The organism is Mycolicibacterium iranicum (genome assembly GCF_014190915.1).
Taxonomy (GTDB): Bacteria; Actinomycetota; Actinomycetes; order Mycobacteriales; family Mycobacteriaceae; genus Mycobacterium; species Mycobacterium iranicum_B.
In genome coordinates, this window is the sequence record NZ_JACHVU010000012.1 from 56220 (window position 1) to 113890 (window position 57671).

The window sequence follows — 57671 nt, forward strand, 5'->3', positions numbered from 1 at the left end:
GAACAGAAGGTGCCCGACAACCTCGCCGAGCTCGGCGAGCTCACCCAGCTGCCCGAGACCAACATCATCAAGCTGCCCAACATCAGTGCCTCGGTGCCGCAGCTCCTCGCGGCGATCAAGGAACTGAAGGCCAAGGGCTACGACCTGCCCGACTGGGTGGGCGAGCCGAAGAACGACGAAGAACGCGAGACCAAGGAGCGGTACGCCAAGGTCCTCGGCAGCGCCGTCAACCCGGTTCTGCGCCAAGGGAACTCCGACCGGCGCGCACCCAAGGCCGTCAAGGAGTACGCCCGCAAGCACCCGCACAGCATGGGGGAGTGGTCGCAGGCCTCGCGCACCCATGTCGCCACGATGAAGCACGGCGACTTCTACCACGGCGAGAAGTCGATGACCGTCGACAAGGACCGCAAGGTCAAGATGGTGCTCGAGACCAGGGGCGGCGAGACGCTGGTGCTCAAGCCCGAGGTGGCGCTCGATGAGGGCGACGTCATCGACAGCATGTTCATGAGCAAGAAGGCGCTCTGCGAGTTCTACGAAGAGCAGATCGAGGACGCCTACAAGACCGGCGTCATGTTCTCGCTGCACGTCAAGGCGACCATGATGAAGGTGTCGCACCCGATCGTGTTCGGCCACGCGGTCAAGGTCTTCTACAAGGACGCCTTCGCCAAGCACCAGCAGCTGTTCGACGAACTCGGTGTCAACGTCAACAACGGTATGTCCGACCTCTACGACAAGATCGAGGCGCTGCCCGCCTCGCAGCGCGAAGAGATCATCAACGACATCCACGCCTGCCACGAGCACCGTCCCGAGCTCGCGATGGTCGACTCGGCGCGCGGCATCACCAACTTCCATTCGCCCAGCGACGTCATCGTCGACGCGTCGATGCCCGCGATGATCCGGCTCGGCGGCAAGATGTACGGCGCCGACGGCCGCACCAAGGACACCAAGGCCGTCAACCCGGAGTCCACCTTCTCCCGCATCTACCAGGAGATCATCAACTTCTGTAAGACCCACGGCCAGTTCGATCCGACCACGATGGGCACCGTTCCCAACGTCGGGCTGATGGCGCAGAAGGCCGAGGAGTACGGCAGCCACGACAAGACGTTCGAGATCCCCGAGGACGGCACCGCCAACATCGTCGACCTCGACACCGGCGAGGTGTTGCTGAGCCAGGAGGTCGAGACCGGTGACATCTGGCGTATGCCGATCGTCAAGGACGCCGCGATCCGCGACTGGGTCAAGCTGGCGGTCAACCGCGCGCGGCAGTCCGGGATGACGACGGTGTTCTGGCTCGACGACGAGCGCCCGCACGAGAACGAACTGCGCAAGAAGGTGAAGGCCTACCTCAAGGAGGAGGACACCGACGGCCTGGAGATCACGATCCTGCCGCAGGTGTGGGCGATGCGCTACACCCTCGAGCGGGTGATCCGCGGTCAGGACACCATCGCGGTGACCGGCAACATCCTGCGCGACTACCTCACCGACCTGTTCCCGATCCTCGAGCTCGGCACCAGCGCCAAGATGCTCTCGATCGTCCCGCTGATGGCCGGGGGCGGTATGTACGAGACCGGTGCGGGCGGGTCGGCCCCCAAGCACGTCAGCCAGCTGCTGGAGGAGAACCACCTGCGCTGGGATTCGCTGGGCGAGTTCCTGGCCCTGGGCGCCTCGTTCGAGGACATGGGCGCCAAGGCGGGCAACAAGAAGGCCGAACTGCTGGGCAAGACGTTGGACTCGGCGATCGGCAAGCTGCTCGACAACAACAAGAGCCCGTCGCGCAAGGCCGGCGAACTCGACAACCGCGGCAGCCAGTTCTACCTGGCGATGTACTGGGCCCAGGAGCTGGCGGAGCAGACCGACGACAAAGAGCTCGCCGAGCACTTCGCTCCGCTGGCGAAGACCCTGGCCGAGAACGAGTCGACCATCGTCGACGAGTTCAACGCGGTCCAGGGCTCGTCGGTCGACATCGGCGGCTACTACTACCCGGACCGCGAAAAGACGACGGCCGTGATGCGCCCCAGCACGACCTTCAACGAGGCCCTGGAGGCCGCCCAGAAGTAGGCCACTGGCAGCAACCCCGGGCCTTTCGCCGACGGCGGAGCCCGGGGTTTCGCCGTCTGACCAGAAATCACTGGTGTGGCGCGCGTAACATTCGTCACAGAGGCGCCGATAACTAGCCAACACCGGCCGTCGTCTGGGGGTAGTAATGCGCGTGGTAATGGGTTTGTCTCTCACCGCCAACAGTGCGGTCTGGGTGCTCGTCGACACTTTCGACGGCAGCATCATCGCCGACGAGGTGGTGCCGCTCGAATCGGTCAACGAGATAGCCAGGGCGGCGGCACGCAGTGTCCAGACCTTCGCCCTGCAAAGCGAGCGCGACATCGACGGTGTGCGTCTCGTCTGGGATGACGACGCACGTCAGCACGGGATCCGACTGCGCACCAAGCTGCGCCTGTTCGGCTTCGACACGATCGAGACGGTGTCCGAGGACGCCGCCCGCGAAGGCCGGAACCGCACCGCGCGTCATATCGCGCCCCACATGGTGCTGGCCTACGGGGCCGCGCGCGCCGACGCCGACGACGCGGCGGACCGTGGGGTGCTGCGCCGCCTGGTGGCCCGCGTCCCGAGACGTGTGCCCGTCGGTGTGCCGATGCACCTGACCGCCGCCGCGAGCGTTGCCGCGCTGGCCGTCGTCGGCGTCGTGCTCTACGCGTTCATGGGCGGGTCACCGGCCTCGCACGAGGTGCCGGAGACCGCGGTCGCCGAAGCCGTCATCCCCGCGCCCCCGGTGCCGGGTCCCGCTGCGCCGCTACCGGCCGCGCCGGCACCGCAGGCCGTCGACACCGCCCCCGCCGGCGCCGTCGACGCATCCCCGATGCCGGAGTACTCCGTGGCGGTGCCGGAAGCGTCCGAGGACACGGGCGCCACCGATCTGGCCACCGTCACCGATGTCGCCGGACTTCCCGCCGACGCGTCCCCCGACACCTCGGCCATCCAGGGAGTGGGTGCGATTCTGCCCGCAGACGCGTCGGACGCGCAGACACTGCCGTCGGAGAGCACGCCGTCCGGGGCCCTGCCGTCGGGGACCTCGGTGTCCACCACGGGTCAGCCCCACCTGACCGGAGTCGGGCCCACTGCGGGACCGGTCCAGGCCGTGGCCGTTCCGACCGCGCCGAGCGCGCAGGCAGTCCCCGGCGCCACCGCTCCGGGCGCCGGCGCGCCGCCTGCTGCAGGCGGCCCTCTCGGCGCGCTGTTCCGGGCGCTTCCCTAGGCCCGCTCTGCGGCCCTCGCCGTCCCTCGGGCCGGTAGTACTACTCATGCCGGGCGGGCTTCCGCCCGGCATGCTGGGCTCATGACGCAGACCACGCGCGACCGTGCCATCGACGTCGCCCGTCTCGCCGCGCTCGTCGTGGTGATGTTCGGACACTGTGCCCTCCTTCTCGCCACCATCGACGACGGCGGGGTGCGTATCCGCAACCTGATCGGCGAGGCCCCCGCCGTCGCGCCGCTCACCTGGGTCGCCCAGGTGATGCCGTTGTTCTTCCTCGCGGGCGGCGCCGCTGGAGCGCTCAGTTTCCGTCCTGGAACTGCCTGGGGCACATGGCTTTTCGGCAGGGCGCAGCGACTGTGCCGACCGGTGTTCTGGTACCTGGCGGCGTGGTCGGCGGGACTGCTGGCCGCCCGGCTCATCCTCGGGGCCGAATCGGCGGCCGGCCTGGGCGCCGAGAGCGTGGCGCTGCTGTGGTTCCTCGGCGTGTACCTGGTGACACTGGCCTTCGTGCCCGCGCTGGTGACGCTGACGACCGGACGCGGCGTCGCGGTGCTCGTGGCCGCCCTGGTCGCGGCCGCAGGCGCGGTCGACATCCTCAGGTTCGTGACGGGCACCCCTGCCGCCGGCCTCGGCAATTTCCTGATCGTCTGGCTCATCCCGATGGCCCTCGGGGTCGCCTACGCCCGGGGCCTGCTTCACCCGCGCACGGCGGGCGTCATCGCGGTGGCGGCGGTGGCGGTACAGGCACTGCTGGTCGCCGTCGGCCCCTACGAGATATCGCTCGTGGTCACCGGATCAGAGAAGGTGTCGAACGTCTCGCCGCCGACGCTGGTGCTCGCGCTGCACTGCGTGTGGATGTCGTGCGCATTCGTCGTGCTGGCCCCCGCGATCCGGCGATGGGCGCAACGACCGGCGGTGTGGCGCGCGGTGGCGGCCGGAAACGCCGGGGCGATGACGATCTACCTGTGGCACATCGTGGCGATCGCCATCGCCACCTTCGGCCTGCATGCGTTGGATCTGGACGCCTACGACGTCGACGCACCCGACTTCCTGCTCATGCTGGGCCTGCGCGCGGTGGTGTTCGCGATCATCATGCTGGCGCTCTTCCGGTTGCTGTCGCCGCTGGAACGCCGGCCCCTGCCGTGGTGGGATGCGCCGCCCGCCGCGACCGGAGCACGGGCCACCACCGCGGGCATCCTCGTCTGCACGGCAGGCGTTCTGCTGGTGCTGATGGCCAAGTTCGGACTGGGGGATCCGGCCGGTTGGACGGCGCTGGCGGGTTTCCTGGCGGCCGTCGCCGTCGCGCATCTCTGCGCTGTCGTGCCGCGCGGTGTCAGCGTCCCTGCGGCGCCGAGATCAGCCGGCTCCCGGCTGCCTTGATCGGGTCCGGCAGCACCCGCAGTGCGGCGCCCATCAACTTGGAGGACACCGACGACGCGACGACCTGACGGTCACCCCGCATCAGCGCTGCATAACCCTGCTGCGCGACCTTCGCGGGATCGTCTTTGGGCAGCCGACCGATCGGCGCGTCCATCAACTTCGCCCGCTGGAAGAAATCGGTGTCGGTCGGACCCGGCAGCAGCGCGGTGACGGTGATCGGGCTGTTGCGCAATTCGTCCTGCAGCGCCTTGGTGAACGACTGGATGAACGACTTCGAGGCGTTGTAGACGGTCTGGTAGGACCCGGGCATCATCGAGGCGACCGACGACGTCAGGAGAACGCGACCACGGTTCCTGTTGGCCATGTCGCGCAGGACGAGCTTGGACAGGTGGACGGTCGAGCGCACATTGAGGTCGATGATGCTCAGGTCGTCGGCGAGCTCACTCTTGAGGAACATGTCCCCGCGGCCCACGCCGGCGTTCAGCGCCGCGCAGGCCAGCTCCCGCCCACCCTCGACGACGCTGTTGAACAGATGCTCGACCCCGTCGGCGGTGCGCAGGTCCACCTGCACCGCCTGGATCGCGACCCCGAACTCGGAGAGCCGGTCCGGCACGTCGTGGATCGCGTCGTCCTCGGCGGCGACGACCAGGTCGTAACCGTTGCTTGCGAATTGGCGGGCGAGCTCGAGGCCGATCCCGCTGGACGCTCCCGTGACGAGAGCCAGGCGTGCTTCACTCATGCCCGGCGCGTACCCGCCGCGGCTTCCGGAAAACGAGCTTCGCCGCCGGGGTCGACGGTCCGTTCCGCGAACATCTCGACGATTTTCGCCGATTTCTTGATTTAATCCAGAAAACGGTCCAAGATCGAAGAGATGGCCGAGGATCACGACTACTCAGACGTGCTCAAGTCGGCGGCTCTACGCGTCACCCGACCCCGGATGGCGGTATTGCACGCCGTCGGGCACCACCCCCACGCCGACACCGAGCTGATCATCCGCGCTGCGCGCGAAAGTCTGCCCGACATCTCCCGGCAGACGGTCTACGACGCGCTGAACGTCCTGACCGCAACGGGTTTGGTGCGCCGCATCCAGCCCGCGGGCTCGTTGGCGCGCTACGAGACGCGCATCGGCGACAACCACCACCACATCGTGTGCCGGTCCTGCGGAGTGATCGCCGACGTCGACTGCGCCGTCGGCGAGGCGCCCTGCCTGACGGCATCCGACGCCGACGGCATGCTCGCCGGTTTCGAGATCGACGAAGCCGAGGTCATCTACTGGGGACTGTGCCCCGACTGCTCGGCCTCACAGAGTTCCTGATCACAACCGTGATCACAGCCCCACCCATCCAACAGATGTACGGAACATGAAGGGAAACACCGTGTCGTCAGATACCTCCGATGCCCGCCCACCTCACTCTGACACCGAGACCCACAGCCACAGCGAGTCCGAGAACCCGGCGATCGATTCGCCGAAGCCCAAAGCGCACGCACCGCTGACCAACCAGGATTGGTGGCCCGAGCAGGTCGATGTCTCCGTGCTGCACAAGCAGTCGGAGAAGGGCAACCCGCTCGGTGCGGACTTCGACTACGCCGCCGAATTCGCCAAGATCGACGCGGACGCGCTCAAGGCCGATGTGCTGTCGGTGATCACGACCTCGCAGGACTGGTGGCCCGCCGACTACGGCAGCTACGCCGGTCTGTTCATCCGGATGAGCTGGCACGCCGCGGGCACCTACCGCATCTTCGACGGCCGCGGTGGCGGCGGCCAGGGCGCCCAGCGCTTCGCCCCGCTGAACAGCTGGCCCGACAACGCGAACCTCGACAAGGCGCGCCGCCTGCTGTGGCCGGTCAAGCAGAAGTACGGCAACAAGCTCTCGTGGGCCGACCTGCTGGTGTTCGCGGGCAACGTCGCGCTCGAGTCGGCCGACTTCAAGACCTTCGGCTTCGGCTTCGGACGTGAGGACATCTGGGAGCCGGAGGAGATCCTCTACGGCCAGGAGGACACCTGGCTGGGCACCGACAAGCGTTACGGCGGCACCAACGACAGCGACAGCCGCGAGCTGGCCGAGCCGTTCGGCGCCACCACCATGGGCCTGATCTACGTCAATCCCGAAGGCCCCGAAGGCAAGCCGGATCCGCTGGCGGCGGCCCACGACATCCGCGAGACGTTCGGCCGGATGGCCATGAACGACGAGGAGACGGCCGCACTGATCGTCGGCGGCCACACGCTCGGCAAGACGCACGGCGCCGGTGACGGCGACCTGGTCGGCCCCGAGCCCGAAGGCGCCCCGATCGAGCAGCAGGGTCTGGGCTGGAAGTGCGCTTTCGCGTCGGGTAAGGGCAACGACACCATCACCAGCGGTCTCGAGGTCGTGTGGACCGACAAGCCGACCCAGTGGAGCAACCGTTACCTGGAGATCCTGTACGGCTACGAGTGGGAACTGACCAAGAGCCCCGGTGGCGCGTGGCAGTTCGAGGCTAAGGACGCCGAGGAGATCATCCCGGATCCGTTCGACTCCACCAAGAAGCGCAAGCCGACCATGCTCGTCACGGACGTGTCGATGCGGGTGGACCCGATCTACGGCGAGATCACCCGCCGCTGGCTGGATCACCCCGAGGAGCTCGACGCGGCCTTCGCCAAGGCCTGGTACAAGCTGCTGCACCGCGACATGGGCCCGGTCAGCCGCTACCTGGGACCCTGGGTCGCCGAGCCGCAGCTGTGGCAGGACCCGGTGCCGGCGGTGGATCACGCGCTGATCGACGAGTCCGACATCGCCACCCTGAAATCCACTGTGCTGCAGTCGGAGCTGTCGGTTCCGCAGCTCGTGAAGACCGCGTGGGCGGCCGCCTCGAGCTTCCGTGGCACCGACAAGCGTGGCGGCGCCAACGGCGCGCGACTGCGCCTGCAGCCGCAGCGGAACTGGGAGGCCAATGAGCCGTCCGAGCTGGACAAGGTGCTGCCCGTGCTGGAGCGGATCCAGCAGGAGTTCAACGCCTCGGCCGCCGGCGGCAAGAAGGTGTCCCTGGCCGATCTGATCGTGCTGGCCGGATCCGCAGCGGTCGAAAAGGCCGCCAAGGACGCCGGTTTCGAGATCGACGTGCATTTCGCACCCGGTCGCACCGACGCCTCGCAGGAGGACACGGATGTGGAATCGTTCGCGGTGCTCGAGCCCCGCGCCGACGGCTTCCGCAACTATGTGCGCCCCGGCGAGAAGGTCCAGCTGGAGAAGCTGCTCGTCGACAAGGCGTACTTCCTGGACCTCACCGCACCGGAGATGACGGCGCTCATCGGCGGTCTGCGGGTGTTGGGGGCCAACCACGGCGGCACCAAGCACGGCGTCTTCACGCAGACGCCGGGCGCGCTGACCAATGACTTCTTCGTGAACCTGCTCGACATGGGGACACAGTGGAAGTCGTCGGAGAACGCCGAGAACGTCTACGAGGGCCACGACCGCGTCAGCGGTGAGCTCAAGTGGACGGCCACCCCGAACGACCTCGTCTTCGGTTCGAACTCGGTGCTGCGCGCGGTGGCCGAGGTCTACGCCCAGGACGACAACAAGGGCAAGTTCGTCGAGGACTTCGTGGCGGCCTGGGTCAAGGTCATGAACAACGACCGGTTCGACCTGCGCTAGATCGACCGAGCCAACGGAAACCGGCTCTGAGCGATTCGCTCAGAGCCGGTTTTCCGGTCCCAGGACCGCCCACACCGTCTTCCCCTCAGCGGTGGGATTGCAGCCCCACGACCGACTCAACGCCGCGACGATGGCCAGGCCCGAGACCGTACGTGTACACGAAAGCTCTTGGCGGGCAGCGAGTTCGCGGCTCTCGTCGCAGACGACGACCATCACCCGGTCGTCGATGGCCTCGACCAGCAGCACGGGGCGGCTGGTGGTGTGCTCCAGGACGTTCTCCAGGAAGACGGTGGCCACGGTCGACGCCGCGATCACCATGTCGGCGTGCGCCCACTGTGTCAGCCATTTCGCCATCAGCGTCCGCGCGCTGCGCAGGCACCCGCGGTCGGCGTCCAGTCCGGCCGTGGCACGCCGACGTGAACCGCGCGGATTCCGGACCGCCTGTGCCGCCGCTCGTTCGTCCCCGTGGACCGGGACGTGGCGGGCGGCGCCGCTGCGTTCGATCGCAGCGCGGCCGGCCTCGTGATCGCACACCAGCACGACCGGGATGTCGGGCCAGCGGCTCACGTGCCAGCGCGCACTGGTGAACGCTGCCCAGGCGCTCTCGGCCGGGGCGTGCAGCTCGCTGACATCGACGACGACGGCCTCGGGTTCTTCGATGGCCGCGCTGATGACACTGTTGCGCGCCTGGTGATACGTGGAGCTGTCGAGTGTCCCCGAGATCTTCAGCCGCGTGCTGCCTCCGATCGGCGTCGCCGCTGAGACGCTGAGGCCGCTGCGCTCAGCCATCCGCGCCGATGATCACGCGACACCGCGGGGCCGTCTCGACGCCGCGCGGTAGAGGGTGGGGGGAGCACAGCACCCGACTGACGTACCCGCACCGCACGTGCTGAACCCAGCAGGCGCTATCCGGCATGCGAATGGGCTGGGACAGACGGCGAAGGGGTGACCGCCGTGCGGTTTTGAACCTCTCGTTCCGGTCCTTACTACCCACAGGTGGGTGACGCCTGCTACGACGAAGGGACCTTATGAAGATCGCCATGGTGGGGGACCTGGGTCGCGGCAACGGCTCCGACATGGCCGGCACCGGCCGGTACGACCTCGCCAGCCTCGCCGGTGCGTTGACCCGCCACGGCCATGAGGTCACCCTCTTCTCGGCGGTCTCCGACGACGCGCCCGGCCCGGCAGACATCCGCGTCGAACGGATCCCCGTCGACCGGATCCCGGCCATCGGTGACGCCGACCGCTCGGAGGCGCTGATGCCCGCCGTCGGCGAGATCGGCCGCCACCTGATCGACGCGTGGGGGCAGGACCTGCCCGACGTGGTGCACTGTCACGGCCGTTCGTACGGGATGGCCGCCCAGCTCGCGGCCAAGAGGCTCCCCGTGCCCACCGTGCAGAGCTTCGACGGACTCAGCACGACCGCACGACGCCTCTGTGGCGCACAGACGGTCTCCGAGACGGCCCTGAAGGTCGAGACTCTGCTGGCCCGCAACGCCACGACCGTGACCGCCGCGTGCAACGACGACATGGGTGAACTGATCAGGCTGGGTTGCCCGCGCGCCAGGGTGGCTGTCCTGCCGCACGGAGTCGACGTCGACGAGGACGCGACCGAGGAGGACGTCTCGCGCGGCGGGGCCGTCTCCCGGCGGCTGGTGGCCGTGGCCCGCGACTTCTCGCCCCAGCAGAACCTCGCCCAGGTGCTGCGGGTTCTCCCGTCGCTGGGAGCTGCCGAACTGGTGCTGGTGGCCACCGACCCCGGGGACGTGACCGACCACCGCCGCCTGGTCGACATGGCGCGCGACCTGCGCGTGGCCGACCGTGTCCGCGTGGCCGCCGGCGTCCGCAGGGAGTCCCTGACCGCGGAGTTCCGCGCCGCCGAGGTGATCGTTCTGCCGGCGCCCTACGAATCCTCGTGTGCCACCGCCCTGGAGGCCATGGCCTGCGGGGTCCCGGTGGTCGCCACCGCAGCCGGAGGCGTGCGGGACGCGGTGATCGCCGACGTGACCGGACTGCTCGTCGAGCCGGGGGACCCTCAGGCGCTGGGCCGCGCGTTGCGATCCATCCTGGGACAGACGGTGCTCCGCCAGGGCATGGGCCTGGCCGGACGATCCAGGGCCCGTTCGCGGTACAGCTGGGATCGCATCGCCACCGATGCCGAGGTGGTCTACACCGCCGCCGCGGCGCGTCACGGGCGCGCGGTTGCACCGGTCGCGGGGCATTAACCGCCGGCGGTGTCCCCGCCGCCGCTGAGCTGCTCGCCGGTGACCTGGAAGTACACCCGCCGCGCGATCTCTACCGCATGGTCGGCGAACCGTTCGTAGTACCGACCCACCAGCACCAGATCCGCCGCCGCCGCGGCGCCGTGCTGCCACCGCGGTTCGATGAGCCGGGCGAACAGCTCGCGGTGCAGGTCGTTCATCCGGGCATCGCCCTCACACACGAGACGGGCCCGCTCGGGGCTGCCGCTCTCCACGGTGGACCGAACCAGGTCCGCCAGGTCCACGGCCGTGACAGCCATGTCGGCGAACAGGTCGTGGACCTCGGCAGGCACCGGCGGGTCGGGGTGGCGGCGCCGTGCCGCCCGCGCCACGTGAGAGGCCAGCGCACCCATGCGGTCCGCGTCGGCGGCGATGTACAACGCCGAGACGACCACGCGCAGATCGTGGGCGACGGGAGCCTGCAGTGCCAGCAGCCCGTAGGCGCGTTCGTGAACGGCATGGCCCAGCGTGGTCAGATCTTTCAGGTCGGCCGCCACACGGTCGGCGCCGGAGAGGTCACCGCTGAGCAGCGCGGCGGACGCCGTCTGCATCAGCTCCGAGGCCCGGCCGCACATGCCGGCCAGATCCGCGGTCAGGGAATCGAGGGTCTCGTGAAACAGGTTGCGCATGGCTCTTCCGAACTGCGTCGATGTGCTCAGCCGTTACCCACGTCGCTGCGGACCCAAACTCAGCCGTCCAGCACCTCACGGGCGAATCTCAGGTCGGCGACCAGCGACCGGAACGATTCGTCGCGCGCCTCGGGCGGCCCGCGCAGCACCGACGACGGGTGGATGGTCGCGACGACCCGCGACTCGCGCACGGTGGCGGGAACCTCGTCGGCGGGCAGCGACAGGACCTCACCGCGGTGCTCGGTGAGCCGAAATGCGTTGCCCAGGAGCGCCTTTGCCGCGGTCGCGCCGAGCAGGACCACCACCTCGGGCTCGACCGCCTCGAGCTCTGCGAACAACCAGGGACGGCAGGCCACGACTTCCGTACGGCTCGGCGTCTTGTGGATCCTGCGCTTGCCGCGCTCGGACGGCACGAACTTGAAGTGCTTCACCGCGTTGGTCACATACACCGGCGTGCGCTCCACTCCGGCCTCGCCCAGCGCCTTGTCGAGAAGCCGTCCGGCGGGACCCACGAAGGGTTCCCCCGCAAGATCCTCCCGGTCGCCGGGCTGCTCGCCGACGAGCATCATCCTGGCCCGCTCAGGCCCGGACCCGAACACGGTCTGGGTCGCCTTCTCGTACAGGCCGCAGCCGCGACAGGCCTGCGCGGCGGCGGCCAGCGTCTCGACGTCGTGCACGGGAGGGACGAAATCCGCGGCGGTGGCCATGGCTACCGGGTACCCGTCTCAGCCCCCGTCATCGCGGTCGGCGCTGAGCAGGAAGTGGTCGAGTCGCGCCCGGGCGTCGGCAGACAGCGGAGTCGCCGAGACGTCGGCCACCAACCGCTCGGCGATGGATCTCAGCTTCACGTTCCTCTCCTGCGAGCGCCACTTGAGCACGTCGAAGGCGCGCTCGGACGACACGCCGTACGCCATCCGGATCATGCCGACCGCCTGCTGGATCGTCGAACGTGTCTTCTCGATGGCCGTCACGTGCCGGGTCACCGACCTCTGCACGTCGGCGTCGAAGCTGTCGGTGATGTCGACGTAGAAGCCGCGGGTCCCGACGGCGACCCCGCCGTCGTCGACCATGCGCTCGCCGATCACCACGACCACGCGCGTCCTGCCCTGCACGTCCACGATGCGGTGACGGCTGGAGAAGACCGCCCCTTCGGCGCGCACCCGGTCGATCAGTTCGGTGACCGTCGCCCTGTCGTCGGGGTGTTTGTGCGCCAGAACGAGGTCGGTCGTGGGCTCCACCGCGCCCGGGGCATACCCGTGCATGGCCGCGACCGCGTCCGACCACACCCAGCGGTCCTGGGTGTGCACGTAGGTGAAGCTGCCGACCGTCACCCCACCGTCGCCGATCGGCGGCTCTGCTCTGGTCATGGTGCGACATCATGAAGTGCGTGCGACGGGCCGCATGACTGCGAATCGCGGTCTGCCCGTAATTGGCCGCAGCGCGCAAACTGTCGGTCCGAATCGCGAAAGGCTAGCGGGCCAGTGTCTCGTGCGGGCTCTCCCCGTACGTCTGCCGATACAGCACTGCGAACCGACCGGTGTGGCCGAACCCCCACCGCGCCGCGGTGGCAGTCACCGTCGTGGCCGAGCGATGAGACGTCAGAAGTTCCTGGCGCGCCGCGGCCAGCCGGACCCGCCTTAGATACGCCGTGGGCGTGGTGTCGAGGTAGCGCCGGAACAGGTATTGAACCGTCCGGGGCGTCGCGTAGGCCTCCGCGGCGACATCGGCCAGCGAAATACGCCGCGACGCATTGGCTTCGATGTAGGCCAGCGCTGCGCGCAGGGTCGCAGGGAACGCGTCGGCCGTGCTGCCTCCGTCCTCCCCGCCGACGTGGTGGGGGAAGACGGCCGACGCCGCGGCCGAGAGCAGATCCGACATCGCGCCGGCCAGCACCTCGGCCGCTGCGGTGTCGGCGGAGTTCAGGACATCGGTGACGTAGGCGATGGTCCGCTTCACCACGCCCGCTGCCGCCCGGTTGCGGGGCGTGAGCCAGTCGGGCGGTGCGTCCCGCGGCGCCGCGCCGAGGTGCACGACCGTGATCCGGCTGTCGATCGACTGCAGCGCCACCGGGCCGACGCCCGCCCTCAACAGCCGCACTTCTCCCTGGGCGGCCTTGTCGGTGACGTCGCCGCACCGGAACAGGACCGTGCCGGCGTGCACCCACAGGACGGCATCGCGGCGGATCTGCTCGAGGCAGAGGGTGGCGTCGCCGGCATGGTCGATCTGGTCGACGTGGAACGCGGTCGAGGAATGCCGGATGTGGCGGTAGCGGGCGGGCTCGGAACTGTCCGCACACTCGACGGTGGTCTGCGGGCCGAACATCTCGTGCAGCCGGCCGCGGATCCGCGCGGGATCGTCGTCGGAGAACTCATAGCGCGCCAGCGGGCGCGGTTGATCGTAGGCGGTCACGAAGATGGGGGAGTCAGGAATGCGACAAGGCCCCGGCAGGCCGAGTCCGGCGCATGGCCAGCTCATCCCCAGCGGGCAGAATCCTCAACTCCACCAGCACCTTTCGCGTCGCGCAGCAATTTCGTCTGGCAGATGCTGCCACAGGCGGGCAGGTCGGCACAGCGCGAAAAACGAAAAGATGCTGGCTGCTCGGTCCGCAAAGCGAACGCGGCGTGCGCGCGGGTGCTCAGGATCGGGTGAAGAGCTCGGCGGCCTTGGTCTTGATCGTCTGGTACACGAGATGGCGTGCATTCGGGTCGCCCTTGGCCACGGCCTGTGTCATCTTCAGCATCTCGTCGAACGTGACGTGCGGCGGGATCGGCGGCACTTCGGGATCGCAGCGCACATCGATCAGTGTGGGTCCTGGCGTCGACAGCGCCCAGTCCCACGCCGTCGCGACGTCGGCCTCACACTCGACGGTCATCGCGTCGAGACCCATCGCCCGGGCCACCTCCGCATAGCTCACCGCGGGCAGACTCTGCGACTCCTCGAACTTCGGGGCGCCGCCCATCGCGCGCAGCTCCCACGTCACCTGGTTCAGGTCGCCGTTGCCGAACACGCAGATCACGAACGGAAGCTCGTCCCACTCTCCGCGATAGCGGTTGATGGTCAGCAGCTCCGCGAGCCCGTTCATCTGCATCGCCCCGTCGCCGACCAGCGCGACGACCGGCCGGTCCGGGTGGGCGAACTTCGCCCCCAGCGCATACGGGACCGCGCACCCCATGGTCGCCAGCGTGCCGGACACCGACCCACGGACGTCCCCGCTGAACTGCAGGCAACGCGCGTACCACGTGGTCGACGATCCCGAGTCCGCGGTGACGATCGCGTTGCCGGGCAACCGCTTCGACAGCTCCCAGGCCACGCGCATCGGATTGACCGGCTGCGCGGCGAGCATGCTTTGCTTCTCCAGGGTCCGCCACCAGTTCTCGACGTTCGACTCGATGGTGTCCCGCCACCCGGAGTCCGACTTCGGCTGCAGGTGCGGTTGCAGGGCAGCCAGAGTCACCTTGGCGTCGGCGACGATGTTCAGTTCGGTCGGATAGCGCATCCCGATCGAGGTGCCGTCGTTGTCGACCTGGACGGCGCGCGCCTGGCCGAACTCCGGAAGGAACTGCGTGTACGGGAAATTGGACCCGACAATGAGCAGGGTGTCGCAGTCCCGCATCAGCTCATAGCTGGGCCGGGTGCCCAGAAGCCCGATCGCGCCCGTCACGAACGGCAGGTCGTCGGCCAGAACGTCCTTGCCCAGCAGCGCTTTTGCCACACCGGCGCCGGTCAGACGGGCGACTTCGGCGACCTCGGCGGCGGCACCGCGCGCCCCCTGCCCGATCAGGATCGCCACCCGCTCACCCTCGTTGAGGATGTCCGCGGCCAGGCGCACCTGAGCGTCGGACGGCGTGATGACGCCGACCACGTCACCGGGGTCGCTGGACGGGACGTGCTTGAACTGGTGTCCGGGCGGCTCGTACTCCTCCTCCTGCAGGTCCGACGGCACGATGACCACGGTGGGCGCGCGCCGGGTGCGGGCGGTGCGGATCGCGCGGTCCAGGGTGGCGGGCAGCTGCGCCGAGGCGTTCACCTCCACGACGTAGTCGCTCGCGACGTCGCCGAACAGCGCCTGCAGGTCGACCTCCTGCTGGTAGCTGCCGCCCATCGCGGTACGCGCCGTCTGGCCGATGATCGCGACCACCGGGACATGGTCGAGCTTGGCGTCGTACAACCCGTTGATGAGGTGGATGGCGCCCGGGCCGGAGGTCGCCATGCACACGCCGACCTCACCGGAGAACTTCGCGTAGCCCACCGCGGCGAACGCCGCCATCTCCTCGTGCCGGGTCTGCACGAACTTGGGGTCGTTGTCGGCACGCCCCAGCGCAGAGATCAGGCCGTTGATCCCGTCGCCGGGGTAGCCGAAGATGTGGGTCACGTTCCACTGTCGGAGGCGGTCGAGGATGAAGTCGGCGACATCGGTGCTCATGCAGACGGCGGCTACCCCGACGCGGGTTGCTCAAACTCGGCGGGCGGCCGTGTCCCGGACCGGTCCTGTCCGGCCGGTTGGGTAGGGTTCCGCGCGTGATCAAGTCCGGCGCGCTCGAATCCGTAAATGCCCGTCTCGCTGAGGAACTGGCCGTAGGGGAGAACCAGGTGGCTGCGGCCGTGCGGCTGCTCGACGAGGGAGCGACGGTCCCGTTCATCGCCCGCTACCGCAAGGAGGCCACCGGCAGCCTCGATGACGGGCAATTGCGCCTCCTGGAGGAACGTCTCGGCTATCTGCGGGAGCTCGATGATCGCCGCAGTGCGGTGCTGGCCTCGATCAAGGAGCAGGGCAAACTCACCGCCGAGCTCACCGCGGCGTTGATGGCCGCCGACACCAAGGCGCGGGTCGAGGACATCTACCTGCCCTACAAGCCGAAGCGGCGGACCAAGGCGCAGATCGCCCGGGAGGCGGGGCTGGAGCCGCTGGCCGAACAACTGCTGACCGACCCGTCGCTCTCACCCGAAGCCGCCGCGGCGCCGTTCGTCGCCGGTGAGGTCGCCGATGTCGCGGCGGCGCTGGAGGGGGCGCGGCACATCGTCGTCGAACGCGCCGCCGAGAACGCCGAGCTGGTCGGTGGGCTACGGGAGCGGTTCTGGGAGACGGGGACCATCACCGCGAGGCCCGCCTCCGAGGCCGCGCTCACCTCGGAGAAGACCCAGAAGTTCCGCGACTACTTCGACCACGCCGAACCGCTGGCGGCGATGCCGTCCCATCGCGTCCTGGCCGTGCTGCGCGGCGAGAAGGAGCAGGCCCTGTCCCTGTCGCTGGACGGCGGCGAGGACGACACGTATCAGGCGATGATCGCGACGGCGCTCGGGGTGGACCTCACGGCGGGCGCGCCGGCCACGCCGTGGCTGGCGGCCACGATCGGTTTCGCGTGGCGCACCCGGCTCTCGGTCTCGGCCTCGGTGGACGCGCGCGTCCGGCTGAAGCTCCGTGCCGAAGAGGACGCGGTGACAGTCTTCGCCAAGAACCTCAAGGACCTGCTGCTGGCGGCCCCCGCCGGTAACCGCACCACGATGGGCCTGGATCCGGGGTTCCGCACCGGGGTGAAGGTCGCGGTCGTCGACGGGACGGGCAAGGTCCTCGACACCTGCGCGATCTTCCCGCACCAGCCGCAGAAGCAGTGGGACTCCGCCAAGGCCACGCTGGCCGCACTCGTCGCGCGTCACGGCATCGAGCTCATCGCCGTCGGCAACGGCACCGCCTCGCGCGAAACCGACGCTCTGGCAACGGAGTTGATCGCCGACATCCGGGCCGCCGGTGCTGCCGCGCCGAACAAGGCGATGGTCAGCGAGGCCGGGGCGTCGGTGTACTCGGCCTCGGCCTACGCCGCACACGAGCTGCCGGGTCTCGACGTCACGCTGCGCGGGGCCGTGTCCATCGCGCGGCGCCTCCAGGACCCGCTGGCCGAACTCGTCAAGATCGAACCCAAGTCGATCGGTGTGGGCCAGTACCAGCACGACGTGACGCCGGGAATCCTGGCCAAGAGCCTGGGCGCCGTCGTCGAAGACGCGGTCAACGCCGTCGGCGTGGACCTCAACACCGCCTCGGTGCCCCTGCTCTCGCGAGTCTCGGGGATCACCGAGTCACTGGCGGAGGCGATCGTCGCCCACCGCGACAAGGCCGGCCGTTTCCAGAACCGCCGCGCGCTGTTGGACGTTCCGCGGCTGGGGCCCAAGGCATTCGAACAGTGCGCCGGCTTTCTGCGTATCCGCGACGGCGAGGATCCCCTCGACGCCTCCGGCGTCCACCCGGAGTCCTATCCCGTGGTGCGGCGCATCCTCGACCGCGCGGGCCTGACATTGGCCGAGATCATCGGCGACGAACGAGCCCTGCGGGCACTGCGCCCCGGTGATTTCGCCGACGACCGGTTCGGCATCCCGACCGTGACCGACATCCTCGGTGAGCTCGAAAAGCCCGGACGGGATCCGCGGCCGGCATTCACCACCGCGACTTTCGCGGCGGGAGTGGAGAAGGTGGCCGACCTCAAGGCCGGGATGGTGCTGGAGGGGGTCGTCACGAACGTGGCGGCGTTCGGCGCGTTCGTCGACATCGGGGTGCACCAGGACGGGCTGGTCCATGTGTCGGCGATGGCGGACCGCTACGTGTCGGACCCCCACGAGGTCGTGCGGTCCGGGCAGGTGGTGCGCGTCAAGGTCGTCGATGTCGACGTCGAACGCCGGCGCATCGGCTTGACGCTGCGACTCAAGGACGAGACCAAGCCCGCGCGTGGTCCCCGCAGGGACGAGCGACCGCGGACCACAGCGCGGAAGCCGCAGCGGCCCAACGCCTCCGGTGCCACGACCGGCGCCAGGGCCGGCGGCTCGATGGCACAGGCGCTACGGGACGCGGGCTTCGGACGATGATCGTGACGGCGCGGCGGGGTACGGCGGTAGGCGCCGTGGCCCTCGCGCTGCTCTGCGGTTGCACCCGCCACGTCGACGATCCGCGGGGCACGCCGGAGTCGATGGCGGCACCGATCACCACCCAGCAGGTCGTGGACCTGCTCAGCCCGGCCGTGATCGGCGAGGACGGCAACCTGTTCGTCGTCGCCGAGCCGGCGGGGTGCGCGGGACTGGCCCGTGAGGTCGACCCGCCGTTTCTCGACGAAGGACGGCCGCTGGCCACCGACGGAGGTCACTGGACCACCGACGACGGCCAGTTCTTCATCGAGGAGATGGTCGCGGTGTACCGCTGGGACTTCGATCCGGCGGGCGCCCTCGACTCGGTGCGGGCGGCCATCGCCGACTGTGACGGGGACACGGTGACCGTCACCACCATGCAGGAGCGCACCTACGAGTTCACGGTGCAGCCGGCCGCCGCGGGGCCCGAGGGCAGCGTGCTGTGGTCCCTGCGGGCGGTCGACTGGAACTGCGACAACCTGTTCGTCGCCGCACACAACGCGGCGATCGAGATCACCACGTGCGGAACGAATCCCGGGTTCGACGTGCCAGGACTGGCAGCGGATGCGCTGGAGCGGATCGAGCGACTGGCCAACACGACGGCGTAGTCAGGCCCCCAGGTCGGCCCGCGAGGTGTCCTTCAGGTCGACGCCGGAACGGCCGAGCCGGCGCGCGCCGGCCACCAGCCGCACCGCGATGCGGGCAGCGGCCCGATAGCCGAGGCCGTCGGGCGGGTGGATGTTGGAGATGCAGTTGCGGTCGGCGTCGGTGCGCCCCGGCCGGGGCAGATGCGTCAGGTAGATACCGAGACTGTCGGCGACGGTGAGCCCGGGGCGTTCGCCGATGACCATCAACAACGTCGAGACACCCAGCGCCGCACCGACGTGGTCGCCGAGGGCGACTCGGGCCTGGGTGGCGATCACCGGCGGTGCGACCCGGTAGGCACCGCAGAACTCCTCCGCCAGCGCCGACAGCAGCGGAGCGCCGTGATCGGCGAGCGCGCGCGGCGACAGGCCGTCGGCCAGCACGATGCCGATGTCGGCCTCCGAACGCGGCAGCATCTCCAGACCGTCCGGCGTGCGACCGAGATCGGGTCGCCGCAGATACTCGCCCCGGGTGGTCGCCATGCTGCGGACGTGCCGCGGTGCCCCCAGGCCGACCGCGTCCACCTGGGAGGTGAGCATCTCAACGTCCAACGGCACATGGACCGCGTCGCGGGCAGCAGAGTGCGCGGCCTTGAATTCCAAAACACGGTGCGAGGGAAGGGAATTGCCTGCGCGCCCCAGGCCGATGCGGGCCTGCGTCGTGCTGCGCAGCGGGGCCCACACGTCACCCTCGACCGGGACCTGCGCGCTCATCCGCCGGCCGCCAGCGCGAGCAGCGGAGAGCGTGCGGGATCGACCGGCAGCACCCTGCCGTCGCCGTCGGCCATGCCGAGCCGGGCCAGCCAAGCCTCGAACTCGGGCGCCGGACGCAACCCCAGTGCCTTGCGTACGTACAGCGCATCGTGGAACGCGAGGCTCTGATAGCCGAGCATGACGTCGTCGGCGCCGGGCACCGTGATCACGAACGCCGCCCCGGCGACCCCGAGCAGGGTCAGCAGGGTGTCCATGTCGTCCTGGTCGGCTTCCGCGTGGTTGGTGTAGCAGACGTCCACGCCCATCGGCAGTCCGAGAAGTTTCCCGCAGAAGTGGTCTTCGAGACCCGCGCGCACGATTTGCTTACCGTCGTAGAGGTATTCGGGGCCGATGAAGCCCACGACCGTGTTGACCAGGAGAGGATCCAGCGCGCGGGCGACCGCGTACGCCCTGGTCTCCAGCGTCTGCTGATCCACCGGTCTGCCTCCGGTGCCCAGGTGCGCGCCGGCCGACAGAGCCGACCCCTGCCCGGTCTCCAGGTACATGATGTTGTCGCCGACGGTGCCGCGGCCCAGCGACCGGCCCGCCTCGTTGGCCTCCTGCAGCATCGGCAGCGTGATGCCGAAGCTGCGGTTGGCGCCCTGTGTTCCGGCGATCGACTGGAACACCAGATCCACCGGCGCCCCGCGCTCGATGAGGTCCATCGTGGTGGTGACGTGGGTCAGGACACACGACTGCATCGGGATCTCGAAGCGTTGCCGGATCTCGTCGAGCAGCTGCAGCAGATCCGAGGTGGCCTGCGGTGAATCGGTCGCCGGGTTGATACCGATGACCGCGTCCCCGCATCCCATGAGGAGACCGTCGAGCGTCGCCGCGGCGATACCGCGTGCGTCGTCGGTCGGATGATTGGGCTGCAACCGCGTCGCCAAGGCGCCCGGAACCCCGATCGACGTGCGGAAGGCGGAGCGGACCGTAGCGGCTGCGGCGACGGCGATCAGGTCCTGGTTGCGCATGATCTTCGACACCGCGGCGACCATCTCCGGCGTCAGCCCCGGCGCGACCGCGGCGATCGTCTGCGCGCTGTCGTCACGGGATGCGGTGTCCAGCAACCAGTCCCGGAACCCTCCGACGGTGAGGTGGGAGACGGGGCCGAAGGCCGGCCGGTCATGGGTGTCGATGATCAGTCGTGTGACGTCGTCGGTCTCGTAGGGCACCACCGGCTCTTCCAAGAAGGTCGCCATCGGTAGGTCAGCCAGAACCCATGCCGCGGCGGCTCTTTCGGCGTCCGAGGCGGCCGCGCAGCCCGCGAGTTCGTCTCCGGAGCGCTGCGGTGTCGCTTTGGCCAGGACGTCGACGAGGCTGTCGAACTGGTAGGTGTGCCCCGAGATCTGCTGGCGGTAGGTCATCTCAGTTCGTCCTCGGCGGCCGCCAGCGCGGCGAACTCCTCGTCGGGGGAGTTGGCCACCAGGTGGTGCCTGCTGTAGAGGCCGAAGTACGCCATGAACGCGGCGAACACTCCGAGGCAGCACAGCGCGGCGACATGGTCGACGAGGAATGTCGCGATGACGGCGAGCACTGCGACGACGAGTGCGAATCCGGTGGTCGCGACGCCTCCCGGGGTGCGGTAGGGGCGGGCCATGTCGGGTTCGCGCCGGCGCAGCACGATGTGGCTGACCATCATCAGCACATAGCTCAGCGCAGCGCCGAACACCGCCATGTTCAGCAGCAGCGCTCCCTGACCGGTCAGGGACAACGCGAAGCCGATGGCCCCGGGCACGATCAGCGCCAGGGTCGGCGCCTTGCGCGAGTTCGTCACCGAGAGCACGGTCGGCAGGTAACCCGCCCGCGACAGCGCGAACAGCTGGCGCGAGTACGCATAGATGATCGAGAAGAAGCTCGCGATCAGCCCCGCGAGGCCGATGTAGTTCACCACCTTGGCCCACACGCTGTCGCCCAGCGCCTCGACGAGTGGATTGCCCGACTCCGACATCGCGGCGGCGCCGCCGGCGCCGGTGGTCAGCACAAGGACCGCCACGCAGGTCACCAGCAGCACTGCCATCGCGGCGATGATGCCGCGGGGCACATTGCGCTCGGGTTGGTCGGCTTCCTCGGCGGCGAGCGGAACGCCTTCGATGGCCAGGAAGAACCAGATCGCGAACGGGATCGCGGCCCACACGCCCAGCAGGCCGAACGGCAGTAGCGGCGACGCGCCCGCCGCATCGGTGACCGCGATGTCGGTCAGGTTGGCGGTGTCGAACTGACCGACCGCGGCGACGGCGAACACGATCAGGCCGACCAGCGCGATACCGGTGATCACGAACATCACCTTGAGCGCCTCGCCGACGCCGGACAGGTGGATGCCGATGAAGATCGCATAGGCGGCGAGGTAGACCCACCACCCGTCGGTGATACCGAACAGGCCGAGCGACTCGACATAGGCCCCGATGAACGTCGCGATCGCCGCGGGGGCGATCGCGTACTCGATGAGAATGGCGGTGCCCGTGGCGAATCCACCCCACGGTCCGAGGGCGCGGCGCGCGAAGGTGTAGCCACCTCCGGCCGCGGGCAGGGCCGAGGACAATTCGGCCATCCCCAGCACCAGTGCCAGATACATCGCGGCGATCACGACCGCGGCGATCGCGAGGCCGCCGAACCCGCCCTCGGCCAGGCCGAAGTTCCATCCGGAGTAGTCCCCGGACACCACGTAGCTGACGCCCAGGCCGGCGAGCAGAATCCACCCCGCGCTGCCCTTCTTCAGCTGTCGCTTCTGCAGATAGGCATCGGATTCCCGATGAGTGCCGACCCCGCTCATGGTGGAGCTCCCTTCATGCTGTGACCTAGCACACTAGCCCACGCCGAGTTGCAACAACGTTGCACCTACAATCCAAAGTTGTTGACGCACAACGAAATACACACAAAAGACGCATGCGAAAGGCGAACGCGACGACGGCGTCGCACCCCGGACGGCGCGCGGGAACCGCACGATGGCGATACGCTCCAGCCGGTCCGCCGGACAACCCCGGGACGGACTTAAAGGTCGGCTGACCGACCTTTAGGGGAGCCTAAGGGCTCGGCAAGTCGGTGTCCACCCCTGCGCACGTTTCACCCCACCTGTAACAGCAGTTGCACAGTGTCCGATAGATCACACACACCGGTGACGGAAGGGGACGGCGTGGGCATGACGCTGGGGCTGGCCTTGACTTCGGACGAGGTCGTCTGGGTTCTGGTCGACGAGTCCGACGGCACCGTCGTCGACCACGACGTGATCGAGGTGTGTTCCGACACCGAGATCGCCGGCGCCGCGGCGCGCGGGGCGCACGCGATCGCCGCCAACGGCGGTTTCGACATCGGCCACATCCGCCTGACCTGGAGCGAGGACGTCGCACGCGACGGCCTGAGGCTACGGACCCGGCTCGGCTGCCTCGGCTTCGACGCCATCGAAGTGGTGCCGTTCCGGTGTGCCGGCGCGGTGATGGTGCACCCCGACCTGGATCCCGGCCTGGCGCTCGCCTACGGCGCTGCCTTCGCCGATGTCGACCCGCGCGAGGCGCTCACCGAACCGATCACCCGCCCACGGTCCGTCCGCCGCCGGTCCGCCCGTGCGCGGATCGCCGTCGCCGTTCTCGGCGCGGCGGCGGCCGCCGCCGTCGCCGGCCTGCTGTCGACGTCGGGCACCGGGCCGCAGGTCGAACAGACTGCCGCCGCCGCGGCGCAACCGTCGCGGTCCGATTCCGGCTGGGTCGCCGTTCCCGCCCCGTCGGACGCGACGGCCGGTGTCGTCCGCAAGGTGGTCGAGGCGCCCTCCCCAGCCACCCAGGAGACCGAGACGTCCACACCTGCCCCGCTGCGGGCAGCCTCGACCGTCGCCACGCAACCCGTGCCGTCCGCGCCCGAACCCGCCCCGGTCGCGGTGGCGTCGGTAGCGCCCCTCGATCTGCCCGGGGAGGCCGGTGGTGTGCCGCATCTACCCGACGGCGTCCCGCACCTGATGGCCATGCCCGAGGCGCCGGCGCCCGTCGCTGCCACCGCGCCGGAGTCCGTGCCGGCCGAGCAGCCCCACCTGCCCGGCGATCAGCTCGCGGAGGGATCGACCCCCGAGATGACAGATCTGGCGAATCTGTTCACTGCCCTGCCCTGAGCCGCTAACGTTCACGCCGTGACGGCGGTGGATCTTGCCCTGGGTTTGCGCGACGTGGTTCGTGAAGGGGCCGCCGAATCCGAACAGTTGCGCACGATGAGTCCCGCGATCGTCGAGGCGATGTGGACGAGCGGACTGATGACGGCCTTCAACCCGGCAGCCGGCGGTGGCGTCGAACCGTCCTTCGCCGAGATGATCGACACCTGGATCGAGATGGCCTGGCAGGACGGGTCGTTCGGCTGGGTGGGGATCGCGAACCTGCCGTCGTCCTTCGCCGCGGCGACCTACCTGCCCGACGCGGGATTCGCCGAGGTGTTCACCGCCAACGGCAACCGCGTCACGATGGGTGGGCAGTTCTTCCCGAACGGTCAGGGAGTGGCGGTCGACGGCGGCTACCGGCTGAGCGGATCCTGGAGTTTCGGGTCGGGAACCGGTCACGCCGAGTACGTGGCGGCCGGCTTCATGCCGATGGACGACGGTGAGATCCGGTGGGCCGCCGAGGGTGTGCCCGACATGCAGGTCGCGGTCGTCCCGCGGGACCAGGTCGAGTTCAAGGACGGCTGGCACGTCCAGGGGCTCAAGGGCACCGGGTCCTACGACTACGCCATCGCCGACGTCTTCGTACCGCAGGAGCGCACCTTCGCGCTGTTCACCCGGGAACCCCGGCGGGGGAGTTCGCCCGCGACGCGGATGGGGATGATGCCGGTGACGGCCGCCGGTCATGCGGCCTGGGCGCTCGGTGTCGCCAAGAGCATGCTCGACGACGTCGAGGAACTGGCCGCGACCAAGTACCGGATGAGCGATATGGCGGCCCTGGCCAGCCGACCGACGTTCCAGAAGGGGCTCGCCCATCACGTCGCGGCCTGGCGGGCCGCACGACTGCTCGTCCACGACGCGTTCGGCACCGCCGAAGCCGCTGTCGCCGGGGGAGCGGAGCTCACGCCAGGGCTCCGGGCCGACATGCGGGTCGCGGCGGTGTTCGCCACCGACACCGCACGGGCGTGCGCCGAATGGGCCCATCTCGTCGCCGGAACGAGCGCGATCCGTGAAGGGACCCGCCTGGAGCGGGCCTTCCGCGACATCTACACCGGAACCCAGCATGCGTTCATCAGCGAGAAGGTGGCCATCGACGCCGCGCAGGTGTGGCTCGGCATCGTCGAGGACCAGTTCGGGCTCTGATCGCCGCCGCCTGCCCGATCGCGCCCGTCACGAACGGTCCGACCGACCCGGCCGACCTCGCCGAGCAACGTCCCGCGGGCACGCCTCAGGAACGCCGGCGCGAAGGTCGTGACCGCATACCCGGCCACCGAGATCGACGCCGCGCCCGCCCATTCCGCAGACCCTGAGTGGCCGCGACGGCCGCTGGTTATATATGCTAATTATCCGGCTCATCATCGACGCGGGAGTGATGCGATGACCTCGTACAAGACCACCTTGACCGGCGCCGTCGCTGCGTGCGGACTGGCCGTGGGACTTCTCGGTGGCGCGATCGCGCCCGCGCTCGCGCAACCCGCTCCGCCGCCACCGCCTGTCCACGGCGAACCAGTCCCGGCCTGGGCGCCGCCGAAGCCTGCGGAGACCTGGATCGGCCAGCCGGTGGTGTGGAACTCGGGTTGGGGTGGACGCTGGGGCGTGTGGATCAACGGCGGATGGATCTCCCTGACGTCGAACCCTGTCACCGGCGGCGGCTAGCCACAGGCGAGATCGACCAGCTGTCTAGCTGCGCTATATAGTTACGGAAACTACGAGGCAGGAGCAACGATGAGTGGACTGAAGAGTCGCATCGCCCGCGTGGGACTGTCAGTCATCGGCGCCGCCGCGGTCTGCCTCAGTGCGGCCGGCCCGGCGCTCGCCGACTCGACCGAGGATTACCCGATCCCGCGCCGCATCATCCACACCACCTGCGACGTCGAGCAGTACATGGCAGCAGCACGCGACACCAGCCCGGTCTATTTCGAGCGGTACATGATCGACCGTAGCAACCGGCCCCTCGACGTGCAGCAGGCCGCCTTCGACCGCATCCACTGGTTCTTCTCGCTCGATCCCGTCGGACGTCGCCAGTACTCGGAGAACACCGCGACCAACGTGTACTACGAGCAGGTCGCGACCCGGTGGGGCAACTGGGCGAAGCTGTTCTTCAACAACAAGGGCGTCGTCGCCCACGCCACCGACGTCTGCATGAACTACCCGCGCGGCGACATGTCGGTGTGGAACTGGGTCGTCCGCTAGTCGGCGCGTTTCACGCCGACGGTGATCAGATCGGAGATCGGCGTCCACACCGGACGCCGCACCCGGTGCTGATCCTCGACGTCGAACCCGGCGTCGCCGAACAACGTCCGCATCTCCGACGGCGCCGGGCTGTGCGACGGGTTCAGCTGGTCGGCAGAGAGCAGCCGTAACGCCAGACCGGACCACTGCTGTCGCGGGCTGAGCGTCGCCACCGCGGCGAACCCGCCCGGTGACAACACCCGGTGGAATTCGCGCAGCGCGGCCGGCTGATTGAACCAGTGGAACGCGGAGGTCGTGACCACCGCGTCCAGGCTGGCGTCCTCGAACGGCAACTGCTCGGCCGGTGCCGTACGCCACTGCACGTCCTGCGAGCGATTCGCCGCCTGGGCGAGCATCCCCTCGGACAGATCCACGCCGAACACCGCCTCGGGCGTGCGCTCGCGTGCGATGCGGTCGGCGAGAATCCCTGTGCCACAGCCGACGTCGGCGATCCGCCGGGAACCGTGGGCGGTCAGCAGCGCGATCATCTCGTCCTGGGCGGGACGGTACACCCACTGCTGCACGACCGCGGTGTCGTAGATCGGCGCAGCGAATCCCCAGAACCCGGTGACGGCGTCGTTGAACCGCCTGCGGAGGGCCACGGCTGGGGCTAGCGGGCCACGTCGATGATCGGCAGCTTGTCCGGGCAGTACGTGCGCAGCGCCGCGGCCAGGAACTGCCAGGCCTGCTCGGTGGTGGCGCCCTTCTGCAGCTGGTCGTGCACGAACTCCGCGGAGGCGAACGCGTCCCGGTCCACACCCATGTGCGAACGCTTGCAGGCGATCTTGCCGATCCAGGCGTTGTAGTCCTTCTGCCCGTAGATGCCGTAGGTGTTCAGCTCGTTGGCGAAGGCGGTGTCGGGGTCGGCCGCCGCGGGTGCAGCGAAGCCCAGGCTCACGACCACCGCGGCGGCACCGATCATCAGCGACTTCATACCCTCACTCCTTCTGATGGATCCGATTGCAGCCCACCGGGTCTCGGCCACGGCGCGGGGACGGGACGGGTGCGCACCCGCTGCGGCCACCAGAACCACGGCCCCAGCAGTGCGGCGATGGACGGGGTCATGAACGCGCGGATGACGAGTGTGTCGAACAACAGGCCCAGGCCTATCGTCGTACCGACCTGCCCGATGACGGTCAGTTCACTGACCGACATGGACATCATCGTCAGCGCGAACACCAGCCCCGCGGCCGTCACCACCGACCCACTACCGCCCATCGCGCGGATGATGCCGGTGCCGATACCGGCATGGATCTCCTCTTTGAGCCGGGAGACCAGCAGGAGGTTGTAGTCGGCGCCCACCGCGAGCAGGATGATCACCGCCATCGCGAGCACCATCCAGTGCAGCTCCTGGCCCAGGATGTGTTGCCACAGCAGCACCGACAGGCCGAACGAGGCGGCCAGCGAGAGCACCACCGTGCCCACGATCACCGCGGCCGCGACAACGGCCCGCGTCAGGATCAACATGATGATGAAGATCAGGCCCAAGGCCGAGATACCGGCGATCAGCAGGTCGTAGTTGTTGCCGTCCTGCATGTCCTTGAACGTCGCAGCGGTACCGCCGAGGTAGACCTTGGACCCCTCCAGCGGGGTGCCCTTGATCGCCTCCTTGGCCGCGGTCTTGATCTTGTCGATCTTGGCCACGCCCTCGGGGCTCAGCGGATCGCCCTCGTGGGAGATGATGAACCGCACCGCATGTCCGTCGGGGGACAGGAACTGCTCCAGGCCGCGCTGGAAGTCCGCGTTCTCGAAGATCTCCGGCGGCAGGTAGAACGAGTCGTCGTTCATCGAGTCGTCGAAGGCCTCGCCCATGGCGTCGGCGTCCTCGGACATCGCCGCCATCTGATCCTGCTGACCCTTCTGCGACTGGTACATCGTCAGCATCATGGTCCGCATCGTCTTCATGGTCTCGATCATCTCGGGCATCAGCGCGACCATCTGGGGCATCAGGGTGTCCAGCCGCTTCATGTCCGGCAGGATCGCCCGGAAGTCGTCGGTCATCACGTTGATGCCGTCGAGGGTGTCGAACACCGACCGCAGCGCCCAGCAGACCGGGATGTTGTAGCAGTGCGGTTCCCAGTAAAAGTAGTTGCGGATCGGGCGGAAGAAGTCGTCGAAGTTGGCGATGCTGTCGCGCAGGTCCTCGATGTCGGTCAGCATGTTGTCCATCTTCGAGACCATGCTGTGGGTGATGTCGGCCATCTGCGCGGTCAGGCCCGACATCTTCTCCATGGTCGCGATGGTGTTGGCCATCTCGTCCGCCTGCACCAGCATGTCGGCCATGCGGTCCTGCATGTACTTCTCGTTGAGCCGCTGCGTGGTGCCCTGCATGCTCATCTGGAACGGGATCGACGTGTGCTTGATCGGCTTGCCGTCGGGCCGGGTGATCGCCTGCACGCGCGCGATGCCCTCGACCCGGAACAGCGCCTTGGCGATCTTGTCGATGACCAGGAAGTCCGCCGAGTTGCGCATGTCGTGATCGCTTTCGATCATCAACAGCTCGGGGTTCATGCGCGCCTGGTCGAAATGCTCGTCGGCGACGGCGTACCCCTCGTTGGCGGGCAGATCGGCCGGCAGGTAGTCGCGGTCGTTGTAGTTCGTCTTGTAGCCCGGCAGCGCGAGGAGGCCGACGAGGGTGATGGCCATCGTCGCGACCAGGATGGGGCCGGGCCAGCGCACGACGGCCGCGCCGATCTTGCGCCAGCCGCGGATCCGCATCGCGCGCTTGGGTTCCATCAGTTTGCCGAACCGGGTCGCCAGGCTGATGATCGCGACCATCAGCACGACACCGGCCATCACGACCACGAACATGCCGATCGCCAGCGGCACACCCATCGTCTGGAAGTACGGCAGCCGGGTGAAGCTCAGGCAGAACGTCGCACCGGCGATGGTCAGGCCCGATCCCAGCACGACGTGGGCCGTGCCGTGGAACATCGTGTAGTACGCGGTCTCTTTGTCCTCACCGGCCGACCGGGCTTCCTGATATCGGCCTATCAGGAATATCGCGTAGTCGGTGGCAGCGGCGATCGCCAACGTCACCAACAGGTTCGTCGCGAACGTCGACAGCCCGATGATCTCGTGGTGGCCGAGGAACGCGACCACACCGCGGGCGGTCGCCAGCGACAGCACGACCATGACCAGCGTGATGAGCACGGTCACGATGGATCGGTAGACCAACAGCAGCATCACGATGATGACGGTGAACGTGGCGGCCTCGATGAGCCGCATGCTGCGGTCGCCGGCAATGTGCTGGTCAGCGGCCAGCGCCGCCGGTCCGGTCACGTAGGCCTTCACGCCCGGCGGCGCCTCGAGGCTGTTGACGATGTTCTGGACGGCCTTGACCGACTCGTTGGCCAGCGCCTCGCCCTGGTTGCCGGCCAACTTGACCTGAACGTAGGCCGCCTTGCCGTCGTTGCTCTGGGACCCTGACGCGGTCAGGGGATCACTCCAGAAGTCCTGCACGGACTGCACGTGCACGGTGTCGGCTTCGAGGCGCTCGACCAGTTCGTCGTACCACGCGTGGGCTTCGTCGCCGAGGGGCTGCTCGCCCTCGAAGACGATCATCACCGAGCTGTCCGAGTCGCCTTCCTCGAACAGTTCGCCGACCTTCTTCATCGAGATCATCGACGGCGCATCGTTGGGGCTCATCGACACGGCCTGCGCCTCGCCGACGGCCTCGAGTTGGGGGACCGTGACGTTGACGACGACGATCAGCGCGATCCAGCCCAGGATGATCGGCACCGCGAACATCCGGATCATCCGGGGGATGAACGGGCGGTGCTGCCGGCGCGCCGCGGGGAACTCGTCGGTTCGGGCGTCGGAAACGGGCGTACTCATGCGGATTTGACGAAGCAGAAGGTCTGGGCGTTCAAGCCGTCGGTCGTTCTCTCGTCCTTGAGTTCGTCGTCGACGAAAATGCGGCAGGTGATGGTCCCGCCGTCACCCTGGGCGACGATGTTTGGTGCGGCGGAGGGCTCGGTGGTCTCCAGCGTCAGCGACCAGGGCAGTGCCGCGCCGTCGACCCGCTGCGGCTTGGCGTCGAGGTCGAGGTAGTTGACGTCGGCATAGCTGCCGGAGCCGCTGATCTCGTAGCGAACGACCTTGGGATCGAAGGGTTCTGGGAGGTCGGCGAAGTTGCGAGGGGTCTCGATGATGCCCTCGGCGCCGAAGAACGTCCGGATGCGTGCGACGGTCAGTCCTGCGATCACCACCACGGCGATGATGAGCAGCGGCAGCCAAATCTTCTTGCCGATGGCGATCACGACTGCCGACCCCGATTTGTGGCGCGCATTTGACCCCTGGAACTCGTATCTAATGTTGTGCTGATCGTAACTTAGCCCGTATAAGTTCTCACCCGGCCACAGATTAGCTCAAGCGATTGTGTCGCTGCTAACTCGTTTCCGGGCCCGCGGTGCAGGTCACTAATTGACGCCTACGACAGTACCCTTGACCGTCCCGCAATTGCGCTGCTAGACATAGCGACAGCGAATGCTGAGCAGTCGCACAGTCTGGCGAGGAGAGTGCACGGATGACGGTGTCTTCTGAGTCTTCTCCACCGGCCGACGTCTATTACGACCCCTACGACGTCGACATCACCGCCAACCCGTATCCCACCTACGCACGACTGCGCGACGAGGCGCCACTGTATTACAACGGGCGCTACGACTTCTGGGCGCTGTCGCGTCATTCCGACGTCGAGAAGGCCCTGCTCGACTGGGCCACGTTCTCCAACCGCCGCAGCGACATCCTGGAGCTGGTCAAGTCCGACTTCGACATGCCCAAAGGCGTGATGATGTTCGAGGACCCGCCGGAACACACGATGCTGCGCGGGCTGATGTCGCGGGTGTTCACCCCGCGCCGCATGGCCGAGATCGAAGACCAGATCAGGCGGTACTGCGTGCGGTGCCTGGACCCGCTCGTCGGCTCGGACGGCTTCGACGTGATCTCCGAGCTCGCGGCGACGATGCCGATGCGGGTGATCGGCATGCTGCTCGGCATCCCCGAGTCAGAACAGATCTCGGTGCGCGACGCCAACGACGCGAACCTGCGGACCAGGCCGGGCGCGCCGATGAAGGTCGCCGACGCCGACAGGATCGCCGACGGGCGCATCTATGCCGACTACGTCGAGTGGCGGGCGGCCAACCCGTCGGACGACCTGATGACGGCGCTGCTGAACGTGGAGTTCACCGACGAGGCCGGGGTGCACCGCAGATTGACCCGCAAGGAGGTCCTGCACTACACGCAGGTCGTCGCCGGCGCCGGCAACGAGACCACCGGCCGGCTCATCGGCTGGTTGGTCAAGGTGCTGGCCGAACATCCCCGGCAGCGTCGCGAGATCGTCGAGGACCGGACGCTGCTCGGCCGCACGATCGACGAGACGCTGCGATTCGAACCGACGGGACCTCACGTGGCCCGATACCTGGCACGGGACTTCGAGTACGACGGCACGACCGTGCCCGCCGGCAGCGCGATACTGCTCCTCTTCGGCGCGGCCAATCGCGACGAACGCCGCTACCGGGAACCCGACACGTTCGACATCCACCGCGACAACATCAGCCACCTGACCTTCGGCAAGGGGCTGCACTACTGTCTGGGCGCCAACCTGGCGCGTCTGGAAGGCCGCGTGGCCCTCGACGAGCTACTCAACCGCTGGCCGGAGTGGGACATCGACTACGCCAGCGCGCGGCTGGCGCCGACCTCCACGGTGCGCGGCTGGGAGCATCTGCGGCTCCTGCCGCGCTGACGGGCCCGCTCTAGGAGCCGGTGCCGCCCATCGTGCCCGTCTCGGTGTCGCTGTCCTGCCCGGTATCGGTGGCAGCGGTGTCGAGCACGCTGACCGCGATGCCGTACGGCAGGAATCGCACGCGCCGCGTCGGATCGGTGTTGTCCTTGTTGGCCCGCAGCGCATCGAGTTCGGTCGGGTAGACCTGTTCGATGTGCGCGCCGCCGGCCTCGTCAAGGGTGTAGATGGCCCACACCCCGTCCCCGGCCTCACCGGTGGTCTCGGGCCGGGAGCGGGGCCGGGTGGTGCGGGAGAACTCGTCGAACAACGTCGACCAGCCCGCCTTCTCGCCCGGGGTGCTGATGAATCTGCCGAGCCCGTCGAGGGCGTCGCGCAGACCCTCGCCCGCTTCGCGGACGACGCGGTCGAGATCTTCGGGGTCGAATCCGAACGGGCCGTTGCTCCTGCTCATGATGGTCCTCCTGCTGGATGCGCCGTCAACACGGGCGGTTGACAACCAGTGTGCCCGCGTCGGCAGGTCCAGTCGACTGTCGCCCGCCGAGGTGGTAGGCATCCGTATGCCCTTCACACGCGCCGACGTGCTGACCGCCGCGCAACGGTCCCTGACCGCCGCGGGTGCACACGACCGCGACGGCTGGCTGAGTCTGTTCACCCGCGACGGCCGCGTCGAGGATCCGGTCGGGTCGGCACCGCACCAAGGGCACACGGACCTGGGGCGGTTCTACGACACGTTCATCGGGCCGCGCACCATCACCCACCGCCTCGACGGAGACATCGTGGTCGACACGACCGTGATCCGCGATGTCGAACTCGAGATCGACATGACCTCGGCGCTGACGATGCGGGTCCCCACCTTCATCCGGTACGACCTGCGCACGGAGTCCGACGAACTCAAGATCGGGGCGCTGTCGGCGTACTGGGAACTGCCGGCGATGATGGCCCAGTTCGCCCGCGGCGGCGTGGGGGCAGTGCCCGCGGGGGTGTCCCTGGGCAGGGCGATGTTCACCAACCAGGGACTGACCGGGACGCTGGGCTTTCTCGGCGGTTTCCGCGGGCTGGGCAGCGGCGGCAAGGCCGTGTTCGCGCGCTTCCTCGACAACGCCTGCGCCGGGGACGAAGTCGGCATGCGGCGGGTCGTGTCCGACACCCCCGTCACGGTCGGCGACACCGATCCGCTGACGGCGTCCGATCTGCTCAAGCTGCTCGCAGGCGGGACGTGGAGCAAGCTGATTGGCTCGGGACGCTCGGTGTCCGCCCGCGTCGAACGCGAGGGGCACCGGAGCGTGGTCATCGGCGAGATCGGCGAGGGTGGGGGCCGCAACCGCGCCGCGCTGCGCCGGATCCGGTACTTCGGCGAGATCAACTGACCACGGCGACCCGGCAACGTTTCGGTCGCGGTGTCGCGCAGCGCCCGGCAGACGTGAGAACGTAGCAACACCATGTCCGCTTCCTCGTTCGACCCGACCGAGCCGTCGCACCCGACCCCGTCTTCCGCGACAGGGCCGTCCACAGCGGGGCCGTCCGCAACGGGGCCGTCCGCAAAAGGGGCGTCCCGCCCGACCGACCCGTCCGATCCCGACTTCCTCATCCCCACGGACTATGTGTCCTACGAAGAGTTCGGCCGACGTTTCTTCGAGGTCGCCGTCTCCGAGGAGCGGGTGGGCGCGGCCATCGGTGAGATCGCGGGCGACGCGTTCACGATGGGTCCGATCGCCCAGGGCCCCGGGCGGATCGCCAAAGTGACCGCCAAGGTGCGGATCCAGCAGCCCAGAGTGAGCCGACAGCTCGGTGAGCTCATCACCTTCGCGATCCGCATCCCGCTCGAGATCGACATGGTCGTCGACCTGAAAATCGACAAGCCCAAGTTCATGGTCTTCGGTGAGATCTCGCTGCGGGCCACCGCCAAGGCCGCCGAGCCGCTGCTGCTGATCCTCGATGTGGAGAAGCCCCGCGCGTCGGACATCACCATCCACGTGACATCGCAGTCGCTGCGCGCCGAGGTGGTCCGCATCATCGGTGGCATCGACGCCGAGATCAAGCGGTTCATCGCCATGCACGTCGCCGGCGAGATCGACAGCCCGGAATCGCAGAAGGCCAAGATCATCGACGTCGCCCAGCAGCTCGACGAGACGTGGACCGGTATCTGACCCTCAGGCGCTGAGCGCCTCGAGCTCCGGGCGGCGCGGGTCGCGGCCGTCTCCCACCGCCTTGCCCCGCAGATGTGTCCACAGGTACGGCATCAGCATGTTCTGGGTCCACAGGAACTGCGAGTACATGCGCGACCGGAACGACGGCAGCGCTGCGCCGGGATCCGCGTCGGCCCAGTCGTGGCTGCTGCCCGGCAGCCCCAGCGCCTCGGCGGCCGCGGCGGCGAACAGCGCATGGCCCTTCGGTGACCCGTGCACCCGGTCCAGGCTCCAGGTGTCGGGCTGGGTCATCGACGGCGCGGCGAACAGGTCGACGAGACGGAACCCGTACGCGGCCGCCGCGTCCCGGATCTGCGCATTGATGGTGACCAGCCGCCGGGCCAGCACCCGGCCGATCGGCAGGATCCGGGCCAGATCGGGAAACGTCGTCGTGACCACCGTCGCCCCCGAGGACGCGAGCCGCACGTGCATCTGGTCCAGCTGCTCCAGTGCGCGTTCGAAGCCGGCGCCGGGCCTGGTCATGTCGTTCATGCCGATGCACACCGTGATGAGGTCGGCCCGCATGTCCAGCGCCCGCGGCAGCTGGTCGTCGAGCACGTCGCGGATCTGCCGGCCGCGGATCGCGAGGTTGGCGTACTGCAGGCCCGGCCGCAGGTCGTCGAGCATCACCGCCAGCCTGTCGGCGAAGCCGGCGAGGCCGGACGCGTCATCGCCGTCCCACAGCCCCTCTGTCTGACTGTCGCCCAGCGCGACATACCGGGAGTACCCGATCACAGTGGGGACTCTAGTGCCGCGATGTCGTGTGCACCTGTTGTGCCGCGGTCGGCGCTACAGCAGGTCGGCGCGCCACTCGGGCAACCGGCCCGACACCCGCACCACGCCCGGCGCGAAGGTCAGCGACGTCAACTGCAGCCCGTGGGCCATCTCGGGGAGCTGCACCGGATACGCCGGTATCCGCGCAGGCAGTTGCCAGCGCCATCTCCCGAGACCCGCACGGCGCGCGGACAACCACAGGGTGGAGCCGTCGAGCCTGGCCTCGACTTCGAGATGGCCCAGGCGCGGACGCCGGGCCAACCGCACCCGCGCCACCCCGTCGGCGCCGACCGCTGCCGAGATTCTCGGCGCCGCGGCACGCCGCAGGTCGTCCACCGCTGCCGCGGGGACGTCCAGCATCAGGTCCACGGGTGCTGCGACGAGGACCGGAGGAGCACCCGGCCGGACGCGCACGTTGCGCATCGTGACGCGGGCGCGGTCGAAATGGCTTGCACGCCATGTGATCCGCTCCACGGTGGCGGTGAAGTCCTCGACATGACCCGTGGCCAGGCCCCGGGCGTCCAACCGGGAGCTCAGCTCGGTCACCGTCATGGTGAGGTCGGCGCCGTCGAGACGCAGGGTGAGCCGGCGGCCGACCACGAAACGCCGGACGGGCACCATCGCGGTCGCCGACCACAGAGAGGTCAGCAGGTCGACCGGCCGGAACGGATCGAACCGCCGTGGACGGGTCATGATGGCGCCCATACTATCGTCGGACGATGCCCAAGCTCAGCGCCGGCCTGCTGCTGTTCCGCGAAACCGACGGTGCTGTGGAAGTGCTGATCGGCCACCCCGGTGGGCCGTTCTGGGCGCGCAAGGATGACGGTGCGTGGTCGATTCCGAAGGGTGAGTACCTCGAGGGGGAGGATCCGTGGACCGTCGCTCAGCGGGAGTTCGCCGAGGAGATCGGCAAACCCGCACCGCGCGGCCCACGGATCGAGTTCCCGCCGGTGCGCCAGCCTGGCGGCAAGATCGTGACCGCGTTCGCGGTGCGCGGCGATCTGGACCTCGAAGGCACCGTCAGCAACACGTTCACTCTCGAATGGCCCAGGGGCTCCGGCACACTCAGGGAATTCCCGGAGATCGACCGGGTGGGCTGGTTCGACGTGGGGGCGGCGCGGGAGAAGCTGCTGAAGGGCCAGCGCCCGCTGCTCGACCGGTTGGCGGAGGCACTCGCACGCGGCGAACCGGACGGGTCTCGATGGCATTGATCGTCAACGCGCGCCCGTGGAACCGCCAGCCCCGCGGGGTCCGCAGGTACTCGTCGTCGTAGCGCAGGTGCCACACCAGGTCGGTGGCCACACCCGCGCCGTCCACGCTCCAGTGGTGGGCGACGCATGTGATGCGGCCCAGCGCATAGTCCCTGTCCTCGGCGCGCGCATAGACCTCACCGACGATCGCATGCTCGGTGCGCGTGACGTGAGCCAGAGCCGTCATCGCCGAGCGCACACCGTCGTGGCCGTGGTGACAGTGCGTGGGCTCCAGCGAGCGCGGCGGGTCCGGAACCCGGAATTCGGCTGTGTCGGTGAACAATTCGAGAACGTCGTCGAACCTGCGGTCGTCGACGGCGGACGCGTAGAGGTGCACGAGGTCGCTGACCGCCAGCCGGTCGGGGACGTCCAGGGTCACGGCAGCGGCGGCGAACTGTTGCTGCGGCGGATGTCCTCGCGGCATTCCCGGCGCGTCTGACCGGTCTGCGCCATGCAGGTCAGCACCGGGAACGCCTCCTCGGTGGGCAGCGGCGGCTCCGTCGGGTCGGGAGGCGGTGTCGAGGTCGGACTGGGCACGTCACCCTGGGTCAGCGACCAGATCGTGGTGTCCGATCCGGGGATGGACGCACAGTAGGCGGTCGCACCGCTGTCGGTCGTCGCGGTGCTGTCCTTCGTCGAGCAGTTCGCGCCGATGACGACACCCGCAGGGGCAGCCGAGGTCGTGACGGTATCCGTGACGGTCTCGGTGGCCTCGACCGTCGTGGTGGGCGTGGGGGGCGGCGGGGCGACACTGCTTTCGGCCGTCGTCGCGCTCGTGGCCGCGCTCGGGGCGGGCGGGCGCGCCGCCGGAGACTCCTGCGTCCGGTCGGCGCGCAGGAATTCGACGGCGGCCACCGCGACCGCCACGACGAGGAGCACCGCGAGCACGGTGGGCACGAGCACAGCCGGCCGCAGCCGGCGAGCGCGTGGCTCGGAGGATTCGGCCGGCACCGCCGAAAGACGTGTGACGCCCGAATCGGCCCCGGCGGCTCCGGATATGCGATGCCCGAGAGCTCGGGCGAAGTCCGCGCACCGTTCGTAGCGGTCGTTGGGGTCCTTGGCCAGCGCCTTGGCGAACACCTCGTCGGCGCCCGAGAGGTCGGGGCGATGATCGGCGATGGCCGGCGGCGTGGCCGACAGGTGCTGGCTGATGACCACCGCGGGGTTGGCATGGGAGAACGGCGGCGAACCCGTCAGCAGATGGAAGGCCGTTGCCGCCAGGGCGTATTGATCTGCCCGGCCGTCGAGGTCGCGGGCCATCAACTGCTCCGGGGCCGCGTAGGACACCGTGCCGACGGTCATGTTGGTGGCCGTCAGGCCGCTGATGTCGTCGTCCCATCTCGCTATGCCGAAGTCGGCCAACAGAATTCGCTGATCCGGCGAGCCGGGCCCGGCCAGCAGGATGTTCGCCGGCTTCACATCGCGGTGGAGCAGATGACGTTCATGGGCGTAGTCGAGCGCCTCGGCGACCGCGCCGACGATCTCGGCGACCTGAGGTGCCGGCATTCCGCCGCCGTGCTGTTCGGCGAGCAGACGTGCGGCATCGGTGCCCTCGACGTAGTCCATCGAGATCCAGATCTGACCGTCGAACTCGCCCCGGTCGTGCACGCCGACGATGTGCGGATGCCACAGCGTGGCGGCGATGTCGGCCTCCCGGTTGAACCGCTGCCGGTACTCGGAGTCGGCCGACACCGCGGCGGGCAGCACCTTCAGCGCGTCCCGGCGGGGGAGCCTGGGGTGCTGAGCCAGGTACACCTCGCCCATGCCCCCCGAACCCAGCAGGTGCACGATCGTGTACCCCGCGAACGTCTCACCTGCGGCCAACGGCATGGCCGCATCGTACCGACGGGGTCAGCGATCCCGGGTCAAAGATCCAGGGTCAGAGCCGAACCCTGAGCGGCCCGGGACACGCACGTCAGCATCAGCCCCGCCTCGCGTTCGGGATCGGTCAGCAGAGCGTCCCGGTGCTCGACCTCGCCGCCGAGCACGCGCGTGCGGCAGGTCCCGCAGAAACCCTGCTGACACGAGTACGACGCGGGTACCCCGGCCCGCCGCAGGGCGGCGAGCAGTGTCTCCTCCGCCCCGACGTCGACGCGCGCGCCGGTCGATCCGATCGTGACCGGGAACGGGTGACCGTCGACGACGGGCGGTGCGGCGAACCGTTCGAAATGCAATTCGACGTCCTCGCGTCCGACGAGCGCGGATCTGATGGCGCCGAGCATCGGGGCCGGACCGCACGCATAGACGGCCGTGCCCGGCTCGCACGCGCCGAGCAGGTCCGAGGCCGACGGCAGCCCGCGCCGGTCGTCGGTGCGGATCTCGACGGCCGCGCCGTGGGCGGCGACGTCGTCGACGAACGGCAGGCTCTCCAGGGACCGGCCCGTGTAGATCATCGACCAGTCGATGCCGAGGCGGCCCGCGAGGGCGATCATCGGCAGGATCGGCGTGATACCGATACCGCCTGCGATGAAACGGATTCGGCGTGCGGGGGAGCCGTAACCGGGGACCGTCAACGGGAACGCATTGCGGGGACCGTGCGTGTGCACCGTGGCGCCCACCGGCAGCGCGTCGTGCACCTCCAGGGATCCGCCGCCGCCGTCGGGGATACGCCGGACCGCGATCCGATAGTGGTCGGAAGCGCCGGGGTCACCGCACAGCGAATACTGGCGCACCCGCCCGCTGGGCAGGTGCAGATCGATGTGAGCCCCGGGAAACCATTGCGGCAGAGCCGAATCCGACGCGTCGCGGAATGTCACCTCGACGACGTCCTGGTCGAGTGCCACCGTCCGCCGCCCCGCGACGGTCAGCGCGAAGGTGTCGGGCGCACCGGCCGGTGGCCGGATGCGGCGCACCGCCGCCGATGCGGCGAAGAGTCCGGAGATCGCGGCGTCGGCGAAACTCAACGTGACGTCATGGCGCAGCCGTCCCGAGGCGCTCGGCGGCGTCTGCCGGTAGCGGTCGAAGAGACGCATCAGGTGTGGGCGGCGCGGGCGGCGGGGGAGGTCGCCAGGTAGGCGACCGCCTGCGCGGTCGATCCGAGCTGCTCGGGGGAGTAACCGGGCCGGAAGTAGCCGAGCGTGGTGGATCCGAACAGCGTGCGATACAGGGGGAGCAGCCCGAGCTTGGAGTCGCGCATCCGCATCCGGTTGAACTTCCACCAGGTGGCGTCCACGGACGGATCGTTCTTGACCAGGTACCACGCCGCGCGCTGGAAGAACACGAACAACATCGTCGCCGACACGGCCATCGCCCGGATCCGGGCGGGATAGCTGTCGTGGAAGTACACCGCGACATCGTGGGCGACGCTGCGATGCTCGACCTCTTCGCTGCCGTGCCACCGGAACATGTCGACCAGCGTCGGATCGGCTCCGTGATCGTCCCAGGTGCAGTTGAGGGCGAAATCGCCCATGACCGCGGTGTAGTGCTCGATCGCGGCGATCAGCCACAGGCGGTCGCAGAGGTGGTTCATCCGGCGGGCTTCGTCGGCGCCGTCGTCGAGCGGGGCCAGCGAATTGGAGAACAGGTGCTCGATCTGGGCGAGGACGGGCGACGGGTCCACCCCGTGGCTGATCATGAACTCGTGCAGCACCTGATCGTGCACATCGGCATGGGTGGCTTCCTGACCGATGAAGCCACGGATGTCGTCGGCCAGCTTGGGGTCCTTGACCAGCGGGAGTGCCTCGTTGAACGTCTCGACGAACCAGCGCTCACCGGCGGGCAGGACGATGTTGAGGACGCTGACGACGTGGGAGGCCACCGGATGGCCCGGGATCCAGTGCAACGGGACGTCGGCGACGTCGAAGTGCACTTTGCGGGCCTGGATCTGGACTGGGCCCGGGTCGATCTCGGCGTCGAATCGGCGCGGTCGCAACATCTGCGGCTCCTGTTCGTCGTGACTCCGGTGGAGTTTACGACGATTTAGTGGGAACGCAGGTATCGACTAGGCGATCGAAGGGGCGCTCGGGCCTGTCGCTCAGGGGCGCGGTGAGGTGTTCGCGATGATCGGAGCGCCCTGACCGGCGGGGACGCTCTGGACGATGCCGGGCTGCGGCGGTGCGACGCCGGCCCCCGGAGCGCCGGCGATCGGAACCATCGGGGTCGGGGTGACCGTCGTGACGCCGTTCGCGCCGACGGTCGGGCCGCCGGTGGGGCCCATCGCGGCGATCTGGTCGGCCGCGGCCTGTGTGCAGTCGAGCATCAGCAGCATGCGACCTGCGCTGGTGACCTTCTGCTGTCCGACGAGGCACGCCGACTGGGGCAGCGCACTGCCTGTCGCGCCACCGAAATATGCCTTCACACCTTGGCTTTTGAGGATCGCCAGCGCACGGCCGTACTGCTCACCCACGACGTTGTACGGGCTCGGCTGCGCGGCCGGCTGGGAGATCGCGACGCCCGCACCGATCAGCGCAGCTGTTCCGGCGGCGACCAGTCCGCCGCTGAGCACAACGAGCTTGTTCACGACAACTCCCTCGGGGTTCGGTATGCGGAGCGAACATATCGCAGCAGTGACGAATGTGAAACCGCTGCAGAAGGCCGTGGCGTTACATCGCGCGGCGCGGGTCAGCCCCGTGGCGCGACCGCGGCACGCATCGCTTCACACAGTTCACCGACGCGCGGGTCGTCGACGATGTCTTCGACGAGTACCTGCCTGCCTCGCGAATCGGCAAGCGGTATGCGCCAGTTCGGGTACTCGTCGACAGTCCCGGGCTGATTCTGCGTCCGGACCTCGCCGACGGCGTCGGCCAGCGACAACGACAGCAGCCGCGACGGCGTGCGACCGAGGTAGCGGTGCAACGCCGACACCACGCGGTCGACCTCGTCGTCACCGTCGGCGAGAAGGCCGACCCGGCGCAGCTCGGCCATCCACGCGTCCTGATGTGCCCGGTCCCGGGCCAGCTCCTCCTCGGCCGGGCGGGTGAGCAGGCCCAGCCGGTCGCGCAGCCTCACGTGCTCGCCGGCCAGATAGCCGGCCGTCGGCGGCAGATCGTGCGTCGTGACCGCTGACAGGCAGTGTTCGCGCCACCGGTCCGCCGGCAGCGGTGACCCGTCGTGGTCGGTTTCGAACCACAGAATCGACGTGCCGCACAGTCCCCGGTCGCGCAGATACTCCCGCGCCCACGGTTCCACCGTGCCGAGATCCTCGCCGACCACGAGGGCGCCTGCCCGCTGGGCCTCCAGGGCCACGATGCCGATCATCGCCTCGTGGTCGTAGGCGACATAGGTGCCCTCGGTCGGCGATGCGCCCTTCGGAATCCACCACAGCCGGAACAGACCGATGATGTGGTCGATCCGCACCCCGCCCGCGTGCCGCAGCGCCGCCCGGACCACCGCGCGGAACGGTTCGTACGCCGCGTCGGCGAGGCGATCGGGTCGCCACGGCGGCTGCGACCAGTCCTGACCCAGTTGGTTGAACTCATCCGGCGGCGCGCCCGCGGTCACGCCGAGCGCCAGAACGTCCTGCAGCGCCCAGGCATCGGCGCCGTCGGGATCGACACCGACGGCCAGGTCGTGCATGATCCCCAGCTCCATGCCCGCCCGCATCGCGGCGTCCTGCGCGCCGGAGAGTTGCTCGTCCGCCAGCCATTGCAGCCACCGGTGGAAATCCACCTCGGTGGCGTGCTCTTCGGCGAACGCCGCGACCTCGTCGGTGTTCGGGTGCTGTAACGCCTGCGGCCATCGATGCCAGTCGGGTCCGTGGTGCTCGGCCAGGACACACCACGTCGCGAAGTCGTCGAGGCTGCGCCCCTGACGTTCCCGGTACGCCTGGTAGGCGATGGTCCGGCCGGCCGAAACCGTCACCGAATACAGCGCTTCCAGTGCCGCCCGCTTGGCCTTCCACACCCGGTCGCGATCGATCTCGGTGGCCCGCTTCGCCCGCGCCTGAACCTGTGCCTGCGCCTTGCGGATTCGGCTGCGATGGCGGACATGGGCGTACTCCGGCACCGCCTCGACCCGCAGATAGACGGGGTTGACGAAGCGGCGCGACGTCGGCAGATACGGAGAGGGCTCCATCGGGGCGACCGGGGCCCCGGCATGCAGAGGATTGACCAGGAGGAAGCCCGCGCCGTGGCGGGCTGCCGACCACACCGCCAGGTCGGCCAGATCGGAGAGATCGCCCAGACCCCACGAGTGTCGTGACCGCACGCTGTACAGCTGGGTCGACAGGCCCCACGCACGACCTGTGGCCAGCGGAACCGGCCGTTCCACCCTGTCCGGTGCCACGATCACCGCGGTGCTGACGTCGGAGGATCCGACCTGCAGGTACAGCCGGTGGTATCCGGCCGGCAGGTCGGCGGGAAGCTCGAAGGTCGCCTCGCCGACCAGGCGGCCGTCGAGATCGTAAGGGGGGCGGTTGTTCTCGAGCTGCCGCACGCCCGTCCGGACGCTGCCGTCCTCCAGGCGCAGCCACAACCGCGCGGGGTCGCCGTGCGTGACGTGCACCCAGAACGGCGTCGCCGTTCCGCTGCGACCCACGATCGTGGGAGGCAGATCCCTGGCCCAGTGGTCACGCTCGTGGTCGGCGAGGGCCTGCGAGCGGTCGTCGTCGCCGGCCGCGGCGATGCCGAGGGCATCGAGCACCGAGATCAACGTCGTCTCGGGCACCTGCACCGGGCGGCCGGTCCAATCCGTGTACTCGCTTGCCACCCCGTGCCGCCGCGCGAGCTCACGCAGCGAGGGGGATACACCGGTGTCTTCGGGCATGCCGCTGATCTTGCCCTGCGCAGCGCCGGCGCACCGGCCGGCGGTAGGCTCGACCATCATGGCGTCTGAACCGCTGGTCGGTGGCGACGCGCGAAACACACGGGCCCGGGTCGCCGCTGCGGCGCTGTTCCTCACCAACGGCGCGCTGTTCGCCAACCTGCTGCCGCGCTTCCCCGAGATCAAGACCGACCTCGCGATGTCCAACGCGGTGTACGGCGCTGCGGTCGCCTCGTTCTCGGCGGGCGCACTGATCGCCGGACCCACCGCGGGGGCGCTCGTGCGGCGCTTCCAGTCGGCGCGGGTCGCCGTTGCCACGACCGTCGCTCTGGCGACGCTGATCCTGCTCGCGGGCATGGCATCGACACCGCTGATGTTCGCGGCGGCCCTCTTCGCCGCGGGCGCCTGCGACTCGGTCACCGATGTCGCGCAGAACGTCAACGGCCTTCGGCTGCAACGCAACTACGGACGCTCGATCATCAACTCCCTGCACGCGATCTGGGCAGTCGGCGCGATCATCGGCGGTCTGATGGGTGCGGGCGCGATCGCTCTCGACATCCCACGCGGTGTCCACCTCGGTGTCGCGGCGCTGATCTTCTGCGGCGTCGTCGCCGTCGCGTACCCGTCACTGCTGCACGGCCCCGACCACGACGACCACCCGTCCACCCACGACCGCAGCGGAACCAAAGCCGGCCCGATGATCTACCTGACGTTGCTGGCGCTGGTCGGCATCGCCATCGCCGGGGCCACGGTCGAGGATGCCGGGAGTTCCTGGGCGACGCTGTATCTGCGCGACAGCCTCGACGCCCCGGGGGCCGTGGCCGTGTTCGGGTTTGTGGCGCTGGTCGGTTTCATGTTCCTCGGGCGGATGGCCGGCGACCGCCTCGTGGACCGGTTCGGCGAACGGGCCGTCGCACGCGTCGGCGGCGTCATCACCGCCACGGGCATGGGCATCGCCCTGGCGTTCCCATCGGTGCCCGGCACCATCGCGGGCTTCGCCGCGGCGGGGCTCGGCGTGGCCACTGTGATCCCTGCGGCGATGCGCGCCGCAGACGAACTCCCCGGCCTGCGCGCCGGGACCGGTCTGACCATCCTCACGTGGCTGATGCGCGCCGGCTTCCTCGGTGCGCCGCTGCTCGTCGGAGTGGTCTCCGATGCGACGGACCTGCGGACGGGTCTGCTGATCGTGCCTGCCGCCGGTGTGCTCGTGATCGTGCTGGCCGCAGTGCTGGGCACCCGGCGGCGTCCCGCGACCTGACGGGCGCGAACCGACGGGCCGCCGCATCGTGCATTTCCTGCGTGACCTCGACGTGAGCAGCGAGAATGATCCTCGGACGCCGCAGCGGTACAGTGGTGTACCAGAGACGAGACCGCCACCGATCGAAGGAGTTCGGCATGACCACGGAGGCAACCGCGCGCAGTGGGGCACACGGCAGGCCTGTCGTGGACACCACGAGCGGGCCTGTGCGTGGCGTCGACGACGGAATCGTGCAGTCCTGGAAGGCCGTTCGGTACGCCGCGGCCCCCGTCGGTGAGCTGCGCTGGCGCGCTCCGGAGGTACCCGAACCGTGGACCGAACCCTTGGACGCCGCCCGCGTCGGCCCGGTCTGCCCCCAGCCCACCGACCCGAAGATCCCCCTGGAGCTCGGCGCCCCGCAGGGCGAGGACTTCCTGACGCTGAACGTGTGGGCACCGTCGGGCACCGAACCCGGCGACGGCAAGCCGGTCATGGTGTGGGTCCACGGCGGCGCCTACGTGCTCGGATCGGCCAGTCAGCCCCTGTACCACGGACGTGCGCTGGCCACCGGAGGCGACGTCGTGGTGGTGACCGTGAACTACCGCCTCGGCGCACTCGGATTCCTTGAGCTGTCGACCCTCGGCGACGACTCCGGGCGGTTCGCGACCAACACCGGCCTGCGCGATGTGCTGGCCGCGCTGCGCTGGGTGCGCGAGAACATCGCGGCCTTCGGCGGCGACCCCGGACGCGTCACGCTGTTCGGCGAGTCGGCCGGCGGCGGCATCGTCACCTCTCTGCTCGGCAGCCCCGCCGCGGCAGGCCTGTTCTCCGCCGCGATCGCCCAGAGCTCTCCGGCGACGTCGACCTACGACCTGGGTCGCGCCGGACGGGTGGCCCAACGTTTCCTCGACGTGCTCGGCCTCGGCCGTGACGAGCTGGGGAGCCTGACCGAAGCGCCGATCGCCACCCTGGTGGAGGCATCCCGCACCGTCTTCAACGAGGTCCCGGTGCGCAGCCCCGGAACGCTGGCCTTCGCGCCCACCGTCGACGGCGACCTGCTGCCGGACTACCCGGTGAACCTGGCGCGCAACGGCAGGACCCACCCGGTGCCGCTCGTCATCGGTACGAACAAGAACGAGGCGGCGCTGTTCCGGTACATGAAATCGCCGTTGATGCCGATCGCGCCGGAGTCCATCAAAGCCATGTTCGCCGACATCGCCGCCGAACAGCCCGGCCTGCAGCTGCCGGACGAGGCCGACCTCAACGGCACCTACCGAGGTCGCGGAAAGACCAAGGGCCTCGGGCTGACCAGCGATCTGGGCTTCCGGATGCCGTCGCTCTGGTTCGCCGAGGGTCATCGCGCCACCGCGCCCGTGTACCTCTACCGCTTCGACTTCGCCACGCCGCTGCTGCGGCTCGTGCGTCTGCACGGCGCCCACGCCACCGAGCTGCCCTTCGTCTGGGGCAACCTCGGCTCCGGACGCAAGGATCCGACGTTCGCCCTCGGGGGCCGCAAGGCCGGCACCGAGGTGTCGAGGCGGATGCAGGCCCGTTGGACCGGTTTCGCCGCCACCGGTGACCCCGCCGCGCCCGGCGCCCCGGCCTGGCGCCCCTACGACGACGACCGCGCCACCCTCGTCATCGACGCCCAAGATTCGGTGGTGGACGACCTGGACGCCGGGGTCCGTCGCGCCTGGGGCGATGACGTCCTGAGCTTCCTGTAGCGCCGTACACTCACCTCGGAGGTGCTCACCGTGGAGTTCCTGAACGTCCTCCCGCCGCAGATGCGCGATCCCGTGCTCTTCGCGATCCCGTTCTTCCTGCTGCTGCTCGTCGTCGAGTGGACGGCCGCGCGCAAGCTCGAAGACATCGCCCCGGGGGAGGGCAGCGACCGGCCGGCCAGCGGCGCCTATCACGCCCGCGATTCGTGGACGAGCATCTCGATGGGCCTGGTGTCGATCGCCACGATGGGGGCGTGGAAGTTCCTGGCACTGCTGGGTTATGCCGCGATCTTCGCCTATGTCGCGCCGTGGCAGCTGTCGGCCACGCAGTGGTACACGTGGGTCATCGCGATCCTCGGCGTGGACCTGCTGTTCTACGCCTATCACCGCACGGCGCACCGGGTTCGGCTGATCTGGGCGACCCATCAGGCCCACCATTCCAGCGAGTACTTCAACTTCGCGACCGCGTTGCGACAGAAGTGGAACAACAGCGGGGAGATCCTGATGTGGCTCCCGCTGCCGCTGCTCGGCGTGCCACCGTGGATGGTGTTCGCCAGCTTCTCGCTGAACCTCATCTACCAGTTCTGGATCCACACCGAACGCATCGGAAAGCTGTGGCGGCCCTTCGAATTCGTGTTCAACACACCGTCACACCACCGTGTGCACCACGGCATGGACCGGCTGTACCTGGACAGGAACTACGGCGGGATACTCATCCTCTGGGACCGGCTGTTCGGCACCTTCCAGGCCGAGGAGTTCCGTCCGCACTACGGACTGACCAAGCCCGTCGACACGTTCAACATCTGGAAGCTGCAGACGCGCGAGTACGCGGCCATCGGACGGGACGTGCGCACCGCCCGCGGCCTACGCGCCAAGCTCGGCTACATCTTCGGCCCGCCCGGATGGGAACCGGCCGCGGCGACGAGCGTCGGGACGCAGGCGCATGCCGGCCCGTAGTGTGCGCCGTGTGGAGACCGTTTTCGACGCTGCCGTCGACCCCGCGCTGATCGATCGCTCGCTGGCCGCGACGAGGCTCGGATCGGTGTGGCTCGACATCCCGCGGCCGGACTTCCCGGCCACCTCCGGGCCCGTGACCTGCGACCTGCTCGTGATCGGCGGCGGTTACACCGGGCTCTGGACGGCCCTGCACGCCGCCCGGCGGCATCCGGACCGTCGCATCGTGCTCATCGAGGCCGACCGGATCGGTTGGGCCGCGTCGGGCCGCAATGGCGGATTCGTCGACGCCAGCCTGACGCACGGCTACGAGAACGGAAAAACCCGCTGGCCCAACGAGATCGACACGCTGGAGGCCATGGGCGTCGAGAACCTCGACGGGATGCAGGCCGAGATCGAGGAACTCGGCCTCGACGTCGAATGGGAACGCACCGGCATGCTGGCCGTCGCCACCGAGCCGCACCAGGTGAGCTGGCTGGAGGAGGCGGCGGCCGACGGCCACGGCAAGCTGCTCGATCTGCACCAGGTGCGCGACGAGGTGCGGTCGCCGACCTATCTGGCCGGTCTGCTCGAACCGGATTCGTGCGCGATCGTCAACCCGGCGAAGCTCGCCCTCGAGCTGGCCAGGGCCTGCCGCGACGCCGGCGTCGAGATCTTCGAGCACACCACAGCCACCCAGATCGAATCTGGCGGCGCGGCGCTGCGCATCCACACCGACGGATCCGCGATCACCTGCCGGCAGGTGGTGCTGGCCACCAATGTCTTCCCGAGCCTGCTGCGGCGCAACAGGCTCTACACCGTCCCTGTGTATGACTACGTGCTGGCCACCGAACCCCTGACCGCCGAGCAGCTCGGGCGCATCGGATGGCAGGGCAGGCAGGGGATCGGCGACTCGGCCAACCAGTTCCACTACTACCGCCTGACCAAGGACAACCGGATCGTCTGGGGCGGCTACGACGCGGTGTACCACTTCGGCAGGCGCGTCGACTCGGCCTACGAGGACCGTCAGGACACCTACCGCCGGCTCGCCGCCCACTTCTTCCTCACCTTCCCGCAGCTCGACGACGTCCGGTTCAGCCACCGGTGGGCCGGGGCCATCGACACCAACACCCGTTTCTGCGCGCACTGGGGGTTGGCCCGCGAGGGCCGGGTCGCCTACGTCAACGGCTTCACCGGGCTGGGCGTCGGCGCGGCCAGGTTCGCCGCCGACGTGTGCCTCGATCTGCTCGACGGAACACCTACGCCGCGCACGCAATTGGAGATGGTGCGGCGCAAGCCGCTACCGTTCCCGCCCGAACCGCTGGCCAGCGTCGGCATCCAGGCCACCCGGTGGTCGCTGGATCGCGCCGACCACTCCGCGGGGCGCAGGAACCTGCTGCTCCGGGCCCTCGATGCGGCGGGGCTCGGGTTCGACTCCTGAGATAGCCGTCCGACAACCGTCGTGTAACGCCGCTTTATCCGACCGCGATGAGCCAGTTACACCAGCCGTCTCAACGGGTACTGGTGAACTGAACCTGAGGGGTCGGAGGGGCTGTGTCTGATCGGTCGTTGTCGCAGTCGCCGTCGCGGCTGGTCCGCCTGTTGCTCGCCCTCTCGGCTCTGCTGCTGGCGCCGGCTGCCGCCGTCGCACTGCAGGCTCCCACCGCGCAGGCCCAGCCCGGTGTTCTCGTCTTCCCCGGCATGGAGATCCACCAGGACACCGTGCTGTGCACGCTCGGCTACGTCGACCCGGCCACCCGGATCGCCTACACCGCCGGCCACTGCCGCGCCTCGGGAACCGTCTCGGACCGGTTCGGGACCCCGATCGGCACCCAGGGCACGTTCCGCGACAACACCCCTGACGGCATGACCATCGACACCAATCACCAGATCACCGACTGGGAGGTGATCCACCTCAACCCGAACGTCGCGGTCAACAACGTGCTGCCCGGAGGCAAGGTGCTGGTCACCGATCCCGCGGTGCTGCCCGTCAAGGGAATGCCGGTGTGCCACTTCGGCGTGGTGACCGGCGAGAGCTGCGGAACCATCGAATCGGTCAACAACGGCTGGTTCACCATGACCAACGGCGTGGTGAGCCGCAAGGGCGACTCGGGCGGGCCCGTCTACACCCCGACCGCCGACGGCCGCACCGTGCTGATCGGTCTCTTCAACAGCACCTGGGGCACCCTGCCCGCGGCGATCTCGTGGCAGGTCGCCAGCCAGCAGGCGCAGGCGGACACGATCTCGGCGGCGTCCGCGGTCATCGCCCCGCAGCCGGTCGCACCCTAATCGAGCACCTCGAAGACCGGGATCGACGGCGCGACTCTGCGCATCTCGTCGCGGCTGGACTGCGGCGTCAATCCACCGATGTGTCCCTTCACCTGCCAGAACCAGCGGTCGATGTAGGGCTTGAGCAGGTCGGGCTTGTCCTCGTCGGGCATCTCGACGATCCGGTGGCCGCGGGTGCGACCGCGCGGTCCTATCTCGATCTCGCCGGCAGCACGTGCGTTGCGCGCCCACTGCGTGTTCCCCCGAGGGGAGATCAGGAACCGGCGACCGTCGACGGCGAGCAGGTTGACCACCACCGGGCGCAGCCGTCCGCTGGTCCGTCCACGGACCCGAATCGCTGTGCTGCCCTGGATGGTCAGGCCGGCCTCGGCGAGCCGGCGGATCGCTCCGTTGACAATGCGGGCGCCGAGACCCGGTACGTCATATCGCTGCGTCATCGTGGTTCCCTTCGTTGTTCGAGAGCGGTGCTCACTTTTCGACACTGTCACGATGACGTCCTGAAATCAAGAGCGGTGATCTCTGTTTGTGCCAGACTGGGGCCGTGGGCAAGAGGCAGGATTCCCGGGAGCGCATCGAACGCCAGATCGTGCAGCTCGGACGGCAGCATCTGATCACGGACGGCGCCGCGGGCCTGTCGCTGCGCGCCATCGCCCGTGACCTCGGCATGGTGTCGTCGGCGATCTACCGGTACGTGGTCGACCGCGACGAGCTGCTGACGTTGTTGCTCGTCGACGCGTTCACCGAGCTCGCCGAGGCGGTCGAGACGGCCCGCGGCGACGCGACCGGACATTGGCGCGATCAGTTCGCGGCCATCGCGCACGCCGCCCGGTCCTGGGCCCTGGAGCAGCCCGCGAGCTGGGCCCTGCTCTACGGCAGCCCGGTGCCCGGTTACCACGCCCCGCGCGACCGGACCGTCGAGCCTGGCACCCGGGTCGTCGGAGCGCTGTTCTCCGTGGTCGCCGCGGGCGTCGTCGCCGGCGAGGTCCGGCCCACCGATCCATCGGTGCCGGAACGACTTTCGTCTGACTTCGACGGCCTGCGTGCCGAGTTCGACCTCACCGCCGACGACGCGGTCCTCGGCCGGTGCCTGACGGTCTGGGCGGCACTGGTCGGCGCCATCAGCCTCGAAGTGTTCGGACAGTACGGTCCCGACACCTTCACGGACCCCGCCGAGGTGTTCGACACCCAGATCGCTGTACTGACCGCACTGCTCTGCCTTTGACGTCGAGCGGGACGTCGAATTAGAACACGTTCTAGCTTGCGTCGGCGGTGAGCGATATTCTGCTAGCGATGCTTGACCAGACACCTGTCCAGATTGCGTGGGTGACACAGGACCTCCCCGCGACCGAGGGCGCCCTCACGGCGCTGCTCGGCGCGAAGAAGTGGATCCGGATGCCCGGTGTGCACTTCGGGCCCGAGGCCTGCACCTACCGCGGCCGGCCCGCCGATTTCGTCGCCGACATCTCGCTGAGCTACGCCGGCGACACCCAGCTGGAGCTGATCGCACCGGTCAGCGGCACCAGCATCTACACCGAGTTCCTCGACGGCAACGGCCCCGGTCTGCACCACGTGTGCGTGGCCGCCGCCGACGCCGCGAGCTTCGACGCGGCCCTCGCGGACGCCGAACGCGACGGCCACCCCGTCGTCATGGCGGGCACCATGCCCGGCGGGATGCGCTTCGCCTACGTCAGCGCCGAGCAGGCAGGCGTTCCGTTCATCGAGTACGCCTACATCCCGCCGGAGATCCACGCAATGTTCGACCACATCAAACAGGAGCAGAAGTGACCATGCAGCCCACCCCGGACACGGTGCACGCCGACGACGTCACCTCCTGGTCGGACGAGATCGACGTCGTGGTCATCGGATTCGGCATCGCCGGCGGAAGCGCGGCGGTCAGTGCCGCGGCGGCCGGCGCACGCGTGCTGGTGCTGGAGAAGGCGGCGGCCGCCGGCGGTACCACGTCGATGGCCGGCGGCCACTTCTACCTCGGGGGCGGAACGGCCGTCCAGCAGGCCACCGGCCACGACGACTCGCCGGAGGAGATGTACAAATACCTCGTCTCCCAGTCGCGCGATCCGGAACACGACAAGATCCGCGCGTATTGCGAGGGCAGCGTCGAACACTTCAATTGGCTTGAGGCGCTGGGCTTTCAGTTCGAGCGCAGCTACTACCCGGGCAAGGTCGTCGTCCCGCCCGGCACGGAGGGGCTGTCCTACACCGGGAACGAGAAGGTGTGGCCGTTCTGCGACCAGGCCAAGCCCGCGCCGCGCGGCCACTCCGTGCCGGTACCCGGCGAACTCGGCGGCGCCGCGATGGTCATCGACCTGCTGGTCAAACGCGCCGCCGACCTGGGTGTGCAGATCCGCTACGAGACCGGCGCGACGGCGCTCGTCGTGGACGACAGCGGCGCAGTGGTGGGGGTCCGGTGGAAACACTTCACCGAATCCGGTGACATCAAGGCGACGTCGGTGATCATCGCCGCCGGCGGCTTTGCGATGAACGCCGACATGGTGGCCGAGTACACCCCCGCGCTCGGCCAGGAACGCAAGACCAAACATCACGGCATGGTCGCCCCGTACATCCTCGGGAACCCGAACGACGACGGCCTGGGAATCGGCCTCGGCGTGTCCGCCGGGGGAGCGACCGACAACCTGGACCAGCTGTTCATCACCGCGGCGGCGTACCCGCCCGAGATCCTGCTGACCGGGATCATCGTGAACAACAACGGCGACCGGTTCGTCGCCGAGGACTCCTACCATTCCCGCACGTCGGCGTTCGTCCTCGAACAACCCGACCAGACGGCGTATCTGATCGTCGACGAGGCGCACATGCAGATGCCCGAGATGCCCCTGATCAAGTTCCTCGACGGTTACGAGACGATCGAGGAACTGGAGAAGGAGCTCGGCATCCCCGCCGGGCGTGTCGCCGCCACCCTCGAGCGCTACAACGCCAACGCCGCCGCCGGCGAGGACCCCGACTTCCACAAGCAGCCCGAATACCTTGCCCCGCAGGACCAAGGCCCGTGGGCGGTGTTCGACCTGTCACTGGGACGGGCGATGTACTCCGGCTTCACGATGGGTGGGCTCACGGTGTCCCTCGACGGCGAGGTGCTCCGTGAGGACGGCACCGCGGTGCCGGGTCTGTACGCAGCCGGGGCGTGTGCGTGCAACATCGCCCAGGACGGCAAGGGCTATGCCAGTGGCACCCAGCTGGGCGAGGGCTCGTTCTTCGGGCGGCGGGCGGGAGAACATGCCGCGCGGCGGGCGGGAGAACACGCCGCGAGGGGGTGAGGCTCAGCGTCAGGGCTGATCCTCGCCGCGCGGCCCGTAGCGCCATTCGCCGCCACCGAGCAGCGCCAGCTCCTTCTCGCACTGCCTGATGACCGTGCCGCGGTGGGCGACGCTGACGAGGATCGTGTTCGGCAGCTCGTCGCGCACCAGCTGGTAGAGCATCGTCTCCAGGCCCACGTCGAGCGCCGAGGTGGCCTCGTCGAGGAACGCGGCCTTCGGTCGGGTCAGCAGGATCCGCGCGAAGGCGACGCGCTGTTGCTCACCGGGGGAGAGCACCTTGGCCCAGTCCTGCTCCTCGTCGAGGCGATCCACCAGATGGGGCAGGGCGACCTTGGTCAGCGTCGCCGAGAGATCGCCGTCGGCGATGTCACCGGACTGGCGCGGGTAGGACAGCACGGTCCGCAGGTCGCCGAGCGGCACGTACGGCATCTGGGACAGGAACATCGTCTCGTTCGGGCCGTTGGGGCAGCGCAGGGTGCCCGTGGAGTACGGCCACAGCTGCGCGAGGCTGCGCAACAGCGTGGTCTTGCCGGTTCCCGAGACACCGGTGATGGCGAGAGTGTCACCGGCCTCCAGCCGCAGGTCGATCGGGTTGATCAACTGGGTGCCGTCGGGTTTGCGGACCTCGACGTCGTCGAACTCGATACCGCCCGTGCTGGGTGCGACCGCGAGGGTCGGGAGCTCCCGGCCCTCGTCGTTGGCGACGACCAGGCCGTGAAGACGGATGATCGCTGCGCGGTACCCGGCGAAATTGTCATAGGCGTTGCGGAAGAACGAGAGTCCGGTGAGGATCTCGCGGAACGCCGCGGCCGTCTGGGACAGCTGGCCGAGGGTGATCTCGCCGCTGTAGAACCGGTTGAACTGAACGACGTACGGGATGAGCTCCTGCGCCTGGGTGATCGAGATGTTCCAGCCGAAGAATCCCGTCATCCGGTTGACGTACTTCTTGTAGTTGGTGATCACGGGTGCGAACCGGCGCCGCAGCCCGGAACGCTCGGCGGCTTCGCCGCGGTAGAAGGCCACGGCCTCGGAGGCGTCGCGCAATCGGACCAGCGCATAACGGAACGCGGCGTTGAACCGTTCGTTGTTGAACGACAGCCGGATGATCGGCCGGCCGATCCAGAACGCGATCACGGTGGCGAACACGACATAGACGATGCCGATCACGAACATGGCCTTGGGCAGCGTCACTCCGACCAACGGCAGCGTCACCGGCCCGGAGAGATTCCACAGGATCGCGGTGAACGAGACCATCGACGCGATCGAGGAGACCGCCCCGAAGAGCAGTGTCGCCGTCGAGGTGTTGCCCGGAGTGTTCGGTAGCGAGCTGACACCTGCGGTGAAGATGTCGATGTCGGCCTGGATGCGCTGATCGGGGTTGTCGATCGTGTCGTCGATGAAGCGCGCGCGATAGAACGCTTTACCGTCCAGCCAGTTGCCGGTGAGTTCGTCTGTCAGCCAGGCGCGCCACCGCAGCATGAACCGCTGTGCCAGATAGAGGTCGAGCATCACCTGGACGATGTTCGCCAGGGCCAGGACGCCGAAGATCCCCAGCGACATCCAGAAACCGTCGCCCCCGGATTGCCGGACGGCGTCGTCACCGCTGAGCAGACCGCCGGCGACCACCTGGAAGCTGGTCGACATGTCGCTGCCCTGATAGGTGAACAGCACCGAGAGCCGCACCCCGATCATGACCGACAGCAGCAGCACACCGAGCCAGGCCCAGACGATGATGCTGTCGCGACCCACGAAGTAACCCCGCGTGACACGCCAGAACTGCCTGCCCCAGACGGTGAACTTGGCGATCAGAACCAGGGCCAGCAGGGTCGCGACCGCGGCGATCACCCACGCTTTGGCGATCCACCACAGTGAGATCCAGAGCTCGTTACCCCAGTCCAGGGTCGGCACGAACGTATCCACCCGGGCAACGTACCGTGACAACCCGGACGCAGCCTGTTGCAGGGGCTAAGGCGGGGGCGCGAGTTGCTCCAATCGCCACTCGCCGCCGCCGACGAGCTCGAGCCGCCGGGTATGGAAGGGCTGCACCGACGGGCGATGGCTCACGCTGACGACGATGGTGTCGGGCAGTTCGGTGCGCAGCAGTTCGTAGAGGAGCTGTTCGAGTCCCTCGTCCATCGCCGAGGTGGACTCGTCGAGGAACACCGTCTTGGGGCGGCTCACCAGGATTCGGGCGAAGGCGACGCGTTGCTGCTCGCCGACCGACAGCACCTTCGCCCAGTCCTGGGCGTCGTTGAGGCGCAGGACGAGATGCTTGAGCGCCACGCCGAGCAATGCCCGCTGGATGTCCTCGTCGCCGAACGTGCCGGGCGGTCGCGGATAGCTGACGACGGTGCGCAGGTCGCCGAGCGGAAAGTACGGCAGCTGGGGGACGAACATCGCCTCGTCGCGGCCGTCGGGCAGCCGCACCTCACCCGACGCGTACGGCCACATCCCGGCCAGGCTCTGCACCAGCACGGTCTTGCCGATGCCGGACGGTCCCGTGATCACCAGTCCCTCACCGGTTTCCATCTGCAGATCGAGCGTGTGCACGAGCGCAGAGCCGTCGGGCTTGCGCACCTCGACGCCCTCCACCTCGAACGCGCCGCGGCCGGATACGCCGGCACGCACGGCGGTGAACGCGCCGGCGCGGGTGTTCTGTTCTGCCAGCCCGTCGAGGCGGATGATCGCCGCGCGGTAGCTCGCGAACTGGTCGTAGGCGTTGCGGAAGAACGACAGGGCGTCGTGGATGGCGCCGAAAGCGTTGGAGGACTGCCACACATCGCCGAACGTGATGCGCTGGGCGAACAGGCCCTGCGCCTGCACCAGCCACGGCAGCGGGTTGATGGTCTGACTGACCGACACGTTCCACCCGAAGAACAGCATCATCCGGTTCAGCCAGCGGCGGTAGTTTCCCATGACCGCATCGAGCCGGTCCTTGAGCACGGACCGCTCGGCGGGCTCACCGCGATACAGCCCGATCGCGGCACCGGCGTCGCGCACCCGGACCAGCGCGTAGCGAAAACCCGCGTTGCGCAACTCGTTCAGATAGCTCAACCGGATCAAGGGCCGCCCGATGACGAACGCGACGACGGTGGCGACCAGCACGTAGACCACGACGATCCAGAACAGCGCCCGCGGCAGGGTCATACCGCCGAGGGTGACCGGCTCGGACAGCCGCCACAGGATGGGTCCGAACGACAGCACCGACAGCACCGCCTCGACGGCGCCGAAGAGCAACGTATTGCTGGAGTTGTAGATCGGGTTGTTGGTGTAAGACCCCACGTTCGCGGTGAAGATGTCCACGTCCTGCTGGATGCGCTGGTCCGGGTTGTCGATCGGCCTGCCCGCGAACTGCGCCCGGTAGTAGGCGAGGTCACCCAGCCAGTCGTCGATGTAGCGGCGGCTCAGCCACACCCGCCACCGCATCATGAAGCGCTGGGTGAGGTACATGTCGAGCAGCAGTCGCACGACGAAGCACAGGGCCAGCACCGCGAACACACGCATCGACGCCCAGAAGCCGGCGACGCCGCTGCCCATCCCGCCCTGGAAGGCCACCTGCAGCGAGGTGAACAGGTCGTTGACGTAATAGGTCAGCAGCACGTTGATGCGTACCGAGACGATGACCGACACCAGCAGCAGGGCCAGCAGCAGCCAGGTGGTGGCGCTGCGGCGGCCCCGGAAGTAGTCGCCGGTGATGCGCCAGAACTGACGCCCCCACTCGGTGAAGCGCGCGAGCAGGACCAGAATCAGCAGCAGCGCCAGCGCCGTCAGCGCGAAGGTCGTTGCCGCCCACTGCAAAGAGTGGAAGAACTCGCGTCCCCAGTCGAGAGTCGGCCGGAACGTCTGGGTGTCCACCGTTTCCACCGCCGAGCGTCCTCCCCTCCGCACGCGTCTGCGGCGAAGCTACCCCAGGTGGCCGACCCACGGGGAGACCCGGTCAGACGAACGTGGTGCGCAGCGCCGACACGGGCCGCGAGCGGGGTTTCAGGGCCGGGTTGTGCACGTCCTGGATTCCGGTGTCCATGCCCTGCGCGCCGGTCGGCGGACGAATGGGGGTCAGCACGCCCATTCTCCCGCGTAACCCCGGTGTGCGTCGTTGCACGCCAACGGCTCTGGCGTACTTCGGCGGATCCCACGATGGCCGCGCTCACACCGACCGGGCCGGCACCCGCGATCGGCACCGAAACAGCGCGGGAGGAGGAGGTCACGGGGTGGTTGTGGTGCGCTCGTCGCCCGCAATGGGGCCGCGTACCGTGATCCTGTGGCTCGTACCTCTTCGAAGACATCTCCGGAAACGGCGGCGAAACCCGCCAAGGCCAAGACCGGTCGCCTGTCCGGCCGGTTCTGGAAGTTACTCGGCGCCAGCACCGACAAGGACCAGTCCCGCTCGATGGACCAGGTGCAGAAATCGGCCGACTTCACCTCGAAAGCCGCCGAGCTCGACGACGAGAAGCTGAGCAAGGCCGCCGAACTGCTGGAGCTCGACGATCTCGCCGATTCCGCAGACGTCCCGCAGTTCCTCGCCATCGCCCGCGAGGCCGCCGAACGGGCCACCGGGCTCACACCGTTCGACGTGCAGCTGCAGGGCGCGCTGCGCATGCTCGCCGGTGACGTCGTCGAGATGGCCACCGGTGAGGGCAAGACCCTGTCGGGCGCGATTGCGGCGGCGGGTTACGCCCTGGCCGGACGCAACGTGCACGTCATCACGATCAACGACTACCTGGCCCGTCGCGACGCGGAGTGGATGGGCCCGCTCATCGAGGCGATGGGCCTCACGGTCGGCTGGATCACCGCAGAGTCCACCCCCGAGGAACGCCGCAAGGCCTACATGTGCGACGTCACCTACGCGTCGGTCAACGAGATCGGATTCGACGTGCTGCGCGACCAGCTCGTCACCGATGTGAAGGACCTGGTCTCGCCGAACCCCGACGTGGCGCTGATCGACGAGGCGGACTCCGTGCTCGTCGACGAGGCCCTGGTCCCGCTGGTGCTGGCGGGCACCAGTCACCGCGAGACCCCGCGGCTGGAACTCATCCGCCTCGTCGGCGAGCTGGACGAGAACCGGGACTACGCGACCGACAACGACAGCCGCAACGTGCACCTCACCGAGGAGGGCGCACGCAAGGTGGAGGCAGCCCTCGGCGGCATCGACCTCTATTCCGAGGAGCACGTGGGCACGACGCTGACCGAGATCAACGTCGCGCTGCACGCGTATGTACTCCTGCAGCGCGATGTGCACTACATCGTGCGGGACGGCGCGGTGCACCTGATCAACGCCTCGCGCGGGCGCATCGCCACGCTGCAGCGCTGGCCCGACGGCCTGCAGGCCGCGGTCGAGGCGAAGGAGGGCATCGAGACCACCGAGACCGGCGAAGTCCTCGACACCATCACCGTGCAGGCGCTCATCAACCGCTATCCCCGGGTGTGCGGGATGACCGGCACGGCCCTGGCCGCGGGCGAACAGCTGCGCCAGTTCTACAAGCTGGGCGTCTCGCCGATTCCGTCGAACAAGCCCAACATCCGCGAGGACGAGACCGACCGCGTCTACGTGACGATCGCGGCCAAGAACGACGCCGTCCTCGAACACATCGCCGAGGTGCACAAGACCGGCCAGCCGGTGCTGGTGGGCACCCGCGACGTCGCCGAGTCCGAGGAGATCCACGAACGCCTGGTCAAGGCCGGCGTGCCGGCGGTGGTCCTCAACGCCAAGAACGACGCCGAGGAAGCCGC

The 57671-nt window shown here is 68.8% G+C and carries 51 protein-coding genes and 1 pseudogene (2 of these 52 cut by a window edge); 25 read left to right on the forward strand and 27 right to left on the reverse strand.

Translation table 11 applies throughout. The annotated features are described in order from the left end of the window. The 3 genes from FHR72_RS21565 to FHR72_RS21575 form a co-directional block, all read left to right on the forward strand. Window positions 1-2058, forward strand: the 3' portion of a protein-coding gene (locus FHR72_RS21565; RefSeq protein WP_183471970.1) for an NADP-dependent isocitrate dehydrogenase. Its footprint begins 180 nt before the window's first position; only the last 2058 of its 2238 coding nucleotides appear in the window; its start codon lies beyond the left edge, outside the window; the stop codon is at window positions 2056-2058. Between the two features lie 157 nt (window positions 2059-2215). Then, window positions 2216-3268, forward strand: a complete 1053-nt coding sequence (locus FHR72_RS21570; protein WP_260156162.1) for a hypothetical protein — start codon at window positions 2216-2218, stop codon at window positions 3266-3268. 81 nt (window positions 3269-3349) lie between these two features. Beyond that, window positions 3350-4648 carry an acyltransferase family protein gene (locus tag FHR72_RS21575; RefSeq protein ID WP_183471974.1) on the forward strand — a complete coding sequence of 433 codons (1299 nt, stop codon included), beginning with the start codon at window positions 3350-3352 and terminating at the stop codon, window positions 4646-4648. On the opposite strand, the gene FHR72_RS21580 is transcribed toward FHR72_RS21575, so the two are convergent. Continuing rightward, on the reverse strand, window positions 4602-5387 hold the full coding sequence (locus tag FHR72_RS21580) for an SDR family NAD(P)-dependent oxidoreductase (protein ID WP_183471976.1): 786 nt from the start codon (window positions 5385-5387) through the stop codon (window positions 4602-4604). The two genes, FHR72_RS21575 and FHR72_RS21580, sit on opposite strands and share 47 nt — an antisense overlap. A 132-nt stretch (window positions 5388-5519) precedes the next feature. Here FHR72_RS21580 and FHR72_RS21585 point away from each other — a divergent pair, with 132 nt between their 5' ends. Continuing rightward, window positions 5520-5963 (forward strand): Fur family transcriptional regulator, encoded by a 444-nt coding sequence (locus tag FHR72_RS21585; protein ID WP_183471978.1) that lies wholly within the window; start codon window positions 5520-5522, stop codon window positions 5961-5963. Window positions 5964-6024: 61 nt separating this feature from the next. Further along, complete coding sequence (katG, locus tag FHR72_RS21590; protein ID WP_183471980.1) at window positions 6025-8277, forward strand: catalase/peroxidase HPI; 2253 nt, start codon at window positions 6025-6027, stop codon at window positions 8275-8277. A gap of 39 nt (window positions 8278-8316) precedes the next feature. On the opposite strand, the gene FHR72_RS21595 is transcribed toward katG, so the two are convergent. Then, complete coding sequence (locus tag FHR72_RS21595) at window positions 8317-9066, reverse strand: STAS domain-containing protein (protein WP_183471982.1); 750 nt, start codon at window positions 9064-9066, stop codon at window positions 8317-8319. Between the two features lie 239 nt (window positions 9067-9305). Between FHR72_RS21595 and FHR72_RS21600 the strand changes: the two genes are divergently transcribed. Then, entirely contained in the window at window positions 9306-10502 is a 1197-nt protein-coding gene (locus FHR72_RS21600) for a glycosyltransferase (RefSeq protein ID WP_183471984.1), read from the forward strand. On the opposite strand, the gene phoU is transcribed toward FHR72_RS21600, so the two are convergent. From phoU to FHR72_RS21625, 5 genes are all read right to left on the reverse strand, one after another. Beyond that, the gene (gene phoU, locus FHR72_RS21605) at window positions 10499-11167 is read right to left on the reverse strand and encodes a phosphate signaling complex protein PhoU (protein WP_183471986.1); all 669 of its coding nucleotides are present in this window, start codon (window positions 11165-11167) and stop codon (window positions 10499-10501) included. The genes FHR72_RS21600 and phoU overlap by 4 nt on opposite strands. A 59-nt stretch (window positions 11168-11226) precedes the next feature. Further along, on the reverse strand, window positions 11227-11874 hold the full coding sequence (locus FHR72_RS21610) for a UdgX family uracil-DNA binding protein (RefSeq protein WP_183471988.1): 648 nt from the start codon (window positions 11872-11874) through the stop codon (window positions 11227-11229). A gap of 18 nt (window positions 11875-11892) precedes the next feature. Beyond that, the gene (locus tag FHR72_RS21615; RefSeq protein ID WP_183471990.1) at window positions 11893-12534 is read right to left on the reverse strand and encodes a PAS and ANTAR domain-containing protein; all 642 of its coding nucleotides are present in this window, start codon (window positions 12532-12534) and stop codon (window positions 11893-11895) included. Between the two features lie 103 nt (window positions 12535-12637). Further along, window positions 12638-13576: a helix-turn-helix transcriptional regulator gene (locus FHR72_RS21620; RefSeq protein WP_311736225.1), complete on the reverse strand. Its 939-nt coding sequence runs from the start codon at window positions 13574-13576 to the stop codon at window positions 12638-12640. A gap of 226 nt (window positions 13577-13802) precedes the next feature. After that, window positions 13803-15590 (reverse strand): thiamine pyrophosphate-requiring protein, encoded by a 1788-nt coding sequence (locus FHR72_RS21625; RefSeq protein ID WP_183471994.1) that lies wholly within the window; start codon window positions 15588-15590, stop codon window positions 13803-13805. 95 nt (window positions 15591-15685) lie between these two features. On the opposite strand from FHR72_RS21625, the gene FHR72_RS21630 reads away from it, so the two are divergent. After that, window positions 15686-18019, forward strand: a complete 2334-nt coding sequence (locus FHR72_RS21630; RefSeq protein ID WP_183471996.1) for a Tex family protein — start codon at window positions 15686-15688, stop codon at window positions 18017-18019. Beyond that, entirely contained in the window at window positions 18016-18663 is a 648-nt protein-coding gene (locus FHR72_RS21635) for a sensor domain-containing protein (protein ID WP_183471998.1), read from the forward strand. Before FHR72_RS21630 ends, FHR72_RS21635 begins: the two co-directional genes overlap by 4 nt. Here FHR72_RS21635 and eutC read toward each other — a convergent pair whose 3' ends face one another. From eutC to eat, 3 genes are read right to left on the reverse strand one after another with little or no spacing between them, the layout of a single operon-like run. Beyond that, window positions 18664-19413: an ethanolamine ammonia-lyase subunit EutC gene (eutC, locus tag FHR72_RS21640; RefSeq protein ID WP_183472000.1), complete on the reverse strand. Its 750-nt coding sequence runs from the start codon at window positions 19411-19413 to the stop codon at window positions 18664-18666. Continuing rightward, on the reverse strand, window positions 19410-20819 hold the full coding sequence (locus FHR72_RS21645) for an ethanolamine ammonia-lyase subunit EutB (protein WP_183472002.1): 1410 nt from the start codon (window positions 20817-20819) through the stop codon (window positions 19410-19412). Before FHR72_RS21645 ends, eutC begins: the two co-directional genes overlap by 4 nt. Next, entirely contained in the window at window positions 20816-22225 is a 1410-nt protein-coding gene (gene eat, locus FHR72_RS21650; RefSeq protein WP_183472004.1) for an ethanolamine permease, read from the reverse strand. The genes FHR72_RS21645 and eat overlap by 4 nt, the downstream gene beginning before the upstream one ends. Window positions 22226-22591: 366 nt before the next feature. On the opposite strand from eat, the gene FHR72_RS21655 reads away from it, so the two are divergent. From FHR72_RS21655 to FHR72_RS21670, 4 genes are all read left to right on the forward strand, one after another. Continuing rightward, window positions 22592-23551 carry a DUF7159 family protein gene (locus FHR72_RS21655; RefSeq protein ID WP_396888494.1) on the forward strand — a complete coding sequence of 320 codons (960 nt, stop codon included), beginning with the start codon at window positions 22592-22594 and terminating at the stop codon, window positions 23549-23551. Window positions 23552-23569: 18 nt separating this feature from the next. Then, window positions 23570-24730 carry an acyl-CoA dehydrogenase family protein gene (locus FHR72_RS21660; protein WP_183472007.1) on the forward strand — a complete coding sequence of 387 codons (1161 nt, stop codon included), beginning with the start codon at window positions 23570-23572 and terminating at the stop codon, window positions 24728-24730. 234 nt (window positions 24731-24964) lie between these two features. Beyond that, window positions 24965-25243, forward strand: coding sequence for a hypothetical protein (locus tag FHR72_RS21665; RefSeq protein WP_183472009.1), 279 nt, complete (start codon window positions 24965-24967; stop codon window positions 25241-25243). Between the two features lie 69 nt (window positions 25244-25312). After that, window positions 25313-25780 (forward strand): DUF5078 domain-containing protein, encoded by a 468-nt coding sequence (locus FHR72_RS21670; RefSeq protein WP_183472012.1) that lies wholly within the window; start codon window positions 25313-25315, stop codon window positions 25778-25780. On the opposite strand, the gene FHR72_RS21675 is transcribed toward FHR72_RS21670, so the two are convergent. The 4 genes from FHR72_RS21675 to FHR72_RS21690 are packed head-to-tail and all read right to left on the reverse strand — an operon-like array spanning window position 25777 to window position 30081. Next, a complete protein-coding gene (locus FHR72_RS21675; RefSeq protein ID WP_183472014.1) occupies window positions 25777-26421 on the reverse strand; it encodes a class I SAM-dependent methyltransferase in 645 nt (214 codons plus the stop codon). The genes FHR72_RS21670 and FHR72_RS21675 overlap by 4 nt on opposite strands. Window positions 26422-26429: 8 nt before the next feature. Next, complete coding sequence (locus FHR72_RS21680) at window positions 26430-26753, reverse strand: DUF732 domain-containing protein (RefSeq protein WP_183472016.1); 324 nt, start codon at window positions 26751-26753, stop codon at window positions 26430-26432. Next, window positions 26750-29656 (reverse strand): MMPL/RND family transporter, encoded by a 2907-nt coding sequence (locus FHR72_RS21685; protein ID WP_183472018.1) that lies wholly within the window; start codon window positions 29654-29656, stop codon window positions 26750-26752. The genes FHR72_RS21680 and FHR72_RS21685 overlap by 4 nt, the downstream gene beginning before the upstream one ends. Continuing rightward, window positions 29653-30081 (reverse strand): MmpS family transport accessory protein, encoded by a 429-nt coding sequence (locus FHR72_RS21690; protein WP_183472020.1) that lies wholly within the window; start codon window positions 30079-30081, stop codon window positions 29653-29655. The genes FHR72_RS21685 and FHR72_RS21690 overlap by 4 nt, the downstream gene beginning before the upstream one ends. 266 nt (window positions 30082-30347) lie before the next feature. Between FHR72_RS21690 and FHR72_RS21695 the strand changes: the two genes are divergently transcribed. Continuing rightward, on the forward strand, window positions 30348-31562 hold the full coding sequence (locus FHR72_RS21695; protein ID WP_183472022.1) for a cytochrome P450: 1215 nt from the start codon (window positions 30348-30350) through the stop codon (window positions 31560-31562). 10 nt (window positions 31563-31572) lie between these two features. On the opposite strand, the gene FHR72_RS21700 is transcribed toward FHR72_RS21695, so the two are convergent. Beyond that, entirely contained in the window at window positions 31573-32013 is a 441-nt protein-coding gene (locus FHR72_RS21700) for an Rv0313 family protein (RefSeq protein ID WP_183472024.1), read from the reverse strand. A 106-nt stretch (window positions 32014-32119) separates the two neighbouring features. On the opposite strand from FHR72_RS21700, the gene FHR72_RS21705 reads away from it, so the two are divergent. Together FHR72_RS21705 and FHR72_RS21710 are read left to right on the forward strand one after the other, a co-directional pair. Further along, complete coding sequence (locus FHR72_RS21705; protein ID WP_183472026.1) at window positions 32120-32929, forward strand: nuclear transport factor 2 family protein; 810 nt, start codon at window positions 32120-32122, stop codon at window positions 32927-32929. A gap of 219 nt (window positions 32930-33148) precedes the next feature. After that, window positions 33149-33709: a hypothetical protein gene (locus FHR72_RS21710; RefSeq protein WP_183472127.1), complete on the forward strand. Its 561-nt coding sequence runs from the start codon at window positions 33149-33151 to the stop codon at window positions 33707-33709. A gap of 3 nt (window positions 33710-33712) precedes the next feature. On the opposite strand, the gene FHR72_RS21715 is transcribed toward FHR72_RS21710, so the two are convergent. Beyond that, window positions 33713-34483 carry an SGNH/GDSL hydrolase family protein gene (locus tag FHR72_RS21715; protein ID WP_183472028.1) on the reverse strand — a complete coding sequence of 257 codons (771 nt, stop codon included), beginning with the start codon at window positions 34481-34483 and terminating at the stop codon, window positions 33713-33715. A 54-nt stretch (window positions 34484-34537) separates the two neighbouring features. Beyond that, window positions 34538-35215 carry a hypothetical protein gene (locus FHR72_RS21720; protein WP_260156163.1) on the reverse strand — a complete coding sequence of 226 codons (678 nt, stop codon included), beginning with the start codon at window positions 35213-35215 and terminating at the stop codon, window positions 34538-34540. 26 nt (window positions 35216-35241) lie between these two features. Between FHR72_RS21720 and FHR72_RS21725 the strand changes: the two genes are divergently transcribed. Then, window positions 35242-35733, forward strand: coding sequence for an NUDIX hydrolase (locus FHR72_RS21725; protein WP_183472032.1), 492 nt, complete (start codon window positions 35242-35244; stop codon window positions 35731-35733). Between the two features lie 22 nt (window positions 35734-35755). Here the strand turns inward: FHR72_RS21725 and FHR72_RS21730 are convergent. The 6 genes and pseudogenes from FHR72_RS21730 to malQ all read right to left on the reverse strand — a co-directional run. Continuing rightward, a pseudogene (locus FHR72_RS21730) lies at window positions 35756-36196 on the reverse strand (nuclear transport factor 2 family protein); the annotation flags it as partial. Then, window positions 36148-37602, reverse strand: a complete 1455-nt coding sequence (locus tag FHR72_RS21735) for a serine/threonine-protein kinase (RefSeq protein ID WP_183472034.1) — start codon at window positions 37600-37602, stop codon at window positions 36148-36150. The pseudogene FHR72_RS21730 and the gene FHR72_RS21735, both read right to left, overlap by 49 nt. Before the next feature lie 35 nt (window positions 37603-37637). Then, complete coding sequence (locus FHR72_RS21740; protein WP_183472036.1) at window positions 37638-38744, reverse strand: PDR/VanB family oxidoreductase; 1107 nt, start codon at window positions 38742-38744, stop codon at window positions 37638-37640. After that, the gene (locus tag FHR72_RS21745) at window positions 38744-39646 is read right to left on the reverse strand and encodes a metal-dependent hydrolase (protein ID WP_183472038.1); all 903 of its coding nucleotides are present in this window, start codon (window positions 39644-39646) and stop codon (window positions 38744-38746) included. Before FHR72_RS21745 ends, FHR72_RS21740 begins: the two co-directional genes overlap by 1 nt. Window positions 39647-39745: 99 nt before the next feature. After that, window positions 39746-40231, reverse strand: a complete 486-nt coding sequence (locus FHR72_RS21750; protein WP_183472040.1) for a hypothetical protein — start codon at window positions 40229-40231, stop codon at window positions 39746-39748. 101 nt (window positions 40232-40332) lie between these two features. Beyond that, window positions 40333-42474 (reverse strand): 4-alpha-glucanotransferase, encoded by a 2142-nt coding sequence (gene malQ, locus FHR72_RS21755; RefSeq protein ID WP_183472129.1) that lies wholly within the window; start codon window positions 42472-42474, stop codon window positions 40333-40335. A 58-nt stretch (window positions 42475-42532) separates the two neighbouring features. Here malQ and FHR72_RS21760 point away from each other — a divergent pair, with 58 nt between their 5' ends. From FHR72_RS21760 to FHR72_RS21780, 5 genes are all read left to right on the forward strand, one after another. Next, window positions 42533-43729 (forward strand): MFS transporter, encoded by a 1197-nt coding sequence (locus FHR72_RS21760; RefSeq protein WP_183472041.1) that lies wholly within the window; start codon window positions 42533-42535, stop codon window positions 43727-43729. 137 nt (window positions 43730-43866) lie between these two features. Beyond that, window positions 43867-45432 carry a carboxylesterase/lipase family protein gene (locus tag FHR72_RS21765; RefSeq protein WP_183472043.1) on the forward strand — a complete coding sequence of 522 codons (1566 nt, stop codon included), beginning with the start codon at window positions 43867-43869 and terminating at the stop codon, window positions 45430-45432. 60 nt (window positions 45433-45492) lie between these two features. Then, entirely contained in the window at window positions 45493-46386 is an 894-nt protein-coding gene (locus FHR72_RS21770; RefSeq protein ID WP_183472130.1) for a sterol desaturase family protein, read from the forward strand. Between the two features lie 10 nt (window positions 46387-46396). Then, window positions 46397-47803, forward strand: coding sequence for an NAD(P)/FAD-dependent oxidoreductase (locus FHR72_RS21775; RefSeq protein ID WP_183472045.1), 1407 nt, complete (start codon window positions 46397-46399; stop codon window positions 47801-47803). Between the two features lie 149 nt (window positions 47804-47952). Further along, complete coding sequence (locus FHR72_RS21780) at window positions 47953-48651, forward strand: Rv1815 family serine proteinase (RefSeq protein WP_183472131.1); 699 nt, start codon at window positions 47953-47955, stop codon at window positions 48649-48651. Here the strand turns inward: FHR72_RS21780 and FHR72_RS21785 are convergent. After that, window positions 48648-49088 (reverse strand): nitroreductase/quinone reductase family protein, encoded by a 441-nt coding sequence (locus FHR72_RS21785; protein ID WP_183472047.1) that lies wholly within the window; start codon window positions 49086-49088, stop codon window positions 48648-48650. The two genes, FHR72_RS21780 and FHR72_RS21785, sit on opposite strands and share 4 nt — an antisense overlap. 104 nt (window positions 49089-49192) lie before the next feature. Here FHR72_RS21785 and FHR72_RS21790 point away from each other — a divergent pair, with 104 nt between their 5' ends. The 3 genes from FHR72_RS21790 to FHR72_RS21800 all read left to right on the forward strand — a co-directional run bounded on the left by FHR72_RS21790 (window position 49193) and on the right by FHR72_RS21800 (window position 51941). Next, window positions 49193-49873 carry a TetR/AcrR family transcriptional regulator gene (locus FHR72_RS21790; protein ID WP_183472050.1) on the forward strand — a complete coding sequence of 227 codons (681 nt, stop codon included), beginning with the start codon at window positions 49193-49195 and terminating at the stop codon, window positions 49871-49873. A gap of 68 nt (window positions 49874-49941) precedes the next feature. Continuing rightward, window positions 49942-50436 carry a VOC family protein gene (locus FHR72_RS21795; RefSeq protein ID WP_183472052.1) on the forward strand — a complete coding sequence of 165 codons (495 nt, stop codon included), beginning with the start codon at window positions 49942-49944 and terminating at the stop codon, window positions 50434-50436. A gap of 2 nt (window positions 50437-50438) precedes the next feature. Continuing rightward, window positions 50439-51941 (forward strand): FAD-binding protein, encoded by a 1503-nt coding sequence (locus FHR72_RS21800; RefSeq protein WP_183472132.1) that lies wholly within the window; start codon window positions 50439-50441, stop codon window positions 51939-51941. Window positions 51942-51950: 9 nt separating this feature from the next. Here the strand turns inward: FHR72_RS21800 and FHR72_RS21805 are convergent, their stop codons facing one another. The 3 genes from FHR72_RS21805 to FHR72_RS26365 form a co-directional block, all read right to left on the reverse strand. After that, window positions 51951-53861 (reverse strand): ABC transporter ATP-binding protein/permease, encoded by a 1911-nt coding sequence (locus tag FHR72_RS21805; protein ID WP_183472054.1) that lies wholly within the window; start codon window positions 53859-53861, stop codon window positions 51951-51953. Window positions 53862-53906: 45 nt separating this feature from the next. Then, a complete protein-coding gene (locus FHR72_RS21810; protein WP_183472056.1) occupies window positions 53907-55796 on the reverse strand; it encodes an ABC transporter ATP-binding protein/permease in 1890 nt (629 codons plus the stop codon). A gap of 82 nt (window positions 55797-55878) precedes the next feature. Further along, window positions 55879-56004 carry an FAD-dependent monooxygenase gene (locus FHR72_RS26365; protein WP_221194210.1) on the reverse strand — a complete coding sequence of 42 codons (126 nt, stop codon included), beginning with the start codon at window positions 56002-56004 and terminating at the stop codon, window positions 55879-55881. Between the two features lie 198 nt (window positions 56005-56202). Between FHR72_RS26365 and secA2 the strand changes: the two genes are divergently transcribed. Then, window positions 56203-57671, forward strand: partial view of an accessory Sec system translocase SecA2 gene (secA2, locus tag FHR72_RS21815; RefSeq protein WP_183472058.1) — the 5' portion only. The gene runs 901 nt beyond the window's last position; the window shows 1469 of its 2370 coding nt (coding positions 1-1469); its start codon is at window positions 56203-56205; its stop codon lies beyond the right edge, outside the window.

What these genes read in the sequence shown, in the direction of transcription:
- FHR72_RS21575 (WP_183471974.1), top strand. Translation starts at nt 3,350, where the DNA reads ATGACGCAGACCACGCGCGACCGTGCCATCGACGTCGCCCGTCTCGCC.
- FHR72_RS21695 (WP_183472022.1), top strand. Translation starts at nt 30,348, where the DNA reads ATGACGGTGTCTTCTGAGTCTTCTCCACCGGCCGACGTCTATTACGAC.
- FHR72_RS21635 (WP_183471998.1), top strand. Translation starts at nt 18,016, where the DNA reads ATGATCGTGACGGCGCGGCGGGGTACGGCGGTAGGCGCCGTGGCCCTC.
- FHR72_RS21720 (WP_260156163.1), bottom strand. Translation starts at nt 35,215, where the DNA reads ATGACCCGTCCACGGCGGTTCGATCCGTTCCGGCCGGTCGACCTGCTG.
- FHR72_RS21600 (WP_183471984.1), top strand. Translation starts at nt 9,306, where the DNA reads ATGAAGATCGCCATGGTGGGGGACCTGGGTCGCGGCAACGGCTCCGAC.
- eutC (WP_183472000.1), bottom strand. Translation starts at nt 19,413, where the DNA reads ATGAGCGCGCAGGTCCCGGTCGAGGGTGACGTGTGGGCCCCGCTGCGC.
- FHR72_RS21725 (WP_183472032.1), top strand. Translation starts at nt 35,242, where the DNA reads ATGCCCAAGCTCAGCGCCGGCCTGCTGCTGTTCCGCGAAACCGACGGT.
- FHR72_RS21610 (WP_183471988.1), bottom strand. Translation starts at nt 11,874, where the DNA reads ATGGCCACCGCCGCGGATTTCGTCCCTCCCGTGCACGACGTCGAGACG.
- FHR72_RS21735 (WP_183472034.1), bottom strand. Translation starts at nt 37,602, where the DNA reads ATGCCGTTGGCCGCAGGTGAGACGTTCGCGGGGTACACGATCGTGCAC.
- FHR72_RS21705 (WP_183472026.1), top strand. Translation starts at nt 32,120, where the DNA reads ATGCCCTTCACACGCGCCGACGTGCTGACCGCCGCGCAACGGTCCCTG.
- phoU (WP_183471986.1), bottom strand. Translation starts at nt 11,167, where the DNA reads ATGCGCAACCTGTTTCACGAGACCCTCGATTCCCTGACCGCGGATCTG.
- FHR72_RS21670 (WP_183472012.1), top strand. Translation starts at nt 25,313, where the DNA reads ATGAGTGGACTGAAGAGTCGCATCGCCCGCGTGGGACTGTCAGTCATC.
- FHR72_RS21665 (WP_183472009.1), top strand. Translation starts at nt 24,965, where the DNA reads ATGACCTCGTACAAGACCACCTTGACCGGCGCCGTCGCTGCGTGCGGA.
- FHR72_RS21795 (WP_183472052.1), top strand. Translation starts at nt 49,942, where the DNA reads ATGCTTGACCAGACACCTGTCCAGATTGCGTGGGTGACACAGGACCTC.
- FHR72_RS21645 (WP_183472002.1), bottom strand. Translation starts at nt 20,819, where the DNA reads ATGACCTACCGCCAGCAGATCTCGGGGCACACCTACCAGTTCGACAGC.
- FHR72_RS21770 (WP_183472130.1), top strand. Translation starts at nt 45,493, where the DNA reads ATGCGCGATCCCGTGCTCTTCGCGATCCCGTTCTTCCTGCTGCTGCTC.
- FHR72_RS21655 (WP_396888494.1), top strand. Translation starts at nt 22,592, where the DNA reads ATGACGCTGGGGCTGGCCTTGACTTCGGACGAGGTCGTCTGGGTTCTG.
- FHR72_RS21585 (WP_183471978.1), top strand. Translation starts at nt 5,520, where the DNA reads ATGGCCGAGGATCACGACTACTCAGACGTGCTCAAGTCGGCGGCTCTA.
- FHR72_RS21745 (WP_183472038.1), bottom strand. Translation starts at nt 39,646, where the DNA reads ATGTTGCGACCGCGCCGATTCGACGCCGAGATCGACCCGGGCCCAGTC.
- FHR72_RS21740 (WP_183472036.1), bottom strand. Translation starts at nt 38,744, where the DNA reads ATGCGTCTCTTCGACCGCTACCGGCAGACGCCGCCGAGCGCCTCGGGA.
- FHR72_RS21765 (WP_183472043.1), top strand. Translation starts at nt 43,867, where the DNA reads ATGACCACGGAGGCAACCGCGCGCAGTGGGGCACACGGCAGGCCTGTC.
- FHR72_RS21700 (WP_183472024.1), bottom strand. Translation starts at nt 32,013, where the DNA reads ATGAGCAGGAGCAACGGCCCGTTCGGATTCGACCCCGAAGATCTCGAC.
- eat (WP_183472004.1), bottom strand. Translation starts at nt 22,225, where the DNA reads ATGAGCGGGGTCGGCACTCATCGGGAATCCGATGCCTATCTGCAGAAG.
- FHR72_RS21680 (WP_183472016.1), bottom strand. Translation starts at nt 26,753, where the DNA reads ATGAAGTCGCTGATGATCGGTGCCGCCGCGGTGGTCGTGAGCCTGGGC.
- FHR72_RS21760 (WP_183472041.1), top strand. Translation starts at nt 42,533, where the DNA reads ATGGCGTCTGAACCGCTGGTCGGTGGCGACGCGCGAAACACACGGGCC.
- FHR72_RS21800 (WP_183472132.1), top strand. Translation starts at nt 50,439, where the DNA reads ATGCAGCCCACCCCGGACACGGTGCACGCCGACGACGTCACCTCCTGG.
- FHR72_RS21625 (WP_183471994.1), bottom strand. Translation starts at nt 15,590, where the DNA reads ATGAGCACCGATGTCGCCGACTTCATCCTCGACCGCCTCCGACAGTGG.
- FHR72_RS21685 (WP_183472018.1), bottom strand. Translation starts at nt 29,656, where the DNA reads ATGAGTACGCCCGTTTCCGACGCCCGAACCGACGAGTTCCCCGCGGCG.
- malQ (WP_183472129.1), bottom strand. Translation starts at nt 42,474, where the DNA reads ATGCCCGAAGACACCGGTGTATCCCCCTCGCTGCGTGAGCTCGCGCGG.
- FHR72_RS21615 (WP_183471990.1), bottom strand. Translation starts at nt 12,534, where the DNA reads ATGACCAGAGCAGAGCCGCCGATCGGCGACGGTGGGGTGACGGTCGGC.
- FHR72_RS21570 (WP_260156162.1), top strand. Translation starts at nt 2,216, where the DNA reads ATGGGTTTGTCTCTCACCGCCAACAGTGCGGTCTGGGTGCTCGTCGAC.
- FHR72_RS21580 (WP_183471976.1), bottom strand. Translation starts at nt 5,387, where the DNA reads ATGAGTGAAGCACGCCTGGCTCTCGTCACGGGAGCGTCCAGCGGGATC.
- FHR72_RS21785 (WP_183472047.1), bottom strand. Translation starts at nt 49,088, where the DNA reads ATGACGCAGCGATATGACGTACCGGGTCTCGGCGCCCGCATTGTCAAC.
- FHR72_RS21595 (WP_183471982.1), bottom strand. Translation starts at nt 9,066, where the DNA reads ATGGCTGAGCGCAGCGGCCTCAGCGTCTCAGCGGCGACGCCGATCGGA.